Source organism: Janthinobacterium sp. JF4 (assembly GCF_059617925.1).
In genome coordinates, this window is record NZ_JCAQAV010000002.1 from 57,051 (window position 1) to 113,306 (window position 56,256).

Here is a 56,256-nt window from a genome sequence, read left to right on the forward strand (position 1 = left end):
CGACCTGGCCGACTGGCCCAGCCTGGCCCTGGGCACGCCACAACAGCACTACCAGTGGGATTTGCACGGCCCCGATGGCGCGCGCGCCCAGCTGCGCCACACGCCGCGCTTCGTCACGGGCGACATGCTGACCCTGCGCGACGCGGCCGTGGCCGGCGTGGGCGTGGTGCAGCTGCCGACCATGATGATCACCGGGCAGGTGGCCGATGGCAGCCTGCTGCCGCTGATGGAGCAGTGGCGGCCGCAGCGCGAAATCATCCACGCCGTGTTTCCGTCGCGGCGCGGCCTGCTGCCCGCCGTGCGCGCGCTGATCGACTACCTGGCGTACAGCTTCGCCGCGCTGGAGGAGGAGTGAGGCTTTTCAGGGACGATGGCGCATTCGCCAATCGCCCGGATGCCGCATGCGTTTATTGATCTTGTCGGACCTGCACCATGAGTTATGGCGCGACGAAGCGCCGCAGGGCGACCTCGCGCTCAACCGCCCCGACGCCGTGATCCTGGCCGGCGACATCGACACGGGCGCCCGCGCCGTCGCCTGGGCCGCCACGGCGTTCGCGGGCCTGCCGGTGCTGTACGTGCACGGCAACCACGAAGGCTATGGCCACCACCTCGACAAGGTGCGCCAGGAGCTGCATGCGGCTTGCGCCAGCACGCACAACGTGCATTTCCTCGATTGCGGCACGCACGTCATCGCCGACCAGGCTGGCAACACCGTGCGCTTCCTGGGCGCCACCCTGTGGACGGATTTCCGCCTGCTGGGCGACGACACGCGCCAGGCGGCCATGCGCGACGCGGAAGCCGTCATGAACGACTACAAGCGCATCCGCCTGGCCAACATGGGCTTTCGCAAATTGCGCGCGGCCGACACGGCCATGTTCCACGCGCAGCAAAAAGCCTGGCTGGCGCGCGAACTGGCGCAGCCGTTCGATGGCTGCACGGTGGTCATCAGCCACATGGCGCCGTCGCTGCTCTCGGTCGACGATGCCTACGGCAGCGAAGGGTGTTCGCCCGCCTATGCCTCGCGCCTGGACGAGCTGGCCGCGCAGGCGGACCTGTGGGTGCATGGCCACATCCACGCTTCGCGCGATTATCGGATCGGCCAGTGCCGCGTCGTAGCCAACCCCTGCGGCTACAAGACGCGCAGCGGCACGCCGCAAAATCCCGCTTTTGATCCGAACTTCATCGTCGAGCTGCCTGCCCGTTAAACGTCCGCATCAATCCTCCGGCTTCAGACGCCCCGCCAGCCATTGCTGCAAACGGTGCTTGCCGGCCCGGCGCGCCGCGCGCGGCGATGCCTCCGACTGGTGCGCGCCGGTGCCGCCGCGCAACCTGGCGGCCGCCACCAGCCGATTGCGCGGCTTCGGCGTGGCTTTCACTTTGATCTTCATGGTTGCTCCTTTCAGCCCTTGATGCAGACGACCTGGCGCAAGGTATGCACCACTTCCACCAGGTCGCTCTGATGCGCCATGACGGCGTCGATATTTTTATAGGCAGCCGGGATCTCGTCGACCACGCCGCCATCCTTGCGGCACTCGATGCCGGCCGTCTGCTCGGCGAGGTCAAAGCGGTTGAAGCGGCGCTTCGCCTCGCTGCGACTCATGCTGCGCCCCGCCCCATGCGAGCAGGAACAGAACGATTCCGGGTTGCCCTTGCCGCGCACGATGAAGCTGCGTGCCCCCATGCTGCCGGGGATGATGCCCAGCTCGCCCTGCCGCGCCGAAATGGCGCCCTTGCGCGTCACATACAAATCCTCATTGCCATGCGTTTCGCGCGCAATGTAGTTGTGATGGCAGTTGATCGCTTCGCCATCAAGCCGGAACGGCGGTGCATGCTTCGCCAGCACGTCGAGCACGCGGCGCATCATTTCATTGCGGTTGAGCAGCGCATAATCCTGCGCCCAGTCCACCGCCTCCACGTAGTCGTCAAAGACCGTGGAGCCTTCGCTGAAGTACGCCAGGTCGGCGTCCGGCAGCTGCAGCTGGTGGCGGCGCATGTCCTTCTGCGCGGCGGCGATGAAGTAACGGCCAATCACGTTGCCGATGCCGCGCGAACCCGAATGCAGCATGATCCACACGCGCTGTTCCTCGTCGAGGCAGATTTCGATGAAGTGATTGCCGCCGCCCAGGGTGCCTGCCTGGCAGATCCACGTGCGCTCGAACTGGCGCAGCATCTTGGCGATGCCGCGGTGGCGCTCGACGATGTGCGCCAGGCGGTCGCCGAGGGGCCGCACGGCGCGCGCCTGGCGCGAGCCTTGCACGCGGCTCCATTCGTGCTGCTCGAAGCCGACGGGTACTTCCGCTTCGATGGCGCTGCGCAGGCGCGCCAGGTTATCTGGCAGGTCGCTGGCCGTCATGGTCGTGCGCACGGCATTCATGCCGCAGCCGATGTCGACGCCGACGGCAGCCGGGATGATGGCGCCGCGCGTGGGAATCACGCTGCCGACGGTGGCGCCGATGCCGGCATGCACGTCAGGCATGGCCGCCACATGCGGAAGGACGATGGGCAGGCTGGCAATATTGTGCAGCTGGCGCAGCGCCTGCGCGTCGATATCATCGGTAAAAATATGCACGGGCACCTGGGCGCCGTGCAATGTCTGATGGATGGGCATAACGTCTTCCTTGGTCTTGTCGTTATGCCGGGGTCCTGGTAAACCAAAAAACCCCGGCGAGTTTCCTCACCGGGGTTTTGAAGGACACCGGCTCGGGATCGGCAATGTGCCGATGGCCCCGAGCGTCATGCACGGGGCTAGTGGTCGTACTTGCTGCCAGCCTGCTCGAACATGGGGTTCCTTTCTTTTATCTGGTTAATCTGCACTGCGGACGATGATTCTGCACCTTATGCTGCAGTGCGTCAACCGCTTTTCATGGCGAAGACGCCAACGTTGTTATTTTGTCGCAGCCGCTTTTTCTTTCGCGATGCGGGCATCGAGCTTGGCTTCATTTTTGGCCGCGTAATGGCTGCACGCGTGCGCATCGATGAAGGGATTCGGCGTGACGCCTTCCAGCAATTGCGTCAGCTTCTGGTCGCCGCCGGAGTGGTCGGGGTGGGCCGAGATCAGGATGTCGCACGGCAGCCTGGCGAAGTCCTGCATGACGCGGCGGAAGGCCGGCGTCAGGTCCGCGTGGCGTTCATCGCCCAGGTAATGAAAATCGTCGGCCGCCACCGGCGTGAGGCTGGCGCCGAACACCACGCTCAGGCATTCCTTGCGCTCCGCATCCTCGCACGACACCCAGGTCCAGCTGGTGCTGCCCGGCGTATGGCCAGGCGTGTAGCGCGCCGTGATGCTCACGTCGCCCAGTTGCAGGGTTTCGCCATCGGCGATCTCGCGCACATTCTCCACGGCCGGCATGGGATCGATTTCGCCCGCTTGCGGGTCCATGGCGAGCACCGAGCCCGCGCGCAGCGCCTGCGCACCGAGCGGGTTGGCGACCACTTGCGCGCCGCTGTCGCGGGCCAGGGCGGCGACGCCGCCCGAATGGTCGAAATGCGCTTCCGTATTCAGGATGAACTTGATGTCTTGCAGGCGAAAGCCCAGCTCGAGGATGTGTTCCTTGATGGCGGCCACCGATTGCGGCAACGCGCCATCGATCAGGATCAAGCCTGCGCGCGTATCGATCAGCACCACACTCAAGCCGCCCACGCCCACGTAATACGTGTCGCCGTGGATGCGCGCCGGCTGCTGCGGGCGGTTCCACTGCGCCGCATACGGCGAGGCGATCGGCTGCGTCAAAGGATCGACGGCGGGCGTGGCAGCATGCGCCGTCAACGGCAGCGCCATGGCGGCCAGCGCGATACTGAGCAAGGTCTTGGGAATGAAGAAAGGCGGCATGCGGCTCCAGTAATGAGTGTGCGGTATTCGATGCCACAGGGTAACGTCGCCAGCCTCGTGCGGTCAAGCGGACGGACGCGGCCACTTGCGCTACGATAGAGGCCCGTCGACTGCCGTGCGCCTTGCCGCGCCCACTGCCATGCGTTTGCTGATCCTGTCCGACCTGCACCTGGAAGTCTGGGGTGAAGACACGCCCGCCATCGACCTTGCCGCCTGCCGCCCCGACGTGGTGATCCTGGCCGGCGACATCGACACGGGCAGCCATGCCATCGCCTGGGCCGCGCGTACCTTCGACGCCCTGCCTGTGCTGTACGTGCATGGCAACCACGAAGGCTATGGCCATCAGCTCGAACGCATGCAGGACGCCGTGCGCGACGCCTGCGCCAGCGCGAATGCGCAGGGCGCCAACATCCGCCTGCTCGACGGCGACGCCGTGGAACTGGGCGGCGTGCGCTTCCTCGGCGTGACCCTGTGGACGGATTTCCTGCTGTTCGGCGCCGAGCGCCAGGAAGAAGCGCTTAACGCGGCGCAAGCTTACATGCCCGACTACAAGCGCATCAGCACGGGCGGCGACACGCCGCGCCTCTTGTGCGCGGCCGACACGGCGCAGCTGCACGCGCGGCACCGCGCCTGGCTGGAACAGCAACTGGCGCAACCCTTCGATGGCAAGACGGTCGTCATCACGCACATGGCACCCTCGATGCTGTCAGTGGAAGAGCAGTACGCAAACAACCTCGGTTCGCCCGCCTTCGCCTCGCGGCTGGACGGCCTGGTGGCGCAGGCCGACCTGTGGGTGCATGGCCACATGCACGCCTCGCTCGACTATCGCGTCGAGGACTGCCGCGTGGTGTGCAATCCGTGCGGCTACAAGCGGCCCGATGGCGCGCCCGAGAACGAACGCTACGATCCCGGCTTCATCATCGACATCGCCAGCGCGATCTAATTTTTTCGATAACGCAGCTGCGCCACGCCGCTGGGCAACTGGCGCGTGCCGTCCAGGCGCCAGTCGCTGCGCGGCAAGCCATCCTCGAACAGGCGCACGCCCTTGCCCAGCACCACGGGCAGCATGGACAAGGTGACACTGTCGATGACGCCCTCGCGCAAACCGGCGCGGATGACGGCGCCGCCATCGAGATACACGTGGCGGCACCCCTCCTCTGCCAGCTCCCGCAGCACTTCCCGCACGCTGCCTTCGCGGCGCTGTTCGCCATGGCGCGGCGCGAAGTCGCGGTGGCTCAAGACCACCACGCGCTTGCCCGCATACGGCCACGACTCAAAACCCAGCACGGCGTCATACGTGGTGCGCCCGATCAGCAGGGTATCGACCTGCTCCATCAAGGCCGTGTAGCCGGTCGCCTCGGGCGAGTCGGGCGCCAGCTCGGCCAGCCAGGACAGGTCGCCATTCTCTCCCGCGATACAGCCATCGATGCTGATGCCGAGAAAAATACTGACAAAAGGTTTTTGCATGGGTGCTCCTCCAATTAATTCTACAGTGTAGAATTATGCCCATGAAAACTCCAAAACTTCAAGTCATAGAACCTCGCGCGCGCCGCGCCGGGCGTCCGCGCCGCGCCGCGCCCGCGCTGGACAGCGCCAGCATCCTGCAGGCGGCCCTGGTCCTGCTCGAAGAGCAAGGCGAAGCGTTTTCCATGCGCGCGCTGGCGCAACGCATGGGCGTCGACGCCATGGCCGTGTATCACTACTACGCGGGAAAAGAGGAATTATTGCTGGCCTTGATGGCGCAGCGTTTTGCCGCGCTCGATCCGCGCCAGCCGCCGTTTACGCGGCGCCAGGCACCACCACGGCGTGTGCTCGCGCTGTGCGCACTGTACCTGGAACTGATCAGCGCCACGCCGTATTTCGTGCGCCTGATGGCGCGCGGACTGGTAGAACAAGCCGACGTGGCCGAGCGCTTTACGGCGCTGTTCGAGCTGGCCGTCGAGGGCCTGGAGCTGGACAGGAAAACCCGCTTGCGCGGACGCGATGCGCTCGTCGATTTCCTGCACGGCTATGCGCTGGCGGGCAGGCCAGCCAGCGAGACGCAATGGCACGCCTCGGTCGGCCTGATCCTGGCGGGCATGGCCGCCCGACACTAGCCGGGCATCATGCCAGCAGCTTGAGCAGCGCCTGCGCGGCCGCTTCCGACGATGCCGGATTCTGGCCCGTGACCAGCAAGCCATCGGTGACGGCGTACGGCTGCCAGTCGCCCAGTTTGGAATAGACGCCGCCGTTCTGCTTGAGCATATCCTCGACCAGGAAAGGCACGATGGCGCTCAGGCCGACGGCGTCTTCCTCGCTATTCGTAAAGCCCGTCACCTGCTTGCCGCGCACCAGCGGCGTGCCGTCCACCGCCTTCACGTGGCGCAGCACGCCGGGTGCGTGGCAGACGGCGGCGACGGGCTTGCCGGCGGCGATCATCTGCTCGATCAGCGCGATCGAGTGCGGGTCTTCGGCCAGATCCCACAGCGGACCATGGCCGCCCGGGTAGAACACGGCGTCAAAGTCGGCCACCTTCACGTCGGCCAGCTTGCCCGTGTTGGCCAGCACGGCTTGTGCTTCGGCGTCCTGCTTGAAGCGGCGCGTGGCATCCGTTTGCGAATCGGGCTCATCGCTTTTCGGGTCCAGCGGCGGCTGGCCGCCGTGGGGCGACACCACCGTCAGCCTGGCGCCCGCTTCCTGCAGGGCATAGTAGGGCGCGGCGAATTCTTCCAGCCAGAAGCCGGTTTTCTTGCCGGTGTCGCCCAGTTGGTCGTGCGAGGTCAGTACCATCAGGATGTTCATCTTGTTTCCTTTTATGTCAGGGTTACAGTGCTGCTTCGAGGATACGGCGGCTGCGCGCGAGGTCGATATCGCGGTGTTCGCCGAGGGAGGTCATGCCATGCGCTGCCAATTGCGTCAGTACCGCTTCCACCGCGTCCTGGCCCAGCTGATAGGCCGACAAACGGGTCGGGATGCCCAGGCCCTCAAAGAAGGCGCGGGTGCGGGCGATGGCCGCGGCTATGCGCTCGTCGTCGCTGCCCTCCGTGATGTTCCAGACACGCTCGCCATACTGTAGCAACTTCCCGCGCTTCTGCTCGCGCTGTACGTCCAGCAGTGCGGGCAGCACCAGGGCCAGCGTGCGCGCATGGTCGATGTCGTACAGGGCCGTCAGTTCGTGGCCGATCATGTGGGTGGCCCAGTCCTGCGGCACGCCGGCGCCGATCAAGCCATTCAGGGCCAGGGTGGCCGTCCACATCAGGTTGGCGCGGGTGACGTAATCGTCGGGCGCGGCGATCGCCTGCGGCGCGATCTCGACCAACGTTTGCAGCAAGCCTTCGGCAAAGCGGTCCTGCACCATCGCCTGCGCCGGATAGGTCAAATACTGCTCCGTGGTGTGCACAAAGGCGTCGACCAGGCCATTGGCCACCTGCGTGGCCGGCAAGGTAAAGGTCTTGCTGGGGTCGAGCACGGAAAACTGCGGATACAGCAAGGGACTGCGGAAACTCAGCTTGTCGTGCGTGGCTTTCTTCGTCACCACGCCGCCGCTGTTCATTTCCGACCCCGTGGCCGGCAAGGTCAGCACCGTGCCAAACGGCAGGGCGCGCTGCACGTTGGCGCCGCCGCGCTCGGCGATTTCCCACGGCTCGCCGTCGTACAGGGCGGCGGCAGCGACGAACTTGCTGCCGTCGATCACGGAGCCGCCGCCGACGGCCAGCAGGAAATCCAGCTTTTCGTTGCGCACCTGGGCGACGGCGCGCATCAGGGTTTCATAGCTGGGATTGGGTTCGATGCCGCCAAACTCCTGCACGCTGCGCTGGCCCAGCGCGGCGCGTACCTCGGCCAGGGTGCCGGTCTTTTCCGCGCTGGCGCCGCCGTACAAAATCAGCACGCGCGCATCGTGCGGCACCAGGGTGGACAATTTGGCGACAGTATCAAGGCCAAACACGATACGGGTCGGGTTATGGAATTCAAAGTTTTTCATCATGCCGCTCCTTATTATTAGACTGGTCGTCTAGAATGCGTTTCAAAAAATGCGGACGTGGTGCGTCCGCTTGCCTGCTGTCTATCGGTAATTGTCCGGCGGCAGCTGCAACATGGCCAGGGTCGCCCGCCAGGCCGTCTGCAGGGCGCTGGCATCGCGCCGCAGCTTGGTCAGCAAGGCCGCACCCAGCCACAACTGGTACAAGGTGGCGGCCATCTGCGCCGGATCGGCCACCGATGGCAAGGAATCATCTACCCGGCCGCGCGCGATGGCCAGCGCCAGCCTGGCGATGATGCGGTGGGTGCCATCGAGCAGCGCCACGCGCATCGGTTCCGACATGTCGGCCACTTCGCTGCTGAGCTTGACCACCAGGCAGCGGCAGTCACAACCGCTGCCATCGAGGCTCTCGCTGGTCCAGCTGGCCCAATACGCCATCAGCGACTGCGCCGCGCTCTGGCCCGGCTGGCCCAGCACGTCTTCCATCCCGGCCAGGTAGCCGGCGACGTAATCTTCGAGCATCGCTTCGCCAAACAATTCCTTGGACTTGAAGTAATGGTAGAACGAACCCTTGGGCACGTCGGCGGCCGACAATATCTCGTTCAGCCCCACCCCGGCAAAACCCTTGCGCGTGATGATGGCCTTGCCCTGGTCGATAATGTGCTGGCGCACGTCGGTGTATTCAGCTTTCATGCGAGGCATTGTAGCACAATTAGACCAGTCGTCTAGTTCAAATCAAACCCAGAGAGAAATTCTGGGGTCAGCCCCTCAAGGCCGCTAACGCTGAGGCTTGCACTAACGGGCGCGGGGGTCTGACCCCGCGCATTCAGCTTAGGCAAACTTCTTGAAATCCGGCTTCCTCTTTTCAAAGAAGGCCGTAAACGCTTCCTTCGCTTCGGCGCCGCCCAGCATGGCGCTGAACAGTTTGTTTTCGTCGGCGATGGCCGCCTTCATCGGCTCCATGCGGCCTTGCTTCATCAGGCGCTTGGTGGCGCGGATCGAGGCGGCTGGCAGGGCCACCAGCTTGGCGGCCTGGCCTTGCGCGAAGGTCATCAATTCGTACAGCGGCACGACTTTCGACACCAGGCCCATTTCCAGCGCTTCGCTGGCAGGGAAGGACTCGCCCAGCATCAGTTTTTCCGCCGCGCGCGGGTAGCCGGCCAGTTGCGTGAGCAGCAGGCTGGAGCCGAATTCCGGGCACAGGCCCAGCTGCGTAAACGGCATCGAGAAGCTGGCATTGTCGGCCGCGTAGACCAGATCGCAGTGCATCAACAGCGTCGTGCCGATGCCGATGGCAGGGCCGGAGACGGCCGCCACCACGGGCTTGCTGCTGCCGTACAGGGCGCGCATGAACTGGAACACGGGACGGTCATGGTCGAGCGAGCCATCCTTCGGACGCGCCGTCTTCATGAAATCGTCAAGGTCGTTGCCGGCCGTGAAAATCTCGCGCTTGCCGCAGATCAGAATGGCGCGCACGGCGTCGTCCGTCTCGGCCGCCACCAGCGCGTCGGCCAGGGTCTGGTACATGGCGCCCGTGATCGCATTCTTGCGTTCCAGGCGGTTGAATTCCAGGGTCAGGATGCCCTCGCTCTTGCTGCACAAAATATCCATGTCGTCTCCAAAAAGATAAAGGGCGCCGAGGTATCCTCAGCGCCCAAGTTTTGACTAATCTTATCTGACCACCTACGTCACGACGCCTGGCAGAAGCGTAGCGAGCGGCAGCGAGTTGTGGCCGAGACGCGCAGCTGTGCGTAGGCACAGTGAGCATCGCAGGCCGCGAATCGCAACGCGCAGTAGCTTATGCCAGGTGTCCTCAAACGCGCTCGAAGATTCCTGCTGCGCCCATGCCGGCGCCCACGCACATCGTGACCATGCCGTACTTCTGCTTGGTGCGCTGCAGCGCGTGGATCACGGTGGCCGCGCGGATGGCGCCCGTGGCGCCCAGCGGATGGCCCAGGGCGATTGCGCCGCCCATCGGGTTGACCTTCGATGGGTCCAGGCCCAGGTCGCCGATGACGGCCAGCGCCTGCGCGGCAAACGCTTCGTTCAGCTCGATCCAGTCCAGCTGGTCTTGCGTGATGCCGGCGGCGGCGCACGCTGCGGGAATGGCGAATTTAGGACCGATGCCCATGATTTCCGGCGGCACGCCGCGCACGGCGAACGAAGAGAATTTCGCCAGCGGGGTCAGGTTATGCTCGCGCAAAATCTTCTCGCTGACGATCAGCAGCGCACCGGCGCCGTCGGACATCTGCGAGCTGTTGGCGGCCGTGACGCTGCCCTTGGCGGCAAACACGGGTTTCAGTTTGGCCAGCGACTCCATCGACGAATCGGCGCGCGCGCCTTCGTCGGTGTCGACGGTGCGGCGCGAAACGTCCACCTGGCCGGTGGCCAGGTTCGGCGTACGCGTGATGATTTCGACGGGTGTCGTTTCCGCCTTGAAGAAACCGGCTTGCTGCGCGGCGATGGCGCGGCGGTGCGATTCAACGGAGAACGCGTCCTGCTGTTCGCGCGACACTTTCCACTGCTGCGCCACTTTCTCGGCCGTCAGGCCCATGCCGTAGGCCATGCCGATGTTTTCATCGCTGAACATGTCCAGGTTCATCGATGGGTGGTGGCCCATCATCGGCACCATCGACATCGATTCGATGCCGCCGGCGATCATCACGTCGGCTTCGCCCACGCGGATGCGGTCGGCCGCCATGGCGATGGCCGTGATGCCCGAAGCGCAGTAGCGGTTGACGGTCACGCCGCCGACGGTTTTCGGCAAGCCGGCCAGCAGCACCGAGTTACGCGCGATATTGAAGCCCTGCTCCGCTTCCGGGAACGAGCAGCCGATGATGGCGTCGGTGATCAATGCCGGGTCGAGGCCAGGCGCTTGCGCCAGGGCCGATTGCAGCACGCGCACCAGCAGGTCGTCCGGGCGGGTGTTTCTGAACATGCCGCGCGGCGCCTTGCCGATCGGGGTACGGGTTGCAGAGACGATGTAGGCGTCTTGAAGTTGTTTGCTCATTTTGTTCTTTCAAAGATGTTGAACGAGGTTCGTGTTCTGTCGAATGTCCGGGATGCTGGTCTATCGCTTCTGCGACAAATACCAGTCCACCGTCACCTGTGCCGCCAGCGTGCCTTCGGCGTCGAAAATATCGACTGCCACGGGAAACGCCACCTTGCCATCCTGCGCCAGCTGCGCCTTCAAGGCAGCCAAGTCGCCCGGCACCCGGCCTTCGGCGCGCGTCGCGCCCCGCGCCAGCTTCTGGTAGGCGATGCGCGACTCCTTGGCCACCGGGCGCAAGCCCAGTATCAGCTCGGCGAAGCCGCCAGCCATGGCCGCGCCGGAAGCCGTTTCGGCCAGGGTAAACAAGGCGCCCGCGTGCTGCGTGCCCAGGTGATTATTCAGTTTTGGATCTTCCGGCATCGACACCTTCGAGGTGCCGGCGCCGATGTCGTCGATGCTGATCCCCAGCAGCCGCACGAAGGGCAAGGTGTCCATCATCTGTTGTTTGATACGGTCATACACCATGCTTGGCCTCACGCGCAGCAGTACTTTAAAAACGAGGGACAGGATCGTCATCGACGTCAGGCTTAGTTGCGTACCGGCTTACCGGTCTGCATCATGCCCATGATCCGTTCCTGGGTTTTCGGATGGTTCAACAGTTCCAGGAATGCCTTGCGTTCCATATCCAGCAGCCACTGTTCGCTGACGAAACTGCCCTGGTCCACGTCGCCGCCCGATACGATCTCGGCGATCATCTCGCCCAGCTTGAAATCGTGCGCCGAAATGAAGCCGCCGTCGCGCATGTTGACCAGCTGCGCCTTGATGGTGCCCCAGCCGTAGCGGCCCGTCACCTGGATCAGCGACGGCAGTTGCGGACGGAAACCGGCGTCGAACATGGCGCGCGCTTCGACCTTGGCCACGTGCAGCAGCTCGTAGGCGTTGAACACGATCACGTCGTCTTCCTTCAAGTAGCCCATCTTCTTCGCTTCCAGCGCCGATTTCGACACGTTGGCGGTGGCCGCATTGGTGAAGCCCGTTTTCAGGAATTGCAGGATATCGTTACCCTTGGCTTCCTTGTAGGCGCGCTGCGCCGCTTCCTTCAAACCGCCGCCGGCAGGAATCAGGCCGACGCCTACTTCCACCAGGCCGATGTAGGACTCGATCGAGGCCACGCGCTTCGAGGCGTGCAGGGCCAGCTCGCAACCGCCACCCAGGGCCAGGCCAGCGACCGCGGCGATCACCGGCACGTTCGCGTATTTCAGCGACATGAAGGTGTTCTGCAGTTCGGCGATGATCGGGTCGACGGCTTTCACGCCGCCTTGCATGAACGCCGGCAGGGCCGATTGCAGGTCGGCGCCGGCCGAGAAGGCGCCGCCTTCGGCTGCGTCGGCGTGCCAGATCACCAGCCCTTTGAAGTTCTTTTCCGCTTCCGCTAATGCGAGTTTAAGTCCATTAATCACGCCTTCGCCGATCACGTGCATCTTCGTCTTGAACGAGATGATCAGGACGTCGTCACCCGTATGCCAGACGCGCACGGATTCGTCTTCAAAAACGGTGGTGCCTGCGGTTTTTCCATCCACTGCGCCGCTGCCGATGACGGGCGCGCGGAATGGCTGACGGTCATACACGGACAGGGTCGAACGCGGCACGAAGCTGTTCGACACGGCGGAGTAGGAACCTTCCGGCGTGTGCACGCCGCCCTTGTCAGCGACCGGGCCTTCGAAGACCCAGGCAGGCAACGGCGCGTTGCACAGCGCGTGGCCGGCGTCGATGTCTTCCTTGACCCAGTTGGCCACTTGCAGCCAGTTCGATGCCTGCCACGTTTCAAACGGGCCGACGTTCCAGCCGAAACCCCAGCGCATGGCGAAGTCGATGTCGCGCGCATTGTCGGCCACGGTGTCGAGGTGAACGGCGATGTAGTGGAAAGCGTCGCGGAAGATCGCCCACAGGAACTGGCCTTGCGGATTGGTCGATTCGCGCAGCGCCTTCATCTTCTTGACCGGGTCCTTTTCCTTCAGGATGCGGGCGATGATGTCGGCAGCCTTGGCGCCGCCGGCCACGTATTCACCGGTGGCGAAGTCCAGGCGCAGGATATCCTTGCCGACTTTCTTGTAGAAGCCCGCGCCGCTCTTCTGGCCCAGCGCGCCTTTTTCCACCAGCTGCGCCAGCACGGCCGGCGTCTTGTAGACGGCAGCGAACGGATCGTTCGGCAGGTAGTCCTGCATGGTCTTGATCACATGGCCCATGGTGTCGAGGCCGACCACGTCCGCCGTGCGGAAGGTGCCCGACTTGGCGCGGCCCAATTTGGCGCCCGTCAAATCATCGACGACGTCCACGGACAAGCCGAATTTCTCCGCTTCGTGCACGATGGCCAGGATGCCGAACACGCCAACGCGGTTGGCGATGAAGTTCGGCGTATCCTTGGCGCGCACAACGCCCTTGCCCAGGGTGGTGGTCAAAAAGCCTTCCAGCTGGTCGGCAATCTCGGGCTTGGTGAACTCGGTCGGGATGATCTCGACCAGGTGCATATAGCGCGGCGGATTGAAGAAGTGCACGCCGCAGTAGCGCGATTTCAGGTCGGCGTCGAAGCCTTCGGCCAGCTTGGTGATCGACAGGCCCGAGGTGTTCGAGGCGAAGATCGCGTTCGGGCCGATGTGCGGAGCGACCTTTTGATACAGGTCGTGTTTCCAGTCCATGCGCTCGGCGATGGCTTCGATGATCAGGTCGCAACCGGCCAGCAGGTCCAGGTTGTCTTCGTAGTTGGCCACCTGGATCAGCGCGGCGTCATCCTTGTTGCCCAGCGGGGCAGGCGACAGCTTTTTCAGGTTCTCGATGGCGCGCAGCACGATGCCATTCTTTGGACCTTCCTTCGCAGGCAGGTCGAACAGCACGACCGGCACTTTCGCGTTGATGCAGTGGGCGGCGATCTGCGCGCCCATCACGCCGGCGCCGAGGACGGCTACTTTTTTAACGATGAAATTGGTCATATTTTCCTCAAGTCTTAGAACAGGTCTGCGTCGAGTGCCATCAGGTTGGCCGAACCGGAACGCGCCTGACGGATCAGGGTTGCCGTCTCAGGCTGCAAGCGGGCGAAGTAGAAACGTGCGGTAGCCAGTTTGGCGGTGTAGAAGGTGTCGCCGCTGGACTCTTTTTCGAGGGCGATCTTGGCCATCTGCGCGAACAGGTAGCTGTAGATCATGTGGCCGACGACGCGCAGGTAAGGCACGCATGCCGCGCCCACTTCGTCCGGATTCTGGAATGCCTTCATGCCGATTTCCATGGTCAGCTTGGTGACTTTGTCGCCCAGGTCGCCCAGTGGCGTGACGAATTCGCTCATCGCTTCATCGGTGCCGTTGTCTTCGACAAAAGCCTTGATCTTTTCGCCGAACTTGCGCAGCTTGGCGCCGTTGTCGCCCAGGATCTTGCGGCCCAGCAGGTCCAGCGACTGGATCGTGTTCGTGCCTTCGTAGATCATGTTGATGCGCGCGTCGCGCACATACTGCTCCATGCCCCATTCCGCAATGTAGCCGTGGCCGCCGAACACTTGCATCGCGTCCGAAGTGGCGATCCAGGCGTTGTCGGTGATGAAGGCCTTGATGACGGGCGTCAGCAGCGCCACTTCGTCGGCCGCTTCCTTGCGCACGTCGGCGTCAGGGTGGTGCAGTTCGCGGTCGATCTGCAGCGCCACGTAGGAAGTGAAAGCGCGCGCGCCTTCGGCGTAGGCTTTGCCCGTCAACAGCATGCGGCGCACGTCAGGGTGCACGATGATGCGGTCGGCCGGCAGTTCCGGGTTCTTGATGCCGGACAGCGAACGCATTTGCGTGCGGTCCTTGGCGTAGATCAGCGCATTCTGGTAAGCGATTTCCGTCAGGCCCAGCGACTGCATGCCCACGCCCAGGCGGGCCGCGTTCATGAAGACGAACATGGCGTTGAGGCCCTTGTTCGGCTGGCCGATGATCCAGCCCTTGGCGCCGTCCAGGTTCATCTGGCAGGTCGAATTGCCGTGGATGCCCATTTTTTCTTCGATGGCGCCGCAGGTGATCGGGTTGCGCTCGCCGACCGTGCCGTCCGCATTCGGCAGGAATTTCGGCACCAGGAACAGCGAGATGCCTTTCGAGCCTTCCGGCGCGTCCGGCACGCGGGCCAGCACCAGGTGCAGGATGTTTTCCGCCATGTCGTGCTCGCCGGCCGAGATGAAGATCTTGTTGCCGGTGATGGTCCAGGAACCGTCCGCCTCAGGCAGCGCTTTCGAACGCAGCAGGCCCAGGTCGGTGCCGCAATGCGGTTCGGTCAGGCACATGGTGCCCGTCCACTCGCCCGACACCAGCTTCGGCAGGTACACTTCCTTCTGGTGGTCGGTGCCGTGTTCCTTCAGGCACTCGTAGGCGCCGTGCGACAGGCCAGGGTACATGGACCAGGCCTGGTTCGACGAGTTCAGCATTTCATAGAACGAATTGTTCAGCACGACAGGCAAGCCCTGGCCGCCGTATTCCGGATCGCAAGCCAAGGCCGCCCAGCCGCCTTCGACGTACTGCTTGTAGGCTTCCTTGAAGCCTTTCGGCGTGGTCACGCTTTTCGTGACGGGATCGTGGTGGCAGCCTTCGCGGTCGCCGGAGTGGTTCAGCGGGAACAAGACTTCGGAGGTGAATTTGCCGCCCTCTTCCAGCACCTGGTTGATGATGTCGGCGTCGACGTCGGCGTACGACGGCATTTGCTTCAGTTCTTCTTCCACTTGCAGGAACTCATGCAGGACGAATTGCATATCCCGGATTGGCGCGACGTATTGACCCATAATTTTCTCCTGAAGGCGATTAGCTAAAGTGTTGTACTTGTAAGTGCGTTGTTGCGGATACTGCCTGACGGCTTATTTGCTGGTGACGGAATTCTGGTACGACGCCAGCAGGCGGATGAAGCCCGCTTGCGCCCTTTCGATGCTGCCCGGCACGCGCAGGAAGCGCGCGTCGTGATGCAGGGCCAGGATCAGGCCATACATCTCGTACACCAGCTGCTGGGCGTCCGTGTCCGCTTTCAGGTCGCCCGTGGCGATCGATTGCTCGACACAGCGCAGCAGCGCGCCCTGCCAGGCCCGCACCATGGCCACCAGGGCTTCGCGGATGGGACCGGGACGGTCGTCATACTCGACGGCGCCGCTGATATAGATGCAGCCGGAAGCGATTTCCACGCTGACCCGCTTGACCCAGCGCGCAAACATCGATTGCAGGCGCAAGATGCCGCGTGGTTCTTTCATGCTGGGGAAAAAGACTTCTTGCTCGAAACGATAGTGGTAGAGCTTCAGCACTTCCATCTGCAAGTCTTCGCGCGAGCCAAAGTGGGCAAACACGCCCGACTTGCTCATGTTCATTTTGTCCGCAAGCAGCCCGATGGTCAGGCCTTCCAGACCGTCGCGGCTGGACAGGTCCAGCGCCACGTCGAGGATGGCTGCACGGGTCAGTTCGCCCTTGCGCATGAATTTGACTGAAGTATTCAAGAGGTCCGTTCTAAAAGTGATGTTGCCGATTTGGCGGACTGAAGCGAGGGTAAAAAAAGCACGCTCCGAAAAAATCCGAACGCTCGTACTATTATCCACTACCACGTAAAAGTCAAACGGGAACTTTAGAGCCGGCGTTCTATTGGTGCAACGCAGCATTTTTAGGCCGCGTGTTTATGGCGATTTCAGGGGGACAAAAGCGTCGCGCGCCCTTGCCCTGCCACAGCAGGCGCGCCTCAGGAAAGGTCGCCCGCCTTGCTCAGTTGACGGCGGTCGCGCTTGGTCGGCCGCCCCTTGATGGTGGTGCCCGGCTCGCGGAACAGCTTGCGCTCCTCGGCCAGGTGCTCGCGGCGGGCGATGCTGGCTGGCGTTTCGCCATACAGCAGGCGCGCCACAGGCGCCGCGCCGCGCTTGTCGGACAGGCCCAGCACGGCCACCTCCCACGTTTCCGCGCCATTGTCGATGGCCAGCTCGTCGCCCACGCGCAGGCTGCGCGCCGGTTTCACGCGCTCGCCGCCCACTTTGACCTTGCCCGTGTCGACGGCTTCGCTGGCCAAGGAGCGCGTCTTGAAGAAGCGCGCCGCCCACAGCCATTTGTCCAGCCTGACCGTTGTCATATCGTTCATGCGTACTTGCCTACTGAAAAAATGCGCATCACCAGCCGGTACACGAGGAAGGCGGCTTCATAGCCGATGCGCCGGACACGGCCGATGTGCTTGAAATCATCCTGGTGAATCACGATGCCGTCCGCCACGCCCTGTTCGATATGCTGGCGCAGGCTTTGCGCGAACGCCACGTCCTTGATCACCACGTTCGCTTCCTGGTTGAGGAACAGGCTCAGCGCGTCAATATTGCTCGAACCCACCGTCGCCCAGTCGTCGTCGACGACGGCCACCTTGGCGTGCAGCTGCGTCTTGCGGTATTCGACGATCTTCACGCCGGCGGCCAGCAGCTTCGGATAAAACGAGTGCGCCACGGCATCTTGCATGCGGAACTCGCCCACGCCGATCAACAAGACCACGTCGACGCCCCGCTGGGCCGCCTGGGCCAGGGCGTGGCGCAGCTTGTGCCCGGGCGCGAAATACGGGTTGGCCAGCATCACGCTCTTGCGCGCCTGGCCCAGCGCCTGCAGGTAGGCGCGCTGGATCGTGCGGCGGTTGCGCAGGTTGTCGCGCACGACAAAGCCGGCCACGACAGGATTTTTCGCCAGCTCCTTGCTGACGACGCGCATCTTGCGGTACAGCTTGATACGCCGCACCAGGTTCATCTTGCCCAGTCGCGCCCACTGCGCCTGCACTTCTTCATGGATGGCGTCGACCAGAGGGCCCTTCACCTGCACGGCGAAATCCCAGCGCGGCGCTTCCAGGCTGATGCTGTGGTCGTAGTCGCAAAACATGTCGTCGTTGATATTGATGCCGCCCACCAGGGCAATTTCGCCATCGGCTACGCAAATCTTGCGGTGCGTGCGCGTGATGCCGCGCCGGAACCACGGATTGAAGATACGGTGGTGCACGCCGGCCGCTTCCAGCTGCGCGTGCATGGCTTTCACGCGGCGGTTGCCCGTGCCGAACCAGTCCGTGATCATGCACACCAACACGCCGCGCGCGGCGGCGCGCTTGAGCGCATCGAGCACCAGCGTGCCCGTGCCGTCATCGGCAAAGATATACGTTTCGAAATAGACTTCCGAACGCGCGCCGTCGATGGCGGCTATCAGCGCGGGAAAATACTCGGTGCCGCAATACAGCAGCTGGATGTCGTTGTGGGCGATGAAATTGACTGTGCGCATGCCGGCAGTCTACGCGAGTTTCAAGGCGGCAACGATCGGCGCATGGTCCGACAATTTTGCCCACAGGGTGCCATGCATCACTTGCGCGCCTTCCACGTGGAAACCGCGCACATAGATGCGGTCCAGGCGGAACCACGGCAAGGCGGCGGGAAAGGTGCGCGCCGGCACGGGGATCGGCGTTTTCGTCTGGCGCCGCGCCAGGGTACGCACCAGGTCGCCCAGGGCCGAGTTCGACGCGCGCTGGTCGAATACTTCCACCACGCCGAGCGCATTGCGCAGCTTGTCGCTGAGCGTGTTGCGCCAGTCGTTGAAGTCGCCGGCGATGATGACGGGCTCGCCATTCGGCGCCGATTCCAGGACGGCGTCGATCAGCGCCTGCGTCTGGCGGCCCCTTCCCGATTCGAACAGGCCCAGGTGGACGACGTAGCAGTGCACGTCGGCCTGCGGCGTCTTGAGCACGCAATGCAGGATGCCGCGCTGCTCATAGGCATGGTCGGACACGTCGTGATTGGTTTGCGAGGCGATGGGAAATTTGCTCAGCAAGGCGTTGCCATGGTGGCCATGGTCATACACGGCATTCATGCCGTAGGCGGAATGGTGCTCGGCGCCGGCAAAGAACTCGTGCTGCGACGCTTCCGGCCAATGCTTGTGGCCGTTTTTCTCGGCGCCATAGCGGGCCGCATTACGGTCGTGCTTGCCTTGCACTTCCTGCAAAAAGACGACATCGGCATGGAACAGGGCAATCGCCTGCTTCAATGCGTGGACCCTGGGCAAGCCCCGCACGGAAGAGACACCCTTGTGGATATTATAAGTTGCTACGCGGATTTTCATGCCTTGATTCTACTCCCAGACGGGCCCCGCGCGGCATCAGCGTAGGTGCGCGTGCGCACCTACCACGCACAATCAGGCCAGCATGCGTCCCACGCCCGCCGTCACGCTGACGATCAGCGCTGTAATGCCGGCCGCCCAGACGATCTTGACCAGCAAGGGCGCGCCGCGCCAGGCCACGGTGCGCTTGCCCTTGGCAAACGCGCCCGGGTGCAGCAGCCAGCCGATTGCCATCAGCGGCATGCCGATGGGCGGCGTGCGGCCGGGCACGGTGGAGCTAAACAGCAGGAAGATAAAGCACAGGCAAAAAACGATGCCCAGGGTGCCCAGCAGTTTTTGCTGCGCAGTCAAATGAAACCAGTTCAACATGGAATGCTTTCTAGGAAAATCAGGTGGGACGCCCCAGGCCCGTCATGGCCGGCAATTGCAGAATCGCTTCCGCGTTGGACGACGAGAAACAGCGGTCGGCCGCCGCCAGATACGGCAGCCACGCGTATTGCAAGTGTTCGCGGGGACTCAGCGTAATCACCGTGTCGCGCGGCACTTGCACGCTGAACACGTGTTCCGTGTTGCGCGTCACGCCCGGCGCATAGCGGTGGCGCCAGATCGGATAGATTTCGTACACATTCGATAAGTTCCAGTCGCGCAGCACGATGTCGCGCCCATCGGCAACGATGCCGGTTTCCTCGCACAATTCGCGCGCGGCCGTCTGCAGCAGCGGTTCATCGACGGCATCGACGGAACCGGTCACCGATTGCCAGAAACCGGGTTGGCCCGCGCGTTCGATCAGCAAGACGTCCAGATCGGCCGTATGGATGACGACCAGCACGGAAACAGGAATTTTATGAGTCATATCAACAATGAAAAAGGCGCCTCGTCAGCGCCTCTTTTTGCATAGCATTATCAAACAGCGGCCGCCGCAGCGGCCGCATGATGCATTACGCTACTTTTGGCTCGGCGCCGCGCAAACGGATGTGCAGTTCGCGCAGTTGCTTCTCGTCCACTTCCGACGGCGCTTGTGTCAGCAGACACTGGGCGCGCTGGGTTTTCGGGAAGGCGATCACGTCGCGGATCGAATCGGAACCCGTCATCATGGTCACGATACGGTCCAGGCCGAATGCCAGGCCACCATGCGGTGGCGCGCCGTATTGCAGGGCGTCGAGCAGGAAGCCGAATTTCAGCTGCGCTTCTTCGGCATCGATCTTCAGTGCACGGAAGACCTTGCTTTGCACTTCTTCGCGGTGGATACGGATCGAACCGCCGCCCAGTTCCCAGCCGTTCAAGACCATGTCGTAAGCCTTGGCGATGCAGGCGCCCGGATTCGTTTCCAGCATGTCTTCATGGCCGTCTTTCGGCGCCGTGAACGGATGGTGGGTTGCCGTCCAGCGGTCCGCTTCTTCGTCATGCTCGAACATCGGGAAGTCGACCACCCACAATGGCTTCCACACGTCTTCGAACAGGCCGGCTTTCTTGCCGAATTCGCTGTGACCGATTTTCACGCGCAGCGCGCCGATGGCGTCGTTGACGACCTTGGCCTTGTCGGCGCCGAAGAAGATCAGGTCGCCGTCTTGCGCGCCCGTCTGCTCGAGAATCGTGGCCAGCACGTCGGCAGGCAGGAACTTGACGATCGGCGACTGCAAGCCTTCAGGGCCCTTGGCCTTCTCGTTGACCTTGATGTAGGCCAGGCCCTTGGCGCCGTAGATGGCGACAAATTGCGTGTAGGCGTCGATTTCCGAACGGGGCATGCTGCCGCCCTGCGGTACGCGCAGGGCCACCACGCGGCCGCCCTTCATGTTGGCGGCGCCGTTGAAGACCTTGAATTCGACCGATTTCATGACTTCGGTCAAGTCCGTGAAGGCCAGCTTGACGCGCATGTCCGGCTTGTCGGAACCGTACAGGCCCATCGCTTCGGCGAAATCCATCACCGGGAACGGGTTCGGCAGGTCGATGTTCAAGGTGTTCTTGAAGACGACGCGGATCATGTCTTCGAACAGGTCGCGGATTTCCTGTTCCGTCAGGAACGAGGTTTCGCAGTCGATCTGCGTGAATTCAGGCTGGCGGTCAGCGCGCAAGTCTTCGTCGCGGAAGCACTTGGTGATCTGGTAGTAACGGTCGAAGTTGGCAACCATCAACAGTTGCTTGAACAACTGTGGCGATTGCGGCAAGGCGAAGAAGCTGCCCGCGTTGACGCGCGACGGCACCAGGTAATCGCGCGCGCCTTCTGGCGTGGACTTGGTCAGCATCGGCGTTTCGATGTCGATGAAGCCCAGCGCGTCGAGGTACTTGCGCACTTCCATCGTCACCTTGTAGCGCAGGCGCAGGTTGTTCTGCATTTGCGGGCGGCGCAGGTCCAGCACGCGGTGCGTCAGACGCGTCGTTTCCGACAGATTGTCGTCATCGAGCTGGAACGGCACGGGCACGGAAGGGTTCAGCACTTCCAGTTCCGAGCAGACCACTTCGATCTTGCCCGACTTCAGGTTGTTGTTGATGGTGCCGTCGATACGGCTGGTCACGACGCCCGTCACGCGCAGGCAGAATTCGTTGCGCACGGCTTCGGCGACCTTGAACATTTCCGCCTGTTCCGGGTTGCAGACGATTTGCACCAGGCCTTCACGATCGCGCAAGTCGATGAAAATCAGGCTGCCGTGGTCGCGGCGGCGATGTACCCAGCCGCACAGGCTGACGGTTTGTCCCAGCATGGCTTCGGTAACGAGGCCGCAGTATTCAGTACGCATAGACATAAAATTCTCAGTTCAGGTTAGTGAGTGTTCAATCCGGCCACGTCCCGCATGGGACGCCTGCCTTTATTCTTTGGCTGCCGGGGCCGGTACAGCAACAACTTCCGCAGGCGCCACCACGCCCATCGAGACGATATATTTGAGCGCCGCATCGACGCTCATGTCGAGTTCGACGACATCGCTGCGTTTCATCATCAGGAAAAAGCCCGATGTCGGATTCGGCGTCGTCGGCACGTACACGCTGACATAGTCGCCCACCAGGTGGTTCGCCGCATCGCCGCCCGGCACGCCGGTCAGGAAAGCGATGGTCCAGGAGTTCTGGTGCGGATACGGCACCAGCACGGCCTTGCGAAACGCATTGCCCGACGGCGAAAACAGGGTATCGGACACTTGCTTGACGCTCGAATACAGGGAATTGACGATGGGTATGCGTTGCAGCAACTTTTCCCACAGTTTCACCACGTAATTGCCGACCAGGTTATTCGTCAGCAAGCCCGTGAAGAACACGATCAGTACCGTCAATACCGTGCCCAGGCCGGGAATGGTGCTCAGCGCGGGAATCTTGTGGCCAAACCAGACGCTGGGCTGCGTACTGCCGGGCACCAGCAACAGCGACTGGTCCATCGTGCTGATCACCAGATTCAGGACCCAGGCCGTAATGGCCAGGGGCACCAAAATCAGCAATCCGGTAATAAAGTATTTACGCATCGGTCTCTCGGTAATGGATCGTATCGGCGCGGCGCGCTTCTCAGTCCGCTTTTGGCGCAACGGCAGCCGGGGCGGGCGCAGGCGCAGCGGCAGGCGCGCTCTCGGCAGCTGCGGCAGGCTTGGCGCCATCGGCCGGACCCGTCGGAATGGCCGTGGTGGGCGCCGTGCCACCGCGGAAATCGGTCGCGTACCAGCCGGTGCCCTTTAATTGGAAACCGGCGGCCGTCAATTGTTTCTTGAAACTGGGCTTGCCGCACGACAGGCACACCGTCAGTACTGGATCGGAGATCTTTTGCAAGACATCCTTGGCAAAACCACACTCGTCACAACGGTAAGCGTAAATCGGCATCTCTACTCCGAGAAAATCATCAAAAACCCTGAATTATAAAGCTTTTCCTTCGTCGCCAGCGGAAATTGCCCCGCCGCTTCCTTGCCAGCGTCAGTCCGCCCGGCGGCGCCAGCTCATCCAGCGCTCCTTGCCGGCGAAGACGGCGATGGAATCGTCCACGGCTTCATCGGCCAGACAATCGAAATGCGGCGCCAGCAATTGCTGCAGTTTCTCACGAGAAATGCCAAATGGCGGCCCCTTGGCATTGTCGTCCAAGAAAAAGTAACCGGCCAGCATGGCGCCCGGCGCCAGCAGCTGCGCCCAGCGGGCCGCCACCTGCGGCCACATGGCGCGCGGCATGGCGCACAGGAAAGCCCGTTCATAGATCAGATCCAGCGGCGCTGCTGGCTGCCAGGCAAAGAAATCCGCTTCCACCACCTGCCCTGCCCGTTCGCCGACGACGGCGCGCGCGGCAGCCACGGCGGCCGGCGAAAAGTCGATGGCCGTGACATCCCAGCCATGATCGAGCATGAAGACCAGCTCATAGGCCGAGCCGCAGCCGGGAATCAGGCAGCGCAGCGGCGCCGGACTGCCGGCAACGAAGCTGCGCAGGCGCGTGGGCACGCCGCCGTGGTCCCAGGGCGTGAATTGCTTCTCGAAACGCTCGTCCCAGAAGGCGGGCGAGAGCGGATCGCGGGTATGGAAGTCAGCCATCACTTACGTCCTCAGCCAGTTAAAACGGCAATTGATGCCAGCGCATGAACACTTGCAAGCCCAGCGCACCGAGCGCGAAGGCGCCCACAAAGTACACGATAAAGCTCAGCAATCGGTTCGTCTGGCGTTGCTCTGCCAGCAAGGTTTTCATCAATTCCACATCGTTTTCGCGCGGTTCGCCATGCACCGTCAAGGCCTGGTGCAGCAAGCGCGGCAGTTGCGGGAAGATGTGCGCATACCGGGGCGCTTCTGCGCGCAGGCGCTCCATGAAGCCTTGCGGCCCCACCTGATTGCTCATCCATTTTTCCAGATACGGCTTGGCCGTTTGCCACAGGTCCAGTTCCGGGTCCAGCTGGCGGCCCAGGCCTTCGATATTGAGCAGGGTCTTTTGCAGCAGCACCAGCTGCGGCTGCACTTCCACATTGAAGCGGCGCGAGGTCTGGAACAGCCGGAGCAAAACTTGCCCGAAAGAAATATCTTTCAGCGGACGGTCGAAGATCGGCTCGCAGCAGGCGCGCACGGCCGCTTCCAGCTCATCGACGCGCGTGTCTTTCGGCGCCCAGCCCGATTCGATGTGCGCCTCGGCCACGCGCTTGTAGTCGCGGCGGAAGAAGGCGAGGAAATTTTGCGACAGATAATCCTTGTCGTAGTCGTTCAGGGTGCCGACGATGCCGAAGTCCAGCGCGATGTAGCGGCCGAACGATTCGGGCGCGATCGACACGAGAATATTCCCGGGGTGCATATCCGCATGGAAAAAACCGTCGCGGAACACTTGCGTGAAGAAAATTTCCACGCCATCGCTGGACAGCTTGCGCAAGTCCACGCCAGCCGCCACCAGGCGCTCGGTCTGCGACACGGGAATCCCAACCATCCGTTCCATGACGATGACGCTGCTGGAGCAATAATCCCAGTGCATTTCCGGCACCAGCAGCAAGTCCGAGTTGGCAAAGTTGCGGCGCAGCTGGCTGGCGTTGGCCGCCTCGCGCATCAGGTCCAGCTCGTCATGCAGGTATTTGTCGAACTCGCCCACCACTTCCTTGGGTTTCAGGCGCTTGCTGTCGGCCCACAGGCGGCTGGTCCAGTCGGCGGCGATGTGCATCAGGGCCACGTCTTCGTCGATCAGCTTTTTCATGCCAGGACGCAAGACCTTCACGGCCACTTCGCGGCCATCTTTCAAGGTGGCGAAGTGCACCTGGGCAATGGAGGCGGACGCCACCGGTTCGCGCTCGAAGTTGGCAAACAATTGATCCGGGTGTGCGCCGAGCGACTTGGTGATCTGCGCGATGGCCAGGTCCGAATCGAACGGTGGCACCCGGTCTTGCAGGCGCGCCAGTTCTTCGGCGATGTCGGGCGGCATCAGGTCGCGCCGGGTCGACAGCACCTGGCCGAATTTGACGAAAATCGGGCCCAGCTCTTCCAGCGCCAGGCGCAGGCGCAGGCCCCGCGGCGACGACAGGTCGCGCCAGAAAATCAGGGTGTCGATCAATTTGGCGGTGCGGGGAACTTGCAGACCAGAAATCGCTATCTCATCCAGACCGTACTTGATGGAAACACGGATGATTTTAAACAGGCGCAGGAATTTCAATATCATGTAGACAAATCCGGTGAGGAAGACTGCGGCTGGACGGCGGCGGACGCCTTTTCCAGCCGGGCAAGGCGCTTGGCCAGGCGTTCGACGTCATCGCGCACGCGCGTCACGCCAGCGGAATACTCTTGCAGGGTGGAAGGACGGATCAGCATGGGCTGTTCGTCGAGAAAATATTCGGCCACGTTTTCCGCCAGCTTTTGCTGGCCCGTGCGCACAAAGGCGGCAGCATCCTTCGCGCCGGCAACAAGGCGCGTGGCCAGCATGGGGCCGACTACCTTTTCCAGGTCGTGCTCGGCGTCCCAGCGCAAGCCCTTGCTCAATTGCGAAATCGCATTGGCAAACTCCGCATCGCCTTCGATCTTGACGTAGGAGAACGCCCGCTCGCGGTTTTGCAGGATCAGCGGCACATCGGACAGTTTCACGCGGATGGTGACGTTGGCCGGCATGTCGGCCGGTGCCGTACCGGGAGCCGCCTCCAGCATGCCTGCGCTGTCGACGCGCAGGCGCAAGGCCACGGCGCCCGTGTCGATGCAGGCCAGCTTGCCGGCGTGCACGGCCAGCTGCTGGCGCGCCCACGGCTCTTGCGCCAGCAAGTGGTTGATTGTCGCGATGACAGGCGCCATCAGGGAAAGATCGGAAAGTGGTGCCATCTATGTACTGCGCGCCGTGCGCGCCCCCAAAAAGAAAAAACCGCCCATCAAACAAGGTGAGCGGTTTCGATCTTACCAGTTCAGCAGGAAATATCTGTCAAGCATCATGCATTGCGCATGGACTTAAGCCATTATTCAGCAAGTTTTGACAATTAATTCAACTGCTGGATGCCTGCCAATACCCAGCCGCTATTGCCGCTGACGGGTTTCGACATATTCCATACTTCCGCGAACGGTTCCGCCGCGGCGCCCGGTGCCGAACGGATCAGGCCCGTAAACTTCACGCTGGCCAGGTAATCGTTAACGCTCGTCTCGATCCCCAGCAATTCGGCATCGATAGTGACGACATCGGTAAAGTCCGGCTGCGCGCCCCGTTCCTGGATTTGCATGCGCAGTTCCGCATACACTTCCGGCGACGTGAATTCGCGGATATCGTTGACGTCGGCCTTGTCCCAGGCCGCTTGCAGGCGGATGAAATTGCTTTTCGCGTGGCGCAAGAAGGCTTCCTTGTCGAAGTCGCTTGGCACGCCCCATGGCGCGGCAGCCGGTGCCGGCTTGTCCAGGCCGACGCCGGACGAGACGGGTTGCAGCGGCGGCAGCGGCGGAATGCGCGAACCGATGTCGGGCACGTTGCCGGCCGGCGCAGGCTGGTTGCCGAAGCCGGCGAACGGCGTATTGCCGTTGGCGTTGGCGTTGGCGTTGGCGTTATTGTCGCGCTTGCCACGCACCATGCGGTAGATGAAATAAACCACGCCGGCCAGCAAGGCCACCATCAGCAGGGTGCTGATCATGCTGGCCAGGGCGCCGCCCAGGCCGAAATGCGACAGCAGCGCGCCCAAGCCCAGGCCCAGCAAGGCGCCACCCAGCAAGCCCTTCCAGCGGCTCGGTGCCTTGGCGGCAGGTGCCGGTGCGGGGGCTGGCGCAGGTTGCGCCTGGCGTGGCGCGGCAGCCGGTGCCGGGGTTGGCGCCGGTGCGGGCGCCTGGCGGCCCACGTTTTGCGACTGGCGGCCAAACGAACGGCCACCGCCCATGGGACGGGCCAGCGCCTCGCCCAGCATGGATACAGTGGTCGCGGCCAGCATCATGCCGACCATAAATTTCTTCAATTTCATTCCATCTCCTAAAATCACCAACGTTGATGCATTACATCTTGATGCCGGTATGCAAAGCGGCTATGCCTGCCGTCAAATTGTAGTACTGCACGCGCTCCAGGCCCGCCGTTTCCATCATGGTCTTCAGCGTCTCCTGGTCCGGGTGCATGCGAATCGATTCTGCCAGGTAGCGATAGCTTTCCGCGTCGCCGGCGATCTTCTGTCCGAACCACGGCAAGACCGAGAACGAATACAGGTCGTACGGCTTTTGCAGGGGCGCCGCCACCTTGGAAAACTCCAGCACCAGCAGCTTGCCGCCCGGTTTCAGCACGCGGCGCATTTCCGCCAGCGCCACATCCTTGTGCGTCATGTTGCGCAGGCCGAAGGCCACGCTGACACGGTCGAAATAATTATCGGGGAATGGCAGTTTTTCCGCGTCACACAACAAGGTGGGGGTGAGCAAGCCGCGATTCAAGAGGCGGTCGCGGCCCACGCGCAACATCGACTCATTGATATCGGTCAGCCACACTTCGCCGGTAGGACCGGCCTGCCTGGCGAACGCCTTCGACAAATCGCCCGTGCCGCCGGCGATGTCGAGCACCTTGAAGCCGGGGCGCACGCCCGCGTTGGCAATGGTAAACGTCTTCCACAGACGGTGCAGCCCGCCCGACATCAAGTCGTTCATCACGTCGTATTTGGCAGCGACGGAATGGAACACCTTGGCGACTTCGCGCACTTTGTCGTCTTCTGCAACTGTTTTGTATCCGAAATGGGTCGTATTGGTCATGGTAGGCAGTCTGTTTGAACTTGGGAGCATTATACAAGCGGCAGGCGCATTTCCCCGTGACGCCGGAGAAGGTATTGCCTTTCCACTGCATTCGAAGCCAGCATTGCCGCCCGGGCATACGCCGCCAGCGCCCCCGGCCGGTCGCCCTGGCGGCGCAGCAAGTCGGCCCGGGCCGCGTGCAGGTAATGCGAGCTGGCAAGGCTGGGCACGGCTTCCAGGCGCGCCAGCCACGCCAGGCCGTGTTCGGCGCCATGCGCCATGGCGCAGGCGATCACGGCATTGAGCAAGATCAAGGGTTCCGGCTTGTGCCGCAGCAAGGCGCCGTACAGGACGCTGATCTGGCGCCAGTCCGTCTGGCTGGCCGCAGCCGCCTTGGCATGCAGAGCGGCAATGGCCGCCTGCAACTGGTATGGCCCTGGCACGCGCGCCGGCAAGGCCAGTTCCAGCACGGCCAGTCCCTCGGCAATCAAGTCCCCCTGCCACAGGCGCCGGTCCTGCTCTTCCAGGGTCAGCAAATATCCCTCGGGCGCGAGGCGGGCAGGGTCGCGCGACGCCTGCAACAGCATCAGGGCCAACAGCCCCTGCACTTCCGGCTGGCCCGGTTGCAGGCTGTCGAGCAGCCGCCCCAGCCGCAACGCTTCCGCGCACAGGTCAGCACGGAGCAAGGCATCGCCGCCGCTGGCGCAATAGCCTTCGCTGAACACCAGGTACATCACGTGCAGCACTTGCGCCAGCCGTGGCTGCAGTTCTTGCTCCGGTGGCAACTCAAACGGGATGCGCGCTTCGGCGATCTTGCGCCTGGCGCGCAAAAGCCGCTGCGACAGGGCCGCTTCGGCCACGCCGAAGGCGCGCGCGATCTCGACCGTGGTCAAGCCACACAGGGTGCGCAGGGCCAGCGCCACCTGCGCCTCCGGCGCCAGCGCGGGATGGCAGCAGATGAACAGCAGGCGCAGGCGGTCGTCCCCGATGGCGTGCGTTTCCTCAAGCATGGCCGCCGGCAGGCAGGACAGCACGGCCTCGGCCTCGCTGACGCTCTTGCCCGCGCGGCGCACGTGATCGAGGCCCGCATTGCGCGCCACGGCACTGAGCCAGGCGGCAGGATGATCGGGGATGCCCGTGCGCGGCCACAGTTCCAGCGCCTTGCGGCACGCTTCCTGCAACACATCTTCCGCCAGGCCAAGGTCGCCGAAACGCCGCATCAGGCCGGCCAGCACCCTGCCCCTTTCCTGGCGAAAGACGTGTTCGACGACCGCAATGGCGTCGCCGGCCACGCTCAAGCCGTGACGGGCCGCACTTCGATGGTGCCCAGGGACGCTGCCGGGCAACGCGCGGCCCAGGCCAGCGCCTCGTCCAGGTGGGCGCAGTCCAGCAGATAGTAGCCGCCCAGCTGCTCCTTGGTTTCCGCGAACGGCCCGTCCGTGACGACAGGCTTGCCGTTTTGCACGCGCACGCTGGTGGCGCTGCGCACGGGCGCCAGTTCGGCGCCGCCGCGCAGCACGCCCGCCGCTTCCAGGTCCTGCGTGTAACTGGCAAAGTCAGCCATCAGGCTGGCCATCTGTCCTTCCGGCATGGTTTCATAGCGGGATTCATCGGCGTAGATCAGGATCAGGTATTCCATAGTCTCTTCTCCAAAAGAAAAATGCCCGCAAGCGCGGGCATTCATACGACGAATGGATATGCGGCAATCCGACAAGCTTACCGCATTATTTTTTTCACTTCAGTGTTTGTGGCCACAGCTGGGTCCGTGAACATGGCCGGAAGATTGCTTGACCGTCATGTCGGCCTTGGCGTCGCGGCCGCTATCGCCCGGGTAGCCGGCGGCCGCCAGGCGGTCCAGGTAATCCTGCCACAGGGTCGCTTGCTGCGCGCCCAGCTTGTACAGATAGGCCCAGGTGTACAGGCCGGAATTGTGGCCATCGCTGAAAGTGGGCTGCACGGCGTAGTTGCCGACCGGCTCCAGGCCCGTGATGCCCACCAGGCGTTTTCCTAACTGCAAGGTTTCCTGGCCCTTGCCATGGCCCTGCACTTCGGCCGACGGCGAGTACACGCGCAGGTATTCGAACGGCAACGCAAATGTGCTGCCATCATCGAAAACCACGTCGAGCACGCGCGACTGGTTGTGCACGGTCAAGCCGGTGGGTTGAGGCGTTGCTGCTTTTTCAGTCATGACAATACTTTATGCGGATAAACGTTGAAGGATGGCGTCGCGCAAGGCCGGCAGCAAGGCGCGGCGCGCGGCCAGCACGGCGGGCGCCGTCTCGCGCTGGACCACCGCCCAGCTGGGATGGGGAAAATGCGCGTCGTCGCGGTAGCGGGGAATCACGTGCCAGTGCACGTGTGGCGTCATGTTGCCGAAACTGGCCACGTTGACCTTTTCCGGCTGCATCACTTCGCGCACGGCCAGCTCGACTTGCCACACGACTTCCATGACATAGTTGCGCTCACCGGGCGTCAAATCCGTCATTTCCTTCACGTGCTTGTTCCAGATCACGCGGCAAAAGCCGGGGTAGCTTGGGTCGTCGACGGCCACCACGGACAGGCGCTCGCTGCGCCACAGCAAGGCTTCACAGCCCTGCTTGTTGGCTAAGCTATCGAGCAACTGGCATAAATCACAGGTCACACGAGCACCCGTTCGATGCCGCCGTCATTGGCGCGTTTCACGTAATCCGGCATCCAGTTCTCTCCCAACAAGTGTTTGGCGATCTCGACGACGATGTAGTCGGCCGTCGTGCCCGAATCGTCATTGTAGCGCGACAAGCCTTGCAGGCACGACGGGCAACTGGTGAGGATTTTCACGTCACCCGTGAAACCATCGCCGCGCAGCTTGTCGGCGCCCTTGACCATCTCCTCTTCCTTGCGGAAACGCACTTGCGTGGAGATGTCGGGGCGCGTGACGGCCAGCGAACCCGATTCGCCGCAGCAACGGTCATTCTTCTCGATCTTCACATTATCTACCGTGCTGATCAGGGAATTGATGGTCTTGCCCGACTCCTGCAGCTTCATCGGATTGTGGCATGGCTCGTGGTACATATAGCGCGTGCCGTTCACACCTTCCAGCTTGACGTTTTTCTCCAGCAAATACTCATGGATATCCATGATGCGGCAGCCGGGGAAAATCTTTTCAAATTGATAGGTCGCCAGCTGGTCATAGCAGGTGCCGCACGAGACGAGCACTGTCTTGATGTCCAGGTAATTGAGCGTGTTGGCCATGCGGTGGAACAGGACGCGGTTATCCGTCATCATCTTCTCGGCCTTGTCGAACTCGCCCGCGCCCCGTTGCGGATAACCGCAGCACAGATAGCCCGGCGGCAAGACCGTCTGCACGCCCACTTCCCACAGCATCGCTTGCGTGGCCAGGCCCACTTGCGAGAACAGCCGTTCCGAACCACAACCTGGGAAGTAGAACACGGCTTCCGTATCGGCCGTCGTCGTCTTCGGATTGCGGATGATCGGGATGACTTTATCGTCTTCGATGTCGAGCAGCGCGCGCGCCGTTTTCTTCGGCAAGTTGCCCGGCATCTTTTTGTTAATAAAATGGATCACCTGCGCCTTGACGGGCGGCTTGCCCGTCGATGGCGGCGGCGCCTTGGTCTGCTTCTTGGCAAATTTCTTCAGCAAATCGTGGCCCAGGCGCTGCGCCTTGTAACCCCAGCCGATCATGACCTTGCGCGTGGCGTTGATGGTCACGGGATCGGTGGCGTTGAGGAACAGCATCGTCGCCTTGGTGCCCGGATTGAAGCTCTTCTTGTCCATCTTGCGCAGCAGATTGCGCATGTTCATCGACACGTCGCCGAAATCGATGTTGACAGGGCAAGGCGTGACGCATTTATGGCAGACCGTGCAGTGGTCGGCCACGTCCTCGAATTCTTCCCAATGCTTGATGGAAATACCGCGGCGCGTCTGTTCTTCGTACAGGAAGGCTTCGATCAGCGAGGACGTCGCCAGGATCTTGTCGCGCGGCGAGTACAGCAAGTTCGCGCGCGGCACGTGGGTCGAGCACACGGGTTTGCACTTGCCGCAACGCAAGCAATCCTTGACGCTGTCGGCGATGGCGCCGATATCGCTTTGCTGCATGATCAAGGATTCATGCCCCATCAGGCCGAACGATGGCGTGTAGGCATTGCGCAAGTCGGCGCCCATGCCTGGCAGGTTCAGCAATTTACCCTTGTTGAAACGGCCCTCCGGATCGATGCGCTGCTTGTAGCTGCGGAACTCGCCGATTTCTTCTTCCGTCAAAAATTCCAGCTTGGTAATGCCGATACCATGTTCGCCGGAAATCACGCCATTCAGCGAGCGGGCCAAAACCATGATGCGGCCCACGGCTTGGTGCGCGTCCTGCAGCATTTCGTAATTGTCCGAGTTGACGGGCAAGTTCGTATGGACGTTACCGTCACCCGCATGCATGTGCAGCGCGACGAACACGCGGCTGCGCAGGATGCGCGCATGGATGGCGGTGGCCTCGTCGAGGATCAGTTTGAAGGCGGCGCCGTTGAAGATCTGGCGCAGCTGGGCGCGAATTTCCTGCTTCCAGGTAATGCGCACGGTGCGGTCCTGCACCACGTCAAACAGGGTGGCATCCGGCTGCGTTTGCAGGCGCGCATCGAACACGGGCAGCAAACGCTCCATGCCCAGTTCGGCCAATTCTCCCGTCACGTCCGCCAGCGGACGGTCCAGCTGGGCCAGCAGATAGCTCCAGCGGCCGGTGACTTGCGCCAGCAACTGCTGCGCCTGCTCGGCGCGGTCGCCCAGCATTTCCGCGTCGTCGACCCGGTCGTCGGATGCATCGTCGCTCTTGCCAATTGGCAAGTTGCCCTTGGCAAAGAATTCGCTCAGGGCCTCGGCCAGTTGCAGCTTGTTCTTGATCGACAGCTCGATATTGATGCGTTCGATGCCATCCGTGTATTCGCCCATGCGATTGAGCGGAATCACCACGTCTTCATTGATCTTGAACGCATTGGTGTGCTTGGCGATTGCGGCCGTGCGGGCGCGGTCGAGCCAGAATTTCTTGCGCGCTTCCGCGCTGACGGCGACAAAGCCTTCACCCACGCGGGTGTTGGCGATACGCACCACTTCCGATGCCGCTTGCGCGACGGCATTTTCATCGTCGCCGACGATGTCGCCAAACAGGGCCATCTTCGGCAGCACGCCCCGTTTCGACTTGGTGGCGTAGCCGACGGCGCGCAGGTAGCGCTCGTCCAGGTGTTCCAGACCCGCCAGGCGGATGCTCGTGTATTGCTCGCCCTTGGCCGGCAAGCCATCGAGGTAATCCTTGATTTCCACGATCGACGGGATCGCGTCGCGCGCCTGGCCAAAGAATTCCAGGCAGACGGTGCGGGCGAATTTCGGCATCTTGTGCAAAATCCAGCGCGCCGACGTGATCAGGCCGTCGCAGCCCTCTTTCTGGATGCCCGGCAAGCCGGCGAGGAATTTGTCCGTCACGTCCTTGCCCAGGCCCTCCTTGCGGAACTTGCGCCCAGGAATTTCCAGGATTTCCGTCTTGAATGGCGGGTTCGGTTTCGTCGCGTCGCGCGTGCTCGGGTGACGCCATTCCAATTGGAAACGTGCCAGCGCGATATCGTGGATCTTGCCCAGGTTATGGTCGAGGCGCGTGACATCGAGCCAGTCGCCGTTCGGGTCGACCATGCGCCACGAGGCCAGGTTGTCGAGCGCCGTGCCCCACAGCACGGCCTTCTTGCCGCCCGCATTCATGGCAACGTTGCCGCCGATGCAAGAGGCGTGCGCCGAGGTCGGGTCGACGGCGAAGACGAAGCCGGCCTTTTCCGCCGCTTCCGACACTTTATTCGTGATTACGCCCGCGCCCGAATTGATCGTCGCGTATTCGTGCGTGAGGCCGGGCAAGACCATCATTTCCACGGCGCCCAGGGTGATGAGTTTTTCCGTGTTGATGACGGCCGACATCGGCGTCAGGGGAATCGCGCCGCCCGTGTAGCCGGTGCCGCCGCCGCGCGGAATGATGGTCAGCCCCAGTTCGATACAGCCCTTCACCAGACCGGCCATTTCCTCTTCCGTGTCGGGCGTGAGCACGACGAACGGGTATTCCACCCTCCAGTCGGTGGCGTCCGTCACGTGCGACACGCGCGTCATGCCGTCGAAGCGCACATTGTGCTTTTCCGTGTAGCGGCCCAGCACCTTGACCGTGCGCTTGCGCAAATCGTAGGTCTTGCGGAATTCGTCGCCGAAGTCGGCCACGGCCTTGCTGGCCGCTTTCAGCAGCAGTTCGACATTGTTGCTGCGCGCCTGCGCAACCTCGGGCGGTTCGCCGCTGGCGGCAGCGTCGCCGCCGGCCGCATCGATCGACAGGCGGCGCTTGTCGACTTCGGCCAGGCGGTGATGCAAGGCATCGATCAAGCCCTGGCGGCGCTTCGGATTGTCGAGCAAGTCATCTTGCAGATACGGATTGCGGCGCACCACCCAGATATCGCCCAGCACCTCGTACAGCATGCGGGCCGAACGGCCCGTCTGGCGGGCGCCACGCAGCTCGTCGAGCAGGCGCCAGGAGTCCTCCCCCAACAGGCGTATGACGATCTCGCGATCGGAAAACGACGTGTAGTTATACGGGATTTCGCGCAGGCGGCTTGCTGCGGGACCATTCGGCGTTTCTGCCAGTAAAGCTTGGAGTTGTGCGGGAGCGTTCATGGAGTGTGGTGACGGTGTGGACTGGACCCTAAAGACCCATTTTATCTTATTGCGCCGCACCATGCCGGAACAGCCTTAGGACGCCTAAGGTTTAAGCACCGCATCGGCCACCATAGCAAATACGGAAAAGCCCACTTTTGCATGAATAAAAAACCAGTTTTCCTGATTTTTTTACGTGAAAATGCCAAGAATCGGACTCGACCACAAACTATCGAACTGCCCAAAAATGGGGCAAATTGGCGTTGCAGGCAGTCCCATTCACGCCAGCATTTGCCCGATCCGCTGCCATACGCCATCGGGCACGTACAACAGCAAGCCCGTCATGGTCAGGTAGCGCGCACACTTGCCGATGGCCATGTAGGCCACACTGGGCCAGAACGGCAGCTTGAGCCAGCCGGCCAGGGTGCACAGGGGGTCGCCCACGAGAGGCAGCCACGCCAGCAGCATGGTCTTGGCGCCATAGCGGGCCAGCCAGCGGAACCAGCGCGTGTCGCGCTCCTTGGCAAACGCCTGCTTGGCCCGGTAGCCGAGCCAGTAGTCGACGACACCGCCCAGAGTATTGCCCAGGGTGGCGACGCCGATGGCGGCCCAGAACAGCGCGGGATTGGCCTTGATGACGGCAAAGACGGCCGGCTCCGAGCCGAGCGGCAACAAGGTGGCGGAAATAAAGCTGATCAGAAAGATCGAGGTCAGCCCGACTTCCGGCGCTGCGATCAGCTGCAGCAGCCAGGCGATTGCGGATTCGATCATGGAACACTTCGCGATGCAGTAAGGCTCTCCATTATAATGAAGAGCAGCTTGCGCGCCGCACAATCGGCGACGGCCGGCAAAGGCATACCCGCCCGCAGTTCCACAGAGCATGATTGTCGCCAGGCTATCCGCCACGGCGCCGCCGCTATCGCCCGACACGCTCCAGACCCTTTCTGGCCCAGAATCACTTGCTTGCAGACTATGAACATCGACTACCTCAAGAAAATCCTGACCGCCCGCGTCTATGACGTCGCTACCGAAACGCCGCTGGAACTGGCCCCTGCCCTGTCGCAGCGCCTGAACAACCAGATTTACTTCAAGCGCGAAGACATGCAAAGCGTGTTCAGCTTCAAGATTCGCGGCGCCTACAACAAGATGGCTCAGCTCAGCGATGCAGAACGCAAGCGCGGCGTCATTTGCGCCTCGGCCGGCAACCATGCCCAGGGCGTGGCCCTGTCGGCCGCCCGCATGGGCTGCCGCGCCGTCATCGTCATGCCGACCACCACGCCCCCCGTCAAGATCGACGCCGTCAAGGCGCGCGGCGGCGTGCACGTGGAAATCGTGCTGCACGGCGAGTCCTACACGGATGCCTACAACCACGCGCTGACGCTGGAAAAAGAACAGAAGCTGACCTTCGTGCACCCGTTCGACGACCCGGACGTGATCGCTGGCCAGGGCACGATCGGCATGGAAATCCTGCGCCAGCATGCCGGCCCCATCCACGCCATCTTCGTGGCCATCGGCGGCGGCGGCCTGATCTCTGGCGTGGCGGCCTACGTGAAACAGATTCGCCCCGACATCAAGATCATCGGCGTGCAAACGGTCGATTCGGATGCCATGGCGCGCTCGCTGAAGGCGGGCGAACGCGTCACCCTGCCAGACGTGGGCCTGTTTTCGGACGGCACGGCCGTGCGCCTGGTCGGCAAGGAAACCTTCCGATTGGCGCAGCAATATGTCGATGAAATCATCATCGTCGACACGGACGCCATCTGCGCCGCCATCAAGGATGTGTTTACGGATACGCGCTCCATCCTGGAACCGGCCGGCGCGCTGGCCATCGCCGGCGCCAAGGCGTATGTGGAGCGGGCCAGCCTGAGCAAGCACCCCATCGTCAACCAGACGCTGGTCACCATCGCCTGCGGCGCGAACATGAATTTCGACCGTTTGCGCTTCGTCGCGGAACGGGCCGAACTGGGCGAATTCCGCGAAGCCGTGTTTGCCGTCACCATGCGCGAACAGCGGGGCAGCTTCAAGCGTTTCTGCTCGCTCATCGGCGCGCGCAACGTGACGGAATTTAACTACCGCATCAGCGATGAAAAAGCCGCGCACGTCTTCGTCGGCATCCAGATCGCCGACCGGCATGAATCGAGCGTGCTGGCGAAGACGTTCGAGGAACATGAATTCAAGACGCTCGACCTGACCCACGACGAGCTGGCCAAGTCGCATATCCGCCACCTGGTCGGCGGCAAGAGCCGGCTGGCCCAGGACGAGCTGCTGTACCGCTTTGAATTCCCCGAACGCCCCGGTGCGCTGATGCGCTTCCTCGACAGCATGGCGCCGAACTGGAATATTTCCCTGTGCCACTACCGCAGCCAGGGCGGCGACGTGGGCCGTATCCTGATCGGCCTGCAGGTGCCACCCGATGAAATGGGAGAATTCGCCCGCTTCCTCGATACCCTGGGGTACCGTTATTGGGATGAGAGCAGCAATCCTGTCTACAAGCTGTTCCTCGGGTAATAACAGGGTCAGTCGCTTCGCGATCGGAATGCGCCCCACCGGGACGCATTCCCCCGTCGGGTCCGACCCCGGTCCTTGCCGTTGGGTTGAAATAGGCTACCATTCAGCCTTCACAGAATTTGTAGCCACGCCATCATGACCACCACCAACGACCTCGCCGAACAATCCCCGCTGGGCAAAAGCTCCGCCTACCGCACCGATTACGCGCCGGAATTGCTGTTTCCGATTCCGCGCCAGGGCAAGCGCGACGAGCTGGAATTGCGCGGCACCCTGCCGTTCTTCGGCCTCGACATCTGGAATGCGTATGAACTGTCGTGGCTGAACCAGCGCGGCAAGCCGCAGGTGGCCATCGCCAAGGTCAGCGCGCCAGCCGATTCGCCGAACATCATCGAGTCGAAATCGTTCAAGCTGTACCTGAACTCGTTCAACCAGACCAAACTGGACAGCCCGGATGCGCTGCTGGCCCTGCTCAAGCAGGATTTATCGACTGGTTTCGGCGCGCCCGTGCAAGTGGAGCTGACCTTGCAGGAAGATTTCGGCAAGCTGAAAATGGGCGAGTTCGACGGCGTGCTGCTGGACCGCCTGGATCTGGAAATCACGCAATACACGCCCTCGCCGCTGCTCTTGAATGCGGCGCTGGACGAGGCGCCGGTGGAAGAAAAACTCGTCTCGCACTTGCTCAAATCGAATTGCCTGGTGACGGGCCAGCCCGACTGGGGCAGCGTGCAGATCGCGTATGCGGGACCGCAGATCGACCAGGAAAGCCTGTTGCGCTACCTGATCGGTTTCCGCGAGCACAATGAATTCCACGAGCAATGCGTGGAGCGCATCTTTGTCGATATCTTGCGTCAATGCAAGCCGCAAAAGCTGTCCGTGTATGCGCGCTATACGCGCCGCGGCGGCCTCGATATCAATCCCTGGCGCAGCAACTTCAGCACGGGAGCGATGCCGGGCAATCTGCGCAACGCCCGTCAGTAACGCTAGGCAACACCGCGCCACACCACAAAACCATGCCAGCAGGAATGTTGGCTGTGTTTTAAAACAACGTTGCAGTCGTGCCGCAGAGCATGTCAAAGACGCTGAAAAATCGGAAAATCGGCATTCGGCGGCGGAAAAACCGGCGCGCCGCGTGTTTTTAATCAGGAAATAGCCGATACACGCCGACGTTATTTTTTTGATAAAATGATGGCAACATGGGCCGTAGCGCCCACTGCGCCCGCAGCGGGCGTATACTGTTGAGAATTGGCGTTACAGGCCGCGAAAACAGGCCTATAATTCGGCTCGCAAGCCCTCTGCGCATTGCACCATTTCATTGAGTGTCATGACTAATCTTAGCAAAATACTATCTCTCGAAAACGTCCTGCTGGACCTGGAAGTCTCCAGTAAAAAGCGCGCCTTCGAGCAAGCCGGCCTGATCTTCGAAAACAATTACGGCATCGCCCGCTCTACCGTCTCGGACAATCTGTTTGCCCGCGAACGTCTGGGCTCGACGGGTCTGGGCCATGGCGTGGCCGTGCCGCATGGCAGGGTCAAGGGCAGCAAAACCTTGAAATCGCCGCTGGGCGCCTTCGTGCGCCTGGCCGAACCGATTCCGTTCGAGTCGCCCGATGGCAAGCCCGTCAACCTGCTGTTTTTCCTGCTGATTCCCGATCATGTCACCCAGCAACATCTGGAAATCCTGTCGGAAATCGCCGAAATGTTTTCCGACGATGCCTTCCGCACGGCGCTGGCCACGGATCCGGAACCGAAATCCGTGCATTCGCGCATCGTCAATTGGCAACCCAGTCTGCAAGCGGCGGGTTAAACTCAGGTATTCCTCCACTCCTGAAGAAGACTGCCATGTTGCAAACGCCGCTGACGATACAACGCCTGTACGACGATAATCGTGAAAGTCTGCAACTGGGCTGGTTCGCCGGCTTCCCCGGCGGCGAACGCCTGATCTCGGGCGACGTCTCGTCGGCCGCCGACCAGGTGGGCCACTTGAATCTGATCCATCCGGGCCGCATCCAGGTCTTCGGCCACCAGGAAATCAATTACTACCAGCGCCTGAAGGTCAATACGCGCACCCACGTGATCGGCGAGCTGATCGCCGGCGGCCCGCCCGCGCTGATCATCGCGCAAGGGCTGGAAACGCCGCCCGACATCCTCGCCATCTGCGACGAGCAAAACATCCCCCTGTTCTCCACCCCGCTGCCGGCCGCGCAAGTGATCGACTTCCTGCGCGTCTACCTGTCGAAAAAACTGGCGCAGCGCATCATCATGCATGGCGTGTTCATGGACGTGCTGGGCGTGGGCGTGCTGATCACGGGCGATTCGGGCCTGGGCAAGAGCGAACTGGGCCTGGAGCTGATCTCGCGCAGCCACGGCCTGGTGGCCGACGACGCCGTCGAGTTCTCGCGTATCGCGCCGAACATGATCGAAGGCCGCTGCCCGCCCCTGCTGCAAAACCTGCTGGAAGTGCGGGGCCTGGGCTTGCTCGACATCAAGGCCATCTTTGGCGAAACAGCCGTGCGCCGCAAGATGCGCTTGAAACTGATCGTGCACCTCGTGCGCCGCAACGCGCTGGAAGAGGAAGTCGAGCGCCTGCCCTTCCTGTTCCCCACGGAAGACGTGCTCGGCCTTCCCGTGCGCAAGGTCGTCATCCCCGTCGCCGCCGGCCGCAACATCGCCGTGCTGCTGGAAGCGGCCGTGCGCAACACCATTTTGCAGCTGCGCGGCATCGACACCTTGCAGGAGTTCATGGAGCGGCAAAGGTTGGCAATGAGCGGCGATTAACAAGGTCGTTAGCGGGGCCGCCGAGGCGGGGCAAGGCTCCGCGTAATCCGACGGCATTGTTAGCGGGTGTCGGCAGGAGCCCTCGCTTGCAAGCGAGGACCGTTACGCAGGCACGCAGCCATGCTGCGTGAATTCCCTGCTGCACCGCTTTGCGTTAAACCGACCTACGAAATACACATACGAAATTGCAATCATTTGTAAAGATCATTGCCTTGGGAGCACAGTGCCGATCTTTATTGTATGATCGCCGTATGCATATCGTCCTTATCACCGGAATATCCGGCTCCGGTAAATCCGTCGCGCTCAATGTGCTGGAAGATACCGGCTACTATTGTGTCGACAACCTGCCACCGGCCTTGCTGCCCAGTCTGGTGCAAACGCTGCTCGACGAAGGTACGCCGCAACTGGCCGTCGCCGTCGATGCGCGTAGCGCCGAGTCGCTGACCAGCCTGCCGCACAATGTGGCCCTGCTGCGCGACCAAGGGCACGACGTCAAGGTCATGTTTTTGACGGCCACCACGCATTCGCTGGTGGCGCGCTTCTCGGAAACGCGGCGCAGCCATCCGCTGTCGCACGAATTGCGTCCGAACCAGAATCCGGCCAGCCGCCGCACCCTGATCGAGTGTATCTCGGAAGAGCGCGAACGCCTGTCGGCCATCGAGCAGCTGGGCCATGTGATCGACACGTCGGAACTGAGCGCCAACAAATTGCGCGCCTGGATCAAGGATATCGTCGCCTCCGAACGCGCGCCGCTGACCCTGTTCTTCGAATCGTTCGCCTTCAAGCTGGGCGTACCGCTCGACGCCGATTTCGTTTTCGACGTGCGGGCCTTGCCCAATCCCTATTATGACCTGGCGCTGCGCCCCCTCGACGGCCGCGACGCTCCCGTGATCGCCTTCCTCGACGCGCAGCCGAGCGCGCTGGAACTGCTGGCCGACATCCGCGCCTTCATCGAGAAATGGCTGCCGTCATTCAAGTCCGACAACCGCAGCTACCTGACGGTGGCCCTCGGCTGCACGGGCGGCCAGCACCGCTCCGTGTACATGGCGGAACGGCTGGCGCAATACTTCGGCCCCAATGAAAGAGTCGTGCTGCGCCACCGCGAGCGCAGCTAGTTAATCGAGGTGGCGCAGCGGATGCGCCGCGGCAGGCCAGACGGGCGCAAAGAAGCGCGCCACCATGGCCGCGTCGACCTCGTCCAGGCTGGCAGGGTTCCAGCGCGGCGCATTGTCCTTGTCCACCACCAGCGCGCGCACGCCTTCGAGCACTTCGCCATGCGCGAAATTGTGGCGCACCACCGTGCGCTCCATGCGCAGGCAATCGGCCACACCCAGGTGGGCGCCACGCTGCAGCAATTCCAGGGTCACCGACATCATCAGCGGCGAACGCAGGCGCATGGCCGCCAGGGCCCTGGCGGCGAACCCGCTGTCGTCCTGTGCCAGCGAAGCCATGATGGCGGCCACGGAAGGGGCGCCGAAATGGCGGTCCAGCGCCGCGCGCGCCGTGGCCAGGGCAGAAACGCCCGCCTCGGCCTGGAACGGCGCCGCCAGCGCCTTGATGGCCACCGGCAAGGCCTCGCCCGGCGTCGATTCGAACAGGGCCAGCAGCGCTCCCATCTGCGCCTCGGGCAGGTAGACATCGGCCAGGCCCGTGTACAGCGCATCGGCCGCGTTGATCGTCAAGCCCGTCAAGCCCAGGTACAGGCCCAGTTGACCGGCCAGGCGAGACAGGAAATAACTGCCGCCCACGTCGGGAAACAGGCCGATATTGACTTCCGGCATGGCCATGCGCGTGCGGCCCGTGACGATGCGCAGTCGGTTGCCAGGCCCGGCTTGCGCCACGCCCATGCCGCCGCCCATCACCACGCCATCCATCACGGCGATATACGGTTTCGGATAGAAATGAATGAGATGGTTGAGCGCATATTCTTCCGTAAAGAAATCTTCCAGCAAGGCGCTGCCGCCTTGCGGCGTGGCCAGGCCCGCATCGTAAAAGAAACGGATGTCGCCGCCGGCGCACAAAGCCTTGTCGCTGCTGGATCGGATGACGACGGCGTCCACCTGCGGATCGTCGCGCCAGGCCAGCAGGGCCGCGCTCAGGGCGCGCACCATCTCCAGCGACAGGGAATTGAAGGCTTTCGGACGGTCGAGCACGATATGCCCGGTACGGTGTCGGATGGAGGTCTGGACGAAGTCGCTCATGGCAAAATGAAAAGAAGTAAGAGTGGAGGACATTCTAGCGCCTGCGCGGGGAAGATTGCGTTCAACAGGTCCAGGCGCAAAAAAGGGCGCAATGTGCGCCCTTAGTTGATCACAACTGCTGGAAGCGGGTGGCCTTAGACGGCGACGACGGCGTCTTCCTCTGAGTTGTCTGGCAGATGCTTGATCGCCTCTTTACCGTGCCCTTGCACTTTGGTTTTGTACTTCATCACTTGCCTATCGAGCTTGTCGATCAGGGTATCGATGGCGGCATACAGGTCGTGCGCCAAGCTTTCCACATAGACAGTTTTGCCACTCAGGCGCAGGTTGACTTCGGCCTTTTGACGTTTTTCTTTCTCTTTGAGGTTATCCACGGTCAGAATCACGGCAATATCGATGACTTGATCGAAATGACGTTTCACGCGCTCCAGCTTCGTTTGTACGTATTCACGGATGGCTGGTGTCACTTCGAGATGATGTCCGCTGATGGTGAGATTCATACACACTCCTAAAGATGATCGGGTTCGTGCGGTCCATCCTATCCGGCCCGCAGAGGAACCGAAAAAAACTTACAAACACTTACGCAGGCTCACTGGCGGAATTTTCAATGCTTCCCGGTATTTGGCAACAGTACGTCGCGCAATCACCATGCCTTGTTCCCCCAGCATGTCCGCAATCTTACTGTCGGATAAAGGATTTTTAGGGTCTTCTGCTCCTGTCAGTTGCACGATCAATGCCCGTATCGCCGTCGATGACGCTTCGCCCCCCGCTTCGGTGGCGACGTGGCTACCAAAGAAATATTTCAACTCGAACATGCCGTGCGGGGTCAGCATGTACTTTTGAGTTGTTACCCGCGAGATAGTACTCTCGTGTAAACCCAGTGTATCAGCTATTTCACGGAGCACAAGGGGGCGCATGGCAACGGCCCCATGCGAGAAAAAGTTCTTTTGTCTTTCTACTATCGCCTGCGCCACGCGCAGGATCGTGTCGAAGCGCTGGCGCATATTCTTGATCAGCCACTTGGCTTCCTGCAACTGTGCGCCCATCGCGCCCTCGCCCTTGCCCTGCTTGAGCAAGTTGGCGTACATGGCGTTGACGCGCAGGCGCGGCATGACGTCGTTGTTCAGGGTGACTTGCCAGCCGTTGCGCGCGCGCTTGACGACGACGTCGGGCACCACGTAATCGGACACGTCCGAGGCGAACACGGCGCCCGGATGCGGGTTGCATTGGCGAATCACCGTCTGCGCTTCGCGCAAGTCTTCATCGTCGCAGTCGAGGGCTTTTTTCAGCTTGTTGAAGTCGCGCTGGGCAAACCAGGCCAGGTGCTTTTCCACGATGACGAGGGCCATGCGGCGCGTCACCATGGCGATGTGCGGCAAGCGCTTGATTTGCAGCGCCAGACATTCGGACGCATTGCGCGCGCCCACGCCCGGGGGATCGAAACTTTGCAAGAGAGACAAAGCCGTGCGCATCTCGTCGGCGTCGATTTCCAGCTCTTCCGGCAGGCGCGCCAGGATGTCGTCGAGCGACTCTTCCAGGTAGCCATTGTCGTCGAGCGCGTCGATGATCAGCTCGACCAGCGCGCGGTCGCGCAATTCGAGCACCGTCACGCGCATCTGCTCCATCAGGTGTTCGCGCAGGGTGCAGTGATGGGCCTCCAATTGCGGGCGCGAATCTTCGTCGTCGGGCGCCTTGCCCCGGCTCGCCTCGCTCCAGTCGCTGTCGCCGCCGTCCGCGGCGGCCGGGCCCTCGCCCGCCTCGCCGTCAAAGGTTTCCGCTTCGGCCGGCGCCGCAGGCGCCTCCTGGCTTGGCGGCTGGGGCGGCGCTTCGGCCGGCGCGGCCGTGGAACTCAAGGCGCCGTCGGACAGCAGGCGCAGCGAACGGTCGAGCGGATCGTCCAGGCGTTCGAGCAAGGGATTGTCCGTCAGCAATTGCTCTAGTTCCTGGTGCAATTCCAGGGTAGACAATTGCAACAGGCGTATCGATTGCTGCAACTGCGGCGTCAGTGCCAGGTGCTGCGAAGTGCGCAGCTGCAATGATTGTTTCATTGGCTTACATACGGAAGTGTTCGCCCAGATAGACCCGGCGTACCGACTCGTTCGCGATGATGTCGTCGGGGCGTCCCGACGCCAGCACCGAGCCCTGGTTGATGATGTAGGCACGGTCGCAAATACCCAGCGTCTCGCGCACATTATGATCGGTGATCAGCACGCCGATATTGCGCTCCTTCAAGAAGCGCACGATGCGCTGGATTTCGATCACGGCGATCGGGTCGACACCGGCGAACGGTTCGTCGAGCAGCACGAAACGGGGATCGGTGGCCAGCGCGCGGGCGATCTCCACGCGGCGGCGCTCGCCGCCGGACAGCGACAGCGCCTGGTTCTCACGCAGCTTTTCAATCTGCAAGTCGGCCAGCAATTTATCCAGCCGCTCCTCGATCTCGGCCTTCGTCAAAGGACGGCCTTCGACGGTCTGGATCTCCAGCACGGCGCGGATATTGTCTTCCACCGTCAGCTTGCGGAAGACGGATGCTTCCTGCGGCAGGTAGGACAGGCCCATCTGCGCGCGGCGGTGGATCGGCAGGCTGGAGATGTCCACGCCGCTGATATCGATGCTGCCGCCGTCGGACGGCACCAGGCCGACGATCATGTAGAACGAGGTGGTCTTGCCGGCGCCGTTCGGGCCCAGCAGCCCCACCACTTCGCCGCATTCGACTTGCAGCGAGACATCATGCACGACTTGCCGCTTGCCATAGGTTTTTTGCAGCCCGCGAACGATCAGGGTGCTGCCGCAACGTGTATTGTCCATTATTTCTTTCCTGGCGCAGGCGTGGCCGGCGCTTTCTCCGCCGCCGGCGCCTTGGTCTTCGGCTGGATCACCATGCGCACGCTGCCGCCATCGGCGGTGCTGGTGCCGCTATCGGAATTTTCCATCGCAAACACTTCCTTGCGGCTGTCATACGAGATGAAGGCGCCATTGGCCACGTCGGTCACTTTCGTGCCTTCCAGGCGCGTCAGCTTGGCTTTGGAAAACAGTTTCACCACTTCCGTCTTGTTGTCGTATTCCACGCGCTCCGCTTCGCCTTCGACCCACAGGTCGCCCGCGCCATCGCGCTTCTGGCGGAAGGTGGCCAGCTTGCCGGGATCGGCCCAGAAGGTAATGAACTGGTAGCCTTGCGGGTCTTCCGTGATCAGGGCCCGGCCCGCCTTCATGGTCAGCGTCCCCTTGACCAGCACGACGTCGCCCGTCAGGGTACGCACCTGCTTGACGTCATCGACGTGGCCACTGCGTGCCGTGATGACGGCTTCCTTCTCGGAATCGGCCTTCTCGGCATGCGCCACGCCCATCACGCCCAACGAGCAAACGGTCGAGAATAGAGTCAACAGCAAGATATTCTTCATAGTATGGTTTCCTTGTTTCGTTCTGTCATTTTGCCGCCGCGGCCGGGCGCGGTTTCGGCGGGAGGACCATGCGCAGCGCATTCTGCACTTCCACCACGCCGGTGGCGTTATTGGCCTTCATGCCGATGCCATTGATGCGCGAGGCGCCCGTCAGGATATCGACAGGCACGTCCGTTTCCATTCTTTCCTCGTCCGGAAACACCGTCAGCGCTTCCGTCCTGACCGTCAGGTTCTGCGCCTTCGGACTGGCCACGCGGTCGATCACGACCTTGCGGTGCAGTTGCAGCCGGGTATTGTCCTGGTCGATATGCGCCAGTTCCGCATTCATGTTCAACGGCGGCATGCCGGGCGTGAGCTTGCGCACGAAGGGCTGGTCGATATCGGACGAATCGTCCAGCGGATAATGCGTGAGCTTGGTGCCCGACACAATATAGCTGGGCTTGCCTGTCAAATCCATGCGCACCATGCTGAAATTGGTGATGAAATAGTCGGGCTCATCCAGATGCTTGCTGGCCGTGATGTCCTGGCTATTCTTGTTCATCACTTCGAGCAGCCAAAAGCTGGCCAACGCGACGACGACCGCGCCCAGCACGGTAAAAATCATGCGCCAGCGATGGGCGCCTCCTGGCTTACGCATAGGGCTTCACTCTTTCAAAGGTCACTGGCGAGGCGGCGCGCCTCACTCCAGGAACGGCGCCATGACGCGCGCATAGTTGTCCTGGGCGCGCAGCAGGAATTCGCAGATCTCGCGCACCGCGCCGCGGCCGCCGCCGGCCTGCGTCACATGGTGGGCCAGGCCCTGCGCTTCCGGACGCCCGCCCGGCACGCTGACGGCAAAGCCCACGCGTTTCAGGATGGGCGCATCGATGACGTCGTCGCCGATATAGCCGCATTGCTCTTCCGTCAAGCCCGTCAACGCCAGCAGTTCGCGAAACGGCGTCAGCTTGTCGTGGCCGCCCTGGTGCACATGGGTAATGCCCAGGTCTTGCGCGCGGCGCGCCGTGATGGCCGAGCGGCGCGCGCTGATGATGGCCGTCTGCACGCCCGATTCCTGCAGCAGCTTGATGCCCAGGCCATCATACACATTAAACGTTTTCATCATCTCGCCGTCCGGGCCGAAATGCAGGCTGCCGTCGGTGAGCACGCCATCGACGTCAAAGATCATCAGTTTGACCTTGGCCGCGCGCGCCAGGTTGTCCGCTACGCTGTCCATCAGATCACCTTCGCTTGCGTCAGATCATGGATATGCAGCGCGCCCACCAGCTTGCCGTCGGCATCGACGACCAGCATCTGATTGATGCGGAACTGCTCCATCACGGCCACGGCATCGACGGCCAGGCGTTCGGGCGCGATGCTGCGCGGCTGCGCATGCATGACGTCGCGGATCTCCACTTGCGTGAAATCCTGCACGCGCTCGAACATGCGGCGCAAGTCGCCATCCGTAAACACGCCCACCGGGCGGTTGTCCGCGTCGACGACGGCCGTCATGCCCATGCCCTTGCGGGTCATTTCTTCCAGAGCCTGCAGCAGCGACGCTTCCACGGGCACTTTCGGCACCTGCTCGCCGCTGCGCATGACGTCATGCACGTGCGTGAGCAGGCGGCGGCCCAGGGCGCCGCCCGGATGCGAGCGGGCGAAATCCTCTTCCTTGAAGCCGCGCAAGTCGAGCAAGGCCACGGCGATCGCGTCGCCCAGGGCCAGGGTGACGGTGGTGCTGGCCGTCGGCGCCAGGTTCAGCGGACAGGCTTCTTTTTCAACAGAAATATCCAGGTGCACGTCGGCCAGCTGGGCCAGGCTGGAGTTCGGTTTACCCGTCATGGAAATGAGCACGCCGCCCATGCGCTTGACGACGGGCATGATGGCCATCAGTTCCGACGATTCGCCCGAATACGAGATGGCAATAAACGCATCGTCCGAGGTGACCATGCCCAGGTCGCCATGGGCCGCTTCGGCCGGATGCACGAACAGGGCCGGCGTGCCGGTGGAAGCGAGGGTGGCGGCAATCTTGCGCGCGATGTGGCCGGATTTGCCGATGCCCGAGACGACGACACGCCCCTTGCATTGCAGCAGCATCGCCACGGCGCGGCCCACGCTGTCGTCCGTGGCCAGGCGCGCATGCAGCGCAACGATGGCGTCGGACTCGATCTGCAAGGTGGTGCGGGCCAGCGCGACGGCGCGCTCGGTCGTCGCTTGCATGTCAATTCGATCAAAAGCTTTCAGCATTGTTTTTTCATGGGTTACACTCATGCCCAAAGTATAAACGAATTAGGAAAGCAAAAAACTTGCCAGTCACAACAAACAACGATTTCCATTGACCGCACCGGGCAACCCATGTTTTCCTCGCTTGAACTGACCCTGATGTTACTCGGCAGCGCCGTGCTGGGCGTGGTCGCTTTCAGAATGTTGCATTTGCCGCCCATGCTGGGCTACCTGGCCGTTGGCATCGTCATCGGGCCCCATGCGCTGGGCCTGGCGGCGGAAAACGAGGCCAGCCACACCCTGGCCGAGTTCGGCGTCGTCTTCCTGATGTTTTCCATCGGGCTCGAATTCTCGCTTCCCAAGTTCCTCGCCATGCGGCGCATCGTCTTCGGCCTTGGCATGGCGCAGGTGGTCACCACCATCATCGCCACCGTCGTCTTCGGCTGGTTCGTCGCCCGTTATCTGTCCGCCTACATCCACCTGAGCTGGCAAGCCGCGTTCGCCTTGGGCGGCGCGCTGGCCATGTCGTCGACGGCCATCGTCTCGAAAATGCTCACGGAGCGGCTGGAACTGGAAAGCGAACACGGCCGCAAGATCATCGGTATTTTGCTGTTCCAGGATCTGGCCGTGGTGCCCCTGCTGATCCTGATTCCCGCCCTCACGCGCGATTCCGACAATCTGGCCGAAACCCTGGCCTGGGCCGGCGGCAAGGCCCTGGTCGTCCTCATCTTGCTCTTGTTCATCGGCCAGAAACTGGTACGCGGCTGGTTCACCATCGTCGCCAAGCGCCGCTCGCAAGAATTGTTCATGCTCAACCTGCTGTTAATTACCCTGGGGGCGGCCTGGATCACGGAACGGGCGGGGCTGTCGCTGGCCCTGGGCGCGTTTGTTGCCGGCATGCTCATTTCCGAGACGGAATTCAAGCATCAGGTGGAGGAGGATATCAAGCCCTTCCGCGACGTGCTGCTGGGCCTGTTCTTCATCACCGTCGGCATGCTGCTCAATATCCGCGTGGTGCTGGAGAACTGGTGGCTCGTCCTGCTGCTGCTATGCGGCCCCGTCCTCCTGAAATTCGCCCTGATCGCGGGCCTGGCCCGGCTGTTCGGGTCCAGCAACGGCGTGGCCTTGCGCACAGGACTGGGACTGGCGCAGGCGGGCGAGTTCGGCTTCGTGCTGCTGAACCTGGCCGGCGGCATCAAGCTGATGGACCCGTTCGTCGTGCAAGTGGTGCTGGCAGCCATGGTGCTGTCGATGCTGGTGGCGCCCTTCCTCATCGCCAAGTCCGACGCCATCGTCATGAAACTGGCGGCCAACGACTGGATGATGCAATCGTTGGCCCTGACCAAGATCGCCACGCGCACCATGGCCTCGCAGAAACACGTGCTGATCGCCGGCTTCGGGCGCAGCGGGCAAAGCCTGGCCACCCTTTTGACGGAAGAAAAGATCGAATACCACGCGCTGGACCTGGACCCGGAACGGGTGCAGGAAGCGCAGCTGGCCGGCGCCCACGTGTCGTATGGGGACGCCGGCCGGCGCGAAAGCCTGGTGGCGGCCGGCATCTACCGGGCCAGCGCCGTGGTGATCACGTATGCGCATACGCCCTCGGCACTGAAGCTATTGCATTTACTTAACGACATGGCACCGACCTTGCCCGTCATCGTACGCAGCCACGACGATACCGACCTCGACCAGTTGAAGAAGGCGGGCGCGGCGGAAGTGGTGCCGGAATTGATGGAAGGTAGCCTGATGCTCGCTTCGCACGCGCTGATCATGATGGGCGTGCCGCTGCGCCGCGTGGTGCACCGGGTGCAGGCGGCGCGCGAAGAGCGCTATGCGTCCTTGCGCGGCTATTTCCACGGTTCCAGCGACGCGGGCGACGATGCCGAGCTGGAACGCCTGCATACGGTCACCGTCAGCGAGGGCGCGCATTGCGTGGACTTGCCCTTGAGTGCGATCGACGTGGCCGGCTGCGGCGCGTTCGTGACGGCCATCCGCCGCGGCCGCGGCCGCCTCGAGGTCACCCCCGAGACGCAGCTGGCTAGCGGCGACGTGGTGGTGCTGCGCGGCACGGCCGATGCCGTGGCCAAGGCTGAAACTTTACTATTAAAATAATTAGTCGGGCTGCGCCTGCCAGCTGACGACCTTGTTGCGGCCATCGGCCTTGGCCTGGTACAGGGCCTGGTCGGCGTGCGCCACCAGTTGCTGCGCCACCGTTTCAATCGGCAGCAAGGCCGCGTCCGCTTCCAGGCTGGCCACGCCGATCGACACGCTGACCCACGCCTGCGCGCTGCCCGGCAAGTCAAACATGGTGCCGGCGATGCTGGTGCGGATGCGTTCGGCAACGAAGGTCGCGCTGTCGAGGTCAGCGTCGATCAGCAGCACGACGAATTCCTCGCCGCCGAAACGGCCCAGCGCATCGGAGCGGCGCAATTCCGTGCGGATGCGCGTGGCCACTTCGCGCAGCACTTCATCGCCGCCCTGGTGCCCATGCGTGTCATTGACCAGCTTGAAATGGTCGATATCGATATACATGCATGAAATGCAATAATTCTGGCGCCGCGCGCGGGCGATTTCTTCCAGCAGCCGGCGGTCGATATAGCGGCGGTTATAGACGCCCGTCAGGGAATCGGTCAAGCCGATGTATTTCAGCATTTCATTGCTGATCACGTTTTCCAGGCAAATGGCGATGATGGACGCCATGTGCTTGATGAAATCCGTGCCCAGCGCGGGCGTAAAGCGCGTCACGTCGCTGCTGGCCAGGTTCAGGCTGCCAATCAGGCGCTTGTTGCGCAACAAGGGAACCAGCGCCACGCTGCGCAAAGCGTCGATCTGCGGAAAACGCGGGCCATGCACGGCAGCATCAAACGCACCGAGCAGCGGCAACGGCGGCAAGGCCGCTTCCCCCTCGGCCACGGGCTTTGGTGCGGCAAAGCCCAGCTCCGCCACGGCATGCACGAACAGCAACTGCGGGAAGGCGCTGAAATCGACGCCCAGCTTTTCCATCACCAGCACGATATCGTCATCCTCGTCGAGCAGGCTCAACGTGACGCCGTCGAGGTCGGAAATCACGGGCAGGGTACGGAAGATAGTGCCGATCAGTTCGGGAAACGTGGACGCGCTGACGATTTCCAGGTCGAATGCCTGGTGGCGGCACATGATGTCGTGGTTGCGCTCGACCTGTTCCAGCAGGAAAGCCATGCGCGCGCGCAAGGCCTGGTTTTCGGCTTCGAGGCTGGCAATGCGCGGGTCCGGCGGTATTGCTTGATTCATAGAAACCTTAAACCCTTGTGTGCGGGCGCCATGCTTAAAATGCCAGTTCGAAACCGATGTCCTGCCCCACCACGATACGCTCATCGCCGCCTTCGGTGACGATGGCGTTCATGCCGAAGCAGATAGCGCCGTCAAGCTCGGGCTTGGCGCGATAGCCATGCATGACGTCGAGCGGGTCCGGTCCGGGCACGCCCGTGGCCTGGTCCACCGACGGGATCGGGCAGCGCGAGCACGGCTTGACGGGTTTCAAGGTAGTCGCGCCGAATTGCAGGAACGCGGCGTAGTCCTCCTCGAAGGCGCCGATGTCGCCGATCACGAGGTTGGGACGGAAACGGTTCATCGGCAGCGCCTCGCGGCCGGCGGCACGAAGTTTATCATTGACATCGGCCAGCGAGGCGCTGCCGGCAATCAGCAGGGGGTAGCCATCGGCAAACATGGTCGAGGCGGCCACGCCATCGGTCCATTTGGTGCTGGTGGCGCGCACCACGTCCGGATGAAAGCGCGCCAGGCGGCACGGCACGCCGATGGCCTGACTGAACCAGGTGGCCGTGACGTCGTCGCAATCGTAGGCGCGCACGCTATCGTCCCACACGTGCACTTCCAGCATGGGCGAGTGTTGCGGGTGCGGCAAGCCCAGTTCGATTTCCAGGCGCAGCATACCCGGCGCGCGCAATTCCAGGGTGGTGGCCTTGATGCGCGGCACGATCAGCGCCATGCGCGGATGTTCGCGCTGGGTCAGGAAGCGGCCTTGCGCGTCCACCACCATCCATTCGCGGTCGAACACGTGTTCGCTCATCAGTCCGGAATGCGTGAGCACTGCCTCCTGCAAGTGGATGCCGGCGCACGATTTGATCGGATACAGGATGATGTCGGACAGGATAGCCATGGACAGGGGACAAGGAACAGTGTTGCTGCTTCTGCCTGGAAATTATTCAGAAGCGAAGTATGGCAGCAAAGCGGGCTAGCGTAAATCAGCCAAGCCCAGCCGCAGTGGCTGGGCCGGCGTGATGGCGATCAATAGGTATAGAAAATACGCTGGATTTCTTGCGTGCTGTTCGTTTTTGTCAAGGCCAGCATCAGCAGGATGCGGGCTTTTTGCGGGTTCAGGGTGTCGGACACGACACTGTCGAGTTCATCGTCGTTGGCTTCGCCATTGCGCGCCACGATACCCTGGCCCACGCGGCTCGAACGCACGATCAGCACGCCCTTCTGGCGCGCCTCCACCAGGGCCGGCTTCATTTGCGCGGCCACGCTGCCATCGCCCACGCCCGCGTGGATGATGCCCTTGGCGCCAGCGGCAATGAAGGCATCGATGCCGACCCGGTTCATGTTGGCGTAGCCGTAGACGATATCGACTTGCGGCAGGGCATCGAGCTTGCTGATGTCAAATTCCGATTCCAGGGTGTGCTTGCGCGTCGACTGGCGGTAGAAAAAGGCCTTGCTGCCCTGGATGTAGCCGAGCATGCCCAGTTCCGGCGACTTGAAGGTATCGGTGGTGGACGTATTCGTCTTGGTCACTTCGCGCGCCGCGTTGATCTGGTCGTTCAAGGCCACCAATACGCCCTTGCCCACGGCTTCCTTGCTGCCGGCCAGCATGACGGCGTTATACAGGTTGATGGGGCCGTCAGCCGAGATGGCGGTCGACGGACGCATGGCGCCCACCACCACGACCGGTTTATGGCTTTTCACGGTCAGGTTCAGGAAATACGCCGTTTCCTCGATGGTGTCGGTGCCGTGCGTGACGACCACGCCATCGACATCGTTCGAGGCCAGCAGCACGTTGATGCGCTTGGCCAGGGCCAGCCAGTGGCTATTGCCCATGCTTTCGCTGGCGATCTGGAACACTTGCTCGCCTTTCACATTCGCCACTTTTTTCAGTTCCGGCACGGCCGCAATCAGGCGTTCGACGCCCACGGTAGCCGAGGTGTAGCCGACGGTGGTGGTGCTGTCGGCGCCGCTGCCGGCGATGGTGCCGCCCGTGGCCAGAATCACTACATTCGGCAATTTGACGGCCGCTTGCTGCGCGCGTGCGGGGGAAGCGGCGATAAAGCCCATCAGCAAGGTAGTCAGCATCAGCTGTGCACAAGAATGGAATTTGCGTGAAAACATGGTGCTCCCGTGAGGTGTATTGTCAAAAATAACAACGTCGTGTGCAAATTATATGTCATCCGTGCGCGGACAATTCTCCAATTCATGCGTAGCGCGCAAACGTGCGCGCCTGCCCATGCGCTACAGTGGCGTCATGCCCACACTGCTCCCCCTCCGCGCCTGCCTCGTCCTGCCGCTTGTCTTGATGGCGCTGGGTGCCTGCTCCACGCAAATCGAACTGCGCACGGCGGCGCAGCTGGAACAGTTCGCGCGGCAGGCGGCCAGCCAGGGCGACTGGGCGCAAGCCATGCGCAACTACGCGGCCGCAGCCGAGAATGCGGAACTCGGTCATGGCGATGCTGCCTGGCAAGCCCGCTTGCACTACCAGGCGGGACGCGCTGCCAGCGCCGCCTGCCGCTATGACGCGGCCGCATTTCATTTCCGCCAGGCCATCGCGCTGGCAAAGAAACCGGACGCATTGACGGACCTGGAATCGCTGCCAGTCGGCAAGCCTTGCGGAGTCCAGCAATGAACATCGCACGCACCTTGCTGGCCGCCTGCCCCCTCTTCGCCGGCATGGCGCCAGCACATGCCACCGAGCCAGCCTTGCCATTATGGGAAGCGGGCGTGTTTGGCGGCACGGCCGTCACGCCCGCCTATCCGGGCGCCAGCGAACGCTCGACGCGCAGCCTGGCCCTGCCCTATCTGATTTATCGCGGAAAAGTCTTGCGCGCCGACCGCTCCGGCGTGGGCGCGCGCCTGCTCGACACGGATCGCCTCGATGTCGATATCGGCTTTGCCCTGTCCTTGCCGGCCCGCTCCAGCGACGTGCCGGCCCGGCGCGGCATGCCGGACCTGGGCACCCTGGTGGAATTTGGCCCGCGCCTGAGAATCAAGCTGGCCGAGCCGACGCAACACAGCCGCCTGGGCCTGGAACTGCCCTTGCGCGCCGTCATCGAAGCGCGCGGCGGCCTGCGCCGCCAGGGCGCCACGTTCGAGCCACGCTTCGTGTACGCGCTGCAAGGCGAGCAGCAGGCATGGCATGTCGATGCCAGCCTGGGCGCCGTGCTGGGCAATGTCGCCATCCATGATTACTTGTATGGCGTCAGCCCCGCGTTTGCCACCGCTCAGCGCCCGGCGTATGCGGCAAAAAGTGGATTGATGCTCACGCGGCTGGGCCTGGGCGGTTCATACCGGCTGCAGCGGGACTGGCGCGCCTTTGCCTTTTTGCGCTACGACAACTACACAGGCGCCGCCAACCGCGCCAGCCCCCTGCTGCGCCAGAACAGCGGCACCTCGGCCGGCATCGGCCTGATGTGGACGTGGCAACGTTCAAGCAGCCTGGCGCGGGGCCCGGACGATTAGCCGGCTTAAAACTCCGTCGTGGCCGACAGCATGACCGTGCGCGGCGCGCCCAGGCCCAGGCTGGTCCATTGCGGCAGCGCCCAGTACGCCCGGTTGCCGACGTTCGTCACGCTGGCGCGCACGGTCAGGGGCCGGCCCGCCGCCTTCGTCGCATAGCGGGCACCCAGGTCACACACGGTACGGCCCGGCACGGACAGCGAATTGTCGGCATTGATGTATTGCTTCGATGCCGCCGTCGCGTTCGCCGTCAGGGTCACGCCGGGGATGGCGGGCGTATCCCATTCGACGCCGAGCTTGGCTTGCAGCCTGGGCACACCCGTTGCCTGCTTGCCCTGGTTGGCGCCGCCCACGGTCTTGCTCAAGACCGGGTCGACATACGCCACGCCGCCCATCAGGCGCACGTCGCGCAGGGGCGAACCGAAGAAGCCCCAGTCGATGCCGCGGTTGCGCTGTTCGCCGCCAAAGGAAAAGATATTGCTGACCGGGTCGACATAGCTGCTGGGCCGCCTGATTTCGTACGCGCTGACCGTATGCGCGAACTCGCCCAGGTCGACCTTGACGCCAAGCTCCGCCTGCTTCGACTTGTACGGCGCAAAGACCTCACCCGAGTTAGCCGCCGTCAACGGCGCCGTGGCGCCCTGGCTCAAGCCTTCGATGTAATTGCCGTACAGGGAAACCGTCTTGCTGGCCTTGACCAGCAGGGCGATGGCGGGCGTGGTGGCGCCTTCGTCATAGCGCGAGGTGCGCGCGCCCGTCTTGATGTTGAAGTTATCGCTGAGCACTTCCTGGCGGCGCAAGCCCACCGTCAGCTGCACGGTGTCTTGCGCAAAGGACAGCGTGTCGACCAGGCCGACACTGGCCAGGCGTAGTTCCGCCTTGGAAATTTGCGGCGCCTCGAAGCGCGTCGCCGGTCCCCAGACGGGGTGGTAGATATTCGTGATCCAGTCTTTCGCCAGGGTATTCCTGCGTCCGTACTGCTTGTCCGTGTGGTGATAATAGGTGGCGTTCACGGCCCATTGATGGCCGATATCGCCCGTGCGCAGCTTGCCCCGCAAGCCCGCTTCCGCCGACTGTTTTTCCACATCAAAACCCAGGTCGGCAAGATTGGTGCGGTAGTCGCCAGCCGTGTTGTAGACCTGGATCAGATACGCGCCCGTCGACTGGTAGTCGGCCCGGCTGGCGCCCACGGCCGCATACGCCATCACCTGCTCGTTCAGGTCCAGCTCGCCGCGCAGCATGGCGCCCTTGTCCTTGGTATCGTAGAACGCCCAGCTGGGATTCAACAAGGTCTCCGCTTTCGGCGGACGCGTCACGGGCAAGCCGGCGGCCAGGTTGACACCCCGGTTCAAGCCATCGGCGCGGTCCTCGCTGTGATACAGGTCGGCCGACAGGCGCGCGCCGTTGCCACGCCAGTCCAGGCCCACGGAGACGAGCCGGGTCTTCTTTTTCTGATGGTCGATGGCGCCGTCGCCATCGCGGTAGACGCCGTTGACGCGGATACCGAATTGTTGATGCTCGCCAAAACGCTGGCCCAGGTCCACATGGCCACCCCATTGCGCGTCCGACATGTACGAGGCCGTCACGCGCGCCAGCGGCGCATCGCCCGCGCGCTTGGGCACGAGGTTGATGCTGCCGCCCACCGAGCCGCCCGGCGGCATGCCATTGAGCAAGGCTGACGGCCCTTTCAGCACCTCGATGCGCTCGAACATTTCGGGCGAGGTGCGGTAATACGGAGAGATGCCGTACAGGCCACCAAACGCGACGTCGCCGATATTCGAGCTGAAGCCCCGTATCGAGTAATTCTCGCCGATGATGCCCGTCATGCCGCTGCTGAAGACGGTAGGGTCGGTGGCGGAAATCACATCGGTGATGTCGCGCGCCTGCCGGTCCTCGATGAACTGGTCCGTATAGCTGATGGTGTTGAACGGGGTTTCCATGAAGTCCTTGTCGCCCAGGAATCCCACGCGGCCGCCGGACGCCACCTGTCCGCCGGCGTAGGCATCCGTGACGGTGCTGCCCTTGCCCCAGACCGTCACGGCCGGCATGGTCGCGGCAACCTCGGCAGCGGCGCTGTGCGCCGGTTCGCGGCGTAGCGTATAGCTGCCATTGCCCTCGCGCACGGCCTGCAAGCCGTGGCCGCGCAGCAATTCATGAAAGCCTTCGGGCACGCTGTAGCTGCCGGACAGGCCGGCGCTGTTCTTGCCTTGCAGCAGGCTAGCCTCGACCGTCAATTCGATGCCCGCCTCGGCGGCAAAGGTATTGAGCGCCAGGCCCAGCGCACCGGCCGGTACGCTGAACGCTTGCCGGGCCTGCGCCGCCCCCGCTTGCGCG

Annotated in this window: 56 protein-coding genes (2 of these 56 running past the window's edge); 12 read left to right on the forward strand and 44 right to left on the reverse strand. The window is 62.6% G+C overall.

Annotated features, from left to right (window positions below; all coding sequences use genetic code 11):
• Together AC54AF_RS02040 and AC54AF_RS02045 are read left to right on the forward strand one after the other, a co-directional pair.
• A protein-coding gene (locus AC54AF_RS02040; protein WP_496635046.1) for a LysR family transcriptional regulator crosses the window boundary here: on the forward strand, nt 1–355 show its 3' end. Its footprint begins 551 nt before the window's first position; only the last 355 of its 906 coding nucleotides appear in the window; its start codon lies beyond the left edge, outside the window; the stop codon is at nt 353–355.
• 46 nt (nt 356–401) lie between these two features.
• Nucleotides 402–1,205, forward strand: coding sequence for a metallophosphoesterase (locus AC54AF_RS02045; protein ID WP_496635048.1), 804 nt, complete (start codon nt 402–404; stop codon nt 1,203–1,205).
• Between the two features lie 9 nt (nt 1,206–1,214).
• Here AC54AF_RS02045 and AC54AF_RS02050 read toward each other — a convergent pair whose 3' ends face one another.
• From AC54AF_RS02050 to bla, 3 genes are all read right to left on the reverse strand, one after another.
• Nucleotides 1,215–1,388 (reverse strand): hypothetical protein, encoded by a 174-nt coding sequence (locus AC54AF_RS02050; protein WP_496635050.1) that lies wholly within the window; start codon nt 1,386–1,388, stop codon nt 1,215–1,217.
• An 11-nt stretch (nt 1,389–1,399) separates the two neighbouring features.
• Nucleotides 1,400–2,608 (reverse strand): RtcB family protein, encoded by a 1,209-nt coding sequence (locus AC54AF_RS02055; RefSeq protein WP_496635052.1) that lies wholly within the window; start codon nt 2,606–2,608, stop codon nt 1,400–1,402.
• Between the two features lie 276 nt (nt 2,609–2,884).
• Nucleotides 2,885–3,829, reverse strand: coding sequence for a subclass B3 metallo-beta-lactamase (gene bla / locus AC54AF_RS02060; protein WP_496635054.1), 945 nt, complete (start codon nt 3,827–3,829; stop codon nt 2,885–2,887).
• Between the two features lie 85 nt (nt 3,830–3,914).
• Between bla and AC54AF_RS02065 the strand changes: the two genes are divergently transcribed.
• The gene (locus tag AC54AF_RS02065) at nt 3,915–4,772 is read left to right on the forward strand and encodes a metallophosphoesterase family protein (RefSeq protein WP_496635055.1); all 858 of its coding nucleotides are present in this window, start codon (nt 3,915–3,917) and stop codon (nt 4,770–4,772) included.
• Here AC54AF_RS02065 and AC54AF_RS02070 read toward each other — a convergent pair.
• A complete protein-coding gene (locus AC54AF_RS02070) occupies nt 4,769–5,296 on the reverse strand; it encodes a dihydrofolate reductase family protein (protein ID WP_496635057.1) in 528 nt (175 codons plus the stop codon). The two genes, AC54AF_RS02065 and AC54AF_RS02070, sit on opposite strands and share 4 nt — an antisense overlap.
• Nucleotides 5,297–5,337: 41 nt before the next feature.
• On the opposite strand from AC54AF_RS02070, the gene AC54AF_RS02075 reads away from it, so the two are divergent.
• Nucleotides 5,338–5,925, forward strand: a complete 588-nt coding sequence (locus AC54AF_RS02075; RefSeq protein WP_496635059.1) for a TetR/AcrR family transcriptional regulator — start codon at nt 5,338–5,340, stop codon at nt 5,923–5,925.
• A gap of 7 nt (nt 5,926–5,932) precedes the next feature.
• On the opposite strand, the gene AC54AF_RS02080 is transcribed toward AC54AF_RS02075, so the two are convergent.
• The 28 genes from AC54AF_RS02080 to AC54AF_RS02215 form a co-directional block, all read right to left on the reverse strand.
• Nucleotides 5,933–6,610, reverse strand: coding sequence for a type 1 glutamine amidotransferase domain-containing protein (locus AC54AF_RS02080; RefSeq protein WP_496635061.1), 678 nt, complete (start codon nt 6,608–6,610; stop codon nt 5,933–5,935).
• 22 nt (nt 6,611–6,632) lie between these two features.
• Nucleotides 6,633–7,790, reverse strand: a complete 1,158-nt coding sequence (locus tag AC54AF_RS02085; protein ID WP_496635434.1) for an iron-containing alcohol dehydrogenase — start codon at nt 7,788–7,790, stop codon at nt 6,633–6,635.
• An 81-nt stretch (nt 7,791–7,871) separates the two neighbouring features.
• Complete coding sequence (locus AC54AF_RS02090; protein WP_496635063.1) at nt 7,872–8,480, reverse strand: TetR/AcrR family transcriptional regulator; 609 nt, start codon at nt 8,478–8,480, stop codon at nt 7,872–7,874.
• A gap of 138 nt (nt 8,481–8,618) precedes the next feature.
• Nucleotides 8,619–9,398 carry an enoyl-CoA hydratase gene (locus AC54AF_RS02095; RefSeq protein ID WP_496635065.1) on the reverse strand — a complete coding sequence of 260 codons (780 nt, stop codon included), beginning with the start codon at nt 9,396–9,398 and terminating at the stop codon, nt 8,619–8,621.
• A gap of 202 nt (nt 9,399–9,600) precedes the next feature.
• Complete coding sequence (locus AC54AF_RS02100; RefSeq protein ID WP_099378511.1) at nt 9,601–10,797, reverse strand: acetyl-CoA C-acyltransferase; 1,197 nt, start codon at nt 10,795–10,797, stop codon at nt 9,601–9,603.
• A gap of 60 nt (nt 10,798–10,857) precedes the next feature.
• On the reverse strand, nt 10,858–11,355 hold the full coding sequence (locus AC54AF_RS02105; protein ID WP_496635067.1) for a PaaI family thioesterase: 498 nt from the start codon (nt 11,353–11,355) through the stop codon (nt 10,858–10,860).
• A gap of 11 nt (nt 11,356–11,366) precedes the next feature.
• On the reverse strand, nt 11,367–13,766 hold the full coding sequence (locus AC54AF_RS02110) for a 3-hydroxyacyl-CoA dehydrogenase/enoyl-CoA hydratase family protein (protein ID WP_496635069.1): 2,400 nt from the start codon (nt 13,764–13,766) through the stop codon (nt 11,367–11,369).
• A 14-nt stretch (nt 13,767–13,780) separates the two neighbouring features.
• A complete protein-coding gene (locus AC54AF_RS02115) occupies nt 13,781–15,571 on the reverse strand; it encodes an acyl-CoA dehydrogenase C-terminal domain-containing protein (protein WP_152252243.1) in 1,791 nt (596 codons plus the stop codon).
• A gap of 72 nt (nt 15,572–15,643) precedes the next feature.
• Nucleotides 15,644–16,246, reverse strand: a complete 603-nt coding sequence (locus AC54AF_RS02120) for a TetR family transcriptional regulator C-terminal domain-containing protein (protein WP_131688959.1) — start codon at nt 16,244–16,246, stop codon at nt 15,644–15,646.
• Nucleotides 16,247–16,503: 257 nt separating this feature from the next.
• Nucleotides 16,504–16,893: an RNA-binding S4 domain-containing protein gene (locus tag AC54AF_RS02125; RefSeq protein WP_496635071.1), complete on the reverse strand. Its 390-nt coding sequence runs from the start codon at nt 16,891–16,893 to the stop codon at nt 16,504–16,506.
• A complete protein-coding gene (gene clsB, locus AC54AF_RS02130) occupies nt 16,890–18,053 on the reverse strand; it encodes a cardiolipin synthase ClsB (protein WP_496635073.1) in 1,164 nt (387 codons plus the stop codon). The genes AC54AF_RS02125 and clsB overlap by 4 nt, the downstream gene beginning before the upstream one ends.
• 9 nt (nt 18,054–18,062) lie before the next feature.
• Nucleotides 18,063–18,884 carry an endonuclease/exonuclease/phosphatase family protein gene (locus AC54AF_RS02135; protein ID WP_496635075.1) on the reverse strand — a complete coding sequence of 274 codons (822 nt, stop codon included), beginning with the start codon at nt 18,882–18,884 and terminating at the stop codon, nt 18,063–18,065.
• Between the two features lie 72 nt (nt 18,885–18,956).
• Nucleotides 18,957–19,250 carry a hypothetical protein gene (locus AC54AF_RS02140; RefSeq protein ID WP_152256782.1) on the reverse strand — a complete coding sequence of 98 codons (294 nt, stop codon included), beginning with the start codon at nt 19,248–19,250 and terminating at the stop codon, nt 18,957–18,959.
• 19 nt (nt 19,251–19,269) lie between these two features.
• Complete coding sequence (gene nudB, locus AC54AF_RS02145; protein WP_496635077.1) at nt 19,270–19,734, reverse strand: dihydroneopterin triphosphate diphosphatase; 465 nt, start codon at nt 19,732–19,734, stop codon at nt 19,270–19,272.
• An 85-nt stretch (nt 19,735–19,819) separates the two neighbouring features.
• On the reverse strand, nt 19,820–21,622 hold the full coding sequence (gene aspS / locus AC54AF_RS02150) for an aspartate--tRNA ligase (RefSeq protein ID WP_436478794.1): 1,803 nt from the start codon (nt 21,620–21,622) through the stop codon (nt 19,820–19,822).
• A gap of 63 nt (nt 21,623–21,685) precedes the next feature.
• Entirely contained in the window at nt 21,686–22,327 is a 642-nt protein-coding gene (locus AC54AF_RS02155) for a DUF502 domain-containing protein (protein WP_070292364.1), read from the reverse strand.
• 40 nt (nt 22,328–22,367) lie between these two features.
• Nucleotides 22,368–22,676, reverse strand: coding sequence for an FmdB family zinc ribbon protein (locus tag AC54AF_RS02160; RefSeq protein ID WP_131688938.1), 309 nt, complete (start codon nt 22,674–22,676; stop codon nt 22,368–22,370).
• A 90-nt stretch (nt 22,677–22,766) separates the two neighbouring features.
• Entirely contained in the window at nt 22,767–23,369 is a 603-nt protein-coding gene (locus tag AC54AF_RS02165; RefSeq protein ID WP_496635080.1) for a methyltransferase, read from the reverse strand.
• Nucleotides 23,370–23,388: 19 nt separating this feature from the next.
• Nucleotides 23,389–24,960 carry a ubiquinone biosynthesis regulatory protein kinase UbiB gene (gene ubiB / locus AC54AF_RS02170; protein WP_496635082.1) on the reverse strand — a complete coding sequence of 524 codons (1,572 nt, stop codon included), beginning with the start codon at nt 24,958–24,960 and terminating at the stop codon, nt 23,389–23,391.
• Complete coding sequence (locus tag AC54AF_RS02175; protein WP_496635084.1) at nt 24,957–25,607, reverse strand: ubiquinone biosynthesis accessory factor UbiJ; 651 nt, start codon at nt 25,605–25,607, stop codon at nt 24,957–24,959. Before AC54AF_RS02175 ends, ubiB begins: the two co-directional genes overlap by 4 nt.
• 152 nt (nt 25,608–25,759) lie before the next feature.
• Complete coding sequence (locus AC54AF_RS02180; protein WP_496635086.1) at nt 25,760–26,719, reverse strand: Tim44 domain-containing protein; 960 nt, start codon at nt 26,717–26,719, stop codon at nt 25,760–25,762.
• Nucleotides 26,720–26,750: 31 nt separating this feature from the next.
• Nucleotides 26,751–27,485, reverse strand: coding sequence for a bifunctional demethylmenaquinone methyltransferase/2-methoxy-6-polyprenyl-1,4-benzoquinol methylase UbiE (ubiE, locus tag AC54AF_RS02185; protein WP_010394608.1), 735 nt, complete (start codon nt 27,483–27,485; stop codon nt 26,751–26,753).
• A gap of 29 nt (nt 27,486–27,514) precedes the next feature.
• Entirely contained in the window at nt 27,515–28,756 is a 1,242-nt protein-coding gene (locus AC54AF_RS02190) for an RNA polymerase sigma factor (protein ID WP_496635088.1), read from the reverse strand.
• Between the two features lie 2 nt (nt 28,757–28,758).
• On the reverse strand, nt 28,759–29,103 hold the full coding sequence (locus tag AC54AF_RS02195) for a YciI family protein (RefSeq protein ID WP_131688942.1): 345 nt from the start codon (nt 29,101–29,103) through the stop codon (nt 28,759–28,761).
• A gap of 99 nt (nt 29,104–29,202) precedes the next feature.
• Complete coding sequence (locus tag AC54AF_RS02200) at nt 29,203–29,652, reverse strand: gamma-butyrobetaine hydroxylase family protein (RefSeq protein ID WP_496635090.1); 450 nt, start codon at nt 29,650–29,652, stop codon at nt 29,203–29,205.
• A gap of 9 nt (nt 29,653–29,661) precedes the next feature.
• Complete coding sequence (locus tag AC54AF_RS02205) at nt 29,662–30,105, reverse strand: HIT family protein (RefSeq protein ID WP_496635091.1); 444 nt, start codon at nt 30,103–30,105, stop codon at nt 29,662–29,664.
• A complete protein-coding gene (locus AC54AF_RS02210) occupies nt 30,102–34,142 on the reverse strand; it encodes a DUF3683 domain-containing protein (RefSeq protein WP_496635092.1) in 4,041 nt (1,346 codons plus the stop codon). Before AC54AF_RS02210 ends, AC54AF_RS02205 begins: the two co-directional genes overlap by 4 nt.
• Nucleotides 34,143–34,400: 258 nt before the next feature.
• Nucleotides 34,401–34,892 carry a VTT domain-containing protein gene (locus tag AC54AF_RS02215; protein ID WP_131688946.1) on the reverse strand — a complete coding sequence of 164 codons (492 nt, stop codon included), beginning with the start codon at nt 34,890–34,892 and terminating at the stop codon, nt 34,401–34,403.
• A 201-nt stretch (nt 34,893–35,093) separates the two neighbouring features.
• Here AC54AF_RS02215 and ilvA point away from each other — a divergent pair, with 201 nt between their 5' ends.
• From ilvA to rapZ, 5 genes are all read left to right on the forward strand, one after another.
• The gene (ilvA, locus tag AC54AF_RS02220) at nt 35,094–36,629 is read left to right on the forward strand and encodes a threonine ammonia-lyase, biosynthetic (protein WP_131688947.1); all 1,536 of its coding nucleotides are present in this window, start codon (nt 35,094–35,096) and stop codon (nt 36,627–36,629) included.
• A gap of 135 nt (nt 36,630–36,764) precedes the next feature.
• Complete coding sequence (gene queF, locus AC54AF_RS02225; protein ID WP_496635095.1) at nt 36,765–37,607, forward strand: NADPH-dependent 7-cyano-7-deazaguanine reductase QueF; 843 nt, start codon at nt 36,765–36,767, stop codon at nt 37,605–37,607.
• Between the two features lie 343 nt (nt 37,608–37,950).
• On the forward strand, nt 37,951–38,433 hold the full coding sequence (locus AC54AF_RS02230; protein WP_034753339.1) for a PTS sugar transporter subunit IIA: 483 nt from the start codon (nt 37,951–37,953) through the stop codon (nt 38,431–38,433).
• Between the two features lie 35 nt (nt 38,434–38,468).
• Nucleotides 38,469–39,404, forward strand: a complete 936-nt coding sequence (hprK, locus tag AC54AF_RS02235; protein ID WP_034753337.1) for an HPr(Ser) kinase/phosphatase — start codon at nt 38,469–38,471, stop codon at nt 39,402–39,404.
• 251 nt (nt 39,405–39,655) lie between these two features.
• Complete coding sequence (gene rapZ / locus AC54AF_RS02240) at nt 39,656–40,519, forward strand: RNase adapter RapZ (RefSeq protein WP_035824128.1); 864 nt, start codon at nt 39,656–39,658, stop codon at nt 40,517–40,519.
• Here the strand turns inward: rapZ and AC54AF_RS02245 are convergent, their stop codons facing one another.
• From AC54AF_RS02245 to AC54AF_RS02280, 8 genes are all read right to left on the reverse strand, one after another.
• Nucleotides 40,520–41,605, reverse strand: coding sequence for an enoyl-CoA hydratase/isomerase family protein (locus AC54AF_RS02245; protein ID WP_496635435.1), 1,086 nt, complete (start codon nt 41,603–41,605; stop codon nt 40,520–40,522).
• 134 nt (nt 41,606–41,739) lie between these two features.
• Nucleotides 41,740–42,102, reverse strand: a complete 363-nt coding sequence (gene hpf / locus AC54AF_RS02250) for a ribosome hibernation-promoting factor, HPF/YfiA family (RefSeq protein ID WP_035824124.1) — start codon at nt 42,100–42,102, stop codon at nt 41,740–41,742.
• Between the two features lie 69 nt (nt 42,103–42,171).
• Nucleotides 42,172–43,650 carry an RNA polymerase factor sigma-54 gene (locus AC54AF_RS02255; protein WP_131688951.1) on the reverse strand — a complete coding sequence of 493 codons (1,479 nt, stop codon included), beginning with the start codon at nt 43,648–43,650 and terminating at the stop codon, nt 42,172–42,174.
• A gap of 4 nt (nt 43,651–43,654) precedes the next feature.
• Nucleotides 43,655–44,410, reverse strand: coding sequence for an LPS export ABC transporter ATP-binding protein (lptB, locus tag AC54AF_RS02260; protein WP_099378489.1), 756 nt, complete (start codon nt 44,408–44,410; stop codon nt 43,655–43,657).
• The gene (lptA, locus tag AC54AF_RS02265; protein ID WP_131688952.1) at nt 44,410–45,003 is read right to left on the reverse strand and encodes a lipopolysaccharide transport periplasmic protein LptA; all 594 of its coding nucleotides are present in this window, start codon (nt 45,001–45,003) and stop codon (nt 44,410–44,412) included. Before lptA ends, lptB begins: the two co-directional genes overlap by 1 nt.
• A gap of 25 nt (nt 45,004–45,028) precedes the next feature.
• Nucleotides 45,029–45,640 carry an LPS export ABC transporter periplasmic protein LptC gene (gene lptC / locus AC54AF_RS02270; RefSeq protein WP_496635099.1) on the reverse strand — a complete coding sequence of 204 codons (612 nt, stop codon included), beginning with the start codon at nt 45,638–45,640 and terminating at the stop codon, nt 45,029–45,031.
• 42 nt (nt 45,641–45,682) lie between these two features.
• Nucleotides 45,683–46,216 carry a KdsC family phosphatase gene (locus AC54AF_RS02275; RefSeq protein WP_077398943.1) on the reverse strand — a complete coding sequence of 178 codons (534 nt, stop codon included), beginning with the start codon at nt 46,214–46,216 and terminating at the stop codon, nt 45,683–45,685.
• The gene (locus AC54AF_RS02280) at nt 46,216–47,250 is read right to left on the reverse strand and encodes a KpsF/GutQ family sugar-phosphate isomerase (RefSeq protein WP_496635102.1); all 1,035 of its coding nucleotides are present in this window, start codon (nt 47,248–47,250) and stop codon (nt 46,216–46,218) included. The genes AC54AF_RS02275 and AC54AF_RS02280 overlap by 1 nt, the downstream gene beginning before the upstream one ends.
• A gap of 84 nt (nt 47,251–47,334) precedes the next feature.
• Here AC54AF_RS02280 and AC54AF_RS02285 point away from each other — a divergent pair, with 84 nt between their 5' ends.
• Nucleotides 47,335–49,314 (forward strand): cation:proton antiporter domain-containing protein, encoded by a 1,980-nt coding sequence (locus AC54AF_RS02285; protein ID WP_496635104.1) that lies wholly within the window; start codon nt 47,335–47,337, stop codon nt 49,312–49,314.
• Here the strand turns inward: AC54AF_RS02285 and AC54AF_RS02290 are convergent, their stop codons facing one another.
• The 3 genes from AC54AF_RS02290 to AC54AF_RS02300 form a co-directional block, all read right to left on the reverse strand.
• Nucleotides 49,315–50,472, reverse strand: coding sequence for a DUF484 family protein (locus AC54AF_RS02290; protein WP_131689908.1), 1,158 nt, complete (start codon nt 50,470–50,472; stop codon nt 49,315–49,317). It lies immediately after the preceding gene.
• A gap of 34 nt (nt 50,473–50,506) precedes the next feature.
• Entirely contained in the window at nt 50,507–51,358 is an 852-nt protein-coding gene (locus tag AC54AF_RS02295) for an MOSC domain-containing protein (protein WP_496635106.1), read from the reverse strand.
• 128 nt (nt 51,359–51,486) lie between these two features.
• Nucleotides 51,487–52,545 carry a type II asparaginase gene (locus tag AC54AF_RS02300; protein WP_496635108.1) on the reverse strand — a complete coding sequence of 353 codons (1,059 nt, stop codon included), beginning with the start codon at nt 52,543–52,545 and terminating at the stop codon, nt 51,487–51,489.
• Between the two features lie 169 nt (nt 52,546–52,714).
• Here AC54AF_RS02300 and AC54AF_RS02305 point away from each other — a divergent pair, with 169 nt between their 5' ends.
• Both AC54AF_RS02305 and AC54AF_RS02310 read left to right on the forward strand, forming a co-directional pair.
• Complete coding sequence (locus tag AC54AF_RS02305) at nt 52,715–53,092, forward strand: hypothetical protein (RefSeq protein WP_496635110.1); 378 nt, start codon at nt 52,715–52,717, stop codon at nt 53,090–53,092.
• Nucleotides 53,089–53,925, forward strand: coding sequence for a MipA/OmpV family protein (locus tag AC54AF_RS02310; RefSeq protein WP_496635112.1), 837 nt, complete (start codon nt 53,089–53,091; stop codon nt 53,923–53,925). Before AC54AF_RS02305 ends, AC54AF_RS02310 begins: the two co-directional genes overlap by 4 nt.
• 5 nt (nt 53,926–53,930) lie before the next feature.
• Here AC54AF_RS02310 and AC54AF_RS02315 read toward each other — a convergent pair whose 3' ends face one another.
• Nucleotides 53,931–56,256: the 3' portion of a TonB-dependent siderophore receptor gene (locus AC54AF_RS02315; RefSeq protein WP_496635114.1), read on the reverse strand. The gene runs 128 nt beyond the window's last position; 2,326 of the gene's 2,454 nt are visible here — the last part of the coding sequence; its start codon lies beyond the right edge, outside the window; its stop codon occupies nt 53,931–53,933.

Coding starts and splice junctions, on each gene's coding strand:
- AC54AF_RS02310 (WP_496635112.1), top strand. CDS start 53,089: ATGAACATCGCACGCACCTTGCTGGCCGCCTGCCCCCTCTTCGCCGGC.
- AC54AF_RS02275 (WP_077398943.1), bottom strand. CDS start 46,216: ATGGACAGCGTAGCGGACAACCTGGCGCGCGCGGCCAAGGTCAAACTG.
- AC54AF_RS02085 (WP_496635434.1), bottom strand. CDS start 7,790: ATGAAAAACTTTGAATTCCATAACCCGACCCGTATCGTGTTTGGCCTT.
- queF (WP_496635095.1), top strand. CDS start 36,765: ATGACCACCACCAACGACCTCGCCGAACAATCCCCGCTGGGCAAAAGC.
- AC54AF_RS02280 (WP_496635102.1), bottom strand. CDS start 47,250: ATGAGTGTAACCCATGAAAAAACAATGCTGAAAGCTTTTGATCGAATT.
- AC54AF_RS02160 (WP_131688938.1), bottom strand. CDS start 22,676: ATGCCGATTTACGCTTACCGTTGTGACGAGTGTGGTTTTGCCAAGGAT.
- AC54AF_RS02255 (WP_131688951.1), bottom strand. CDS start 43,650: ATGAAACAATCATTGCAGCTGCGCACTTCGCAGCACCTGGCACTGACG.
- AC54AF_RS02305 (WP_496635110.1), top strand. CDS start 52,715: ATGCCCACACTGCTCCCCCTCCGCGCCTGCCTCGTCCTGCCGCTTGTC.
- ubiB (WP_496635082.1), bottom strand. CDS start 24,960: ATGATATTGAAATTCCTGCGCCTGTTTAAAATCATCCGTGTTTCCATC.
- rapZ (WP_035824128.1), top strand. CDS start 39,656: ATGCATATCGTCCTTATCACCGGAATATCCGGCTCCGGTAAATCCGTC.
- bla (WP_496635054.1), bottom strand. CDS start 3,829: ATGCCGCCTTTCTTCATTCCCAAGACCTTGCTCAGTATCGCGCTGGCC.
- AC54AF_RS02295 (WP_496635106.1), bottom strand. CDS start 51,358: ATGGCTATCCTGTCCGACATCATCCTGTATCCGATCAAATCGTGCGCC.
- AC54AF_RS02115 (WP_152252243.1), bottom strand. CDS start 15,571: ATGGGTCAATACGTCGCGCCAATCCGGGATATGCAATTCGTCCTGCAT.
- ubiE (WP_010394608.1), bottom strand. CDS start 27,485: ATGACCAATACGACCCATTTCGGATACAAAACAGTTGCAGAAGACGAC.
- AC54AF_RS02230 (WP_034753339.1), top strand. CDS start 37,951: ATGACTAATCTTAGCAAAATACTATCTCTCGAAAACGTCCTGCTGGAC.
- AC54AF_RS02125 (WP_496635071.1), bottom strand. CDS start 16,893: ATGAACGATATGACAACGGTCAGGCTGGACAAATGGCTGTGGGCGGCG.
- AC54AF_RS02290 (WP_131689908.1), bottom strand. CDS start 50,472: ATGAATCAAGCAATACCGCCGGACCCGCGCATTGCCAGCCTCGAAGCC.
- nudB (WP_496635077.1), bottom strand. CDS start 19,734: ATGACTCATAAAATTCCTGTTTCCGTGCTGGTCGTCATCCATACGGCC.
- lptC (WP_496635099.1), bottom strand. CDS start 45,640: ATGCGTAAGCCAGGAGGCGCCCATCGCTGGCGCATGATTTTTACCGTG.
- AC54AF_RS02075 (WP_496635059.1), top strand. CDS start 5,338: ATGAAAACTCCAAAACTTCAAGTCATAGAACCTCGCGCGCGCCGCGCC.
- AC54AF_RS02215 (WP_131688946.1), bottom strand. CDS start 34,892: ATGATCGAATCCGCAATCGCCTGGCTGCTGCAGCTGATCGCAGCGCCG.
- AC54AF_RS02050 (WP_496635050.1), bottom strand. CDS start 1,388: ATGAAGATCAAAGTGAAAGCCACGCCGAAGCCGCGCAATCGGCTGGTG.
- AC54AF_RS02105 (WP_496635067.1), bottom strand. CDS start 11,355: ATGACGATCCTGTCCCTCGTTTTTAAAGTACTGCTGCGCGTGAGGCCA.
- AC54AF_RS02120 (WP_131688959.1), bottom strand. CDS start 16,246: ATGCGCAAGGGCGAACTGACCCGTGCAGCCATCCTCGACGTGGCGCTG.
- AC54AF_RS02080 (WP_496635061.1), bottom strand. CDS start 6,610: ATGAACATCCTGATGGTACTGACCTCGCACGACCAACTGGGCGACACC.
- AC54AF_RS02135 (WP_496635075.1), bottom strand. CDS start 18,884: ATGAAAATCCGCGTAGCAACTTATAATATCCACAAGGGTGTCTCTTCC.
- hprK (WP_034753337.1), top strand. CDS start 38,469: ATGTTGCAAACGCCGCTGACGATACAACGCCTGTACGACGATAATCGT.
- lptA (WP_131688952.1), bottom strand. CDS start 45,003: ATGAAGAATATCTTGCTGTTGACTCTATTCTCGACCGTTTGCTCGTTG.
- aspS (WP_436478794.1), bottom strand. CDS start 21,622: ATGTCTATGCGTACTGAATACTGCGGCCTCGTTACCGAAGCCATGCTG.
- AC54AF_RS02180 (WP_496635086.1), bottom strand. CDS start 26,719: ATGAAATTGAAGAAATTTATGGTCGGCATGATGCTGGCCGCGACCACT.
- AC54AF_RS02140 (WP_152256782.1), bottom strand. CDS start 19,250: ATGTTGAACTGGTTTCATTTGACTGCGCAGCAAAAACTGCTGGGCACC.
- AC54AF_RS02195 (WP_131688942.1), bottom strand. CDS start 29,103: ATGGAATACCTGATCCTGATCTACGCCGATGAATCCCGCTATGAAACC.
- AC54AF_RS02070 (WP_496635057.1), bottom strand. CDS start 5,296: ATGCAAAAACCTTTTGTCAGTATTTTTCTCGGCATCAGCATCGATGGC.
- lptB (WP_099378489.1), bottom strand. CDS start 44,410: ATGGACAATACACGTTGCGGCAGCACCCTGATCGTTCGCGGGCTGCAA.
- AC54AF_RS02210 (WP_496635092.1), bottom strand. CDS start 34,142: ATGAACGCTCCCGCACAACTCCAAGCTTTACTGGCAGAAACGCCGAAT.
- AC54AF_RS02095 (WP_496635065.1), bottom strand. CDS start 9,398: ATGGATATTTTGTGCAGCAAGAGCGAGGGCATCCTGACCCTGGAATTC.
- hpf (WP_035824124.1), bottom strand. CDS start 42,102: ATGAATCTCACCATCAGCGGACATCATCTCGAAGTGACACCAGCCATC.
- AC54AF_RS02285 (WP_496635104.1), top strand. CDS start 47,335: ATGTTTTCCTCGCTTGAACTGACCCTGATGTTACTCGGCAGCGCCGTG.
- AC54AF_RS02245 (WP_496635435.1), bottom strand. CDS start 41,605: ATGAGCGACTTCGTCCAGACCTCCATCCGACACCGTACCGGGCATATC.
- AC54AF_RS02175 (WP_496635084.1), bottom strand. CDS start 25,607: ATGGCACCACTTTCCGATCTTTCCCTGATGGCGCCTGTCATCGCGACA.
- AC54AF_RS02200 (WP_496635090.1), bottom strand. CDS start 29,652: ATGACTGAAAAAGCAGCAACGCCTCAACCCACCGGCTTGACCGTGCAC.
- clsB (WP_496635073.1), bottom strand. CDS start 18,053: ATGCGCACAGTCAATTTCATCGCCCACAACGACATCCAGCTGCTGTAT.
- AC54AF_RS02100 (WP_099378511.1), bottom strand. CDS start 10,797: ATGAGCAAACAACTTCAAGACGCCTACATCGTCTCTGCAACCCGTACC.
- AC54AF_RS02110 (WP_496635069.1), bottom strand. CDS start 13,766: ATGACCAATTTCATCGTTAAAAAAGTAGCCGTCCTCGGCGCCGGCGTG.
- ilvA (WP_131688947.1), top strand. CDS start 35,094: ATGAACATCGACTACCTCAAGAAAATCCTGACCGCCCGCGTCTATGAC.
- AC54AF_RS02090 (WP_496635063.1), bottom strand. CDS start 8,480: ATGAAAGCTGAATACACCGACGTGCGCCAGCACATTATCGACCAGGGC.
- AC54AF_RS02300 (WP_496635108.1), bottom strand. CDS start 52,545: ATGCTGACTACCTTGCTGATGGGCTTTATCGCCGCTTCCCCCGCACGC.
- AC54AF_RS02055 (WP_496635052.1), bottom strand. CDS start 2,608: ATGCCCATCCATCAGACATTGCACGGCGCCCAGGTGCCCGTGCATATT.
- AC54AF_RS02045 (WP_496635048.1), top strand. CDS start 402: ATGCGTTTATTGATCTTGTCGGACCTGCACCATGAGTTATGGCGCGAC.
- AC54AF_RS02165 (WP_496635080.1), bottom strand. CDS start 23,369: ATGGCTGACTTCCATACCCGCGATCCGCTCTCGCCCGCCTTCTGGGAC.
- AC54AF_RS02155 (WP_070292364.1), bottom strand. CDS start 22,327: ATGCGTAAATACTTTATTACCGGATTGCTGATTTTGGTGCCCCTGGCC.